This window comes from Microbispora sp. NPDC046933 (assembly GCF_040644635.1).
Lineage (GTDB): Bacteria > Actinomycetota > Actinomycetes > Streptosporangiales > Streptosporangiaceae > Microbispora.
Map to the genome: position 1 here is coordinate 55875 of NZ_JBEYWW010000005.1, position 56476 is coordinate 112350.

Genomic DNA, 56476 nt, shown 5'->3' on the forward strand with positions numbered 1-56476 from the left:
GCCTCCTCCTGGCTGGTGAGCCCGAGGATGCGCAGGAAGTTCACCGCCGTCGGGTGCCGCGGGAACAGGGCGCCGCTGTCGGCGTAGAGGTCGGCGGCCGGGGTGAGCGCCGTACGGATCATCCAGTAGAAGGGGAACAGGGTGAGCAGGAGGGCCACGACCAGGATGACCCAGGCCGGCAGCCGGCCGATGTTCGCGATGCGCCGCAACGTGTCGCCTCCTCAGGCCAGGTCCGAGCGGGACGCCCGCAGCAGCCGCAACTGCACGACCGTGAGCACGCCGAGGACGAGCGCGAGCACGAGTGCCGCCGCCGAGGCGTAGCCCATGTGGAAGTACTGGAAGGCCTGCTGGTAGATGAAGTAGTAGATGACCCTGATCGCGCTGCCGGCTCCGCTGCCCTTGGACGCCACCGCGACCGTGTCGAAGATCTGGAACGAGCCGATCAGCGACACCACCAGCACCAGGGCGAGGACGGGCCGCAGCATCGGCAGCGTGACCGAGCGGAACATGCGCAGCTCGCCGGCGCCGTCGAGGGCGGCACTCTCGTACAGGTGCGGCGGGATCTGCAGCATGCCGGCGTAGAGCAGGAGCGCGGTGTAGCCGGTGTACGCCCATGTGTTGACCATCGCGATCGTCGGCATGGCCCAGTCGGGTGAGACGAAGAAGCCGACCGTGCCGAGACCGAGCGCCTTCAGCACGTGGTTGACGAAGCCGAGGTCGGCGTCGAGCAGCCAGATCCAGATCAGGCCGACGGTGACGTTCGGCACCAGCCACGGCAGCAGCAGCGTCGCGCGGAGCACCACCGACCGGGTGAGGCGGTGCATGAGCGCGGCCAGGACCAGCGCGAGCAGCATCTGCGAGCCGATGTTGAGCACGACGTAGTACACGGTGACCGCGAGGGAGTGCCAGAACTGCGGGTCGCCCACGAGCTGGGCGTAGTTGTCCCCGCCGACGTAGGTGGGCGCCGTGAGCAGGTTGTAGTCGGTCAGGGAGTACCAGAATCCCCGGACGGTCGGATAGCCGTAGAAGATCACGAAGCCGGCGATCGCGGGGATCAGGAACAGCCACGCCGCCCGGCGATCGTCACGCGGCCGGGTCCGTCTTCGCCGGGGTGCGCCGGCATCGCTCGGCTCGGCGACCTGCGACCGTTCCTCGGCCCGCATCGTTCTCATCATCGTCCTCGGTGCTCAGTGAAATTGACCTCTTGTCACGGGGTCACTTGCGAATAATGATGTGAGGCATCGGAAGTTTGTCAATAGCTCCTCATATCTTGGGGAGCGTACGGCAGCGCCTCAGAACCCTTCCGACCCAGGTCATCCCCCCATGCGACGAGCCCTCAGGGGCCCGCCGCAGGCTACCGCCACCCACGTATCTCGGAGGTTCCTCAGTCATGCCTGCCCTCGTCCTGCCAAGGAGGCGGGCCCTCGCGGCCCTCGCCGCCGTCGCGCTGGCCCTGTTATCGGCCCTGCTCCCCGCCACCCAGGCGCGGGCGCTCGCGCCGGTCGCGGGCGGGGTGCCGCCCCGGCCCACGGCCCCCGCGTCGCCCGACCCGTCGCTCCAGGCGCACCCGCTGGCGTCCGCACCCGCTCCGCTGGACAACCCGCTCAAGGGATTCGCCCGCTTCTACTGGCCCGGGAGCGACGAGAACACCGGCTACCCGCACTCCCTCATGTGGAGCTACTTCGGCCTGTCGGAGGTGATGACCGACCCGGCCGACTGCTCGAAGTACAACTGGTCGATCCTCGACAACGCGCTGAACGAGATCGCCTCGTACGGCAACCAGGCGGCCGTGCGGTTCTACCTGGAGTATCCCGGCGGCTCCGGGAGCCACCCGGGCAACGCCATCCCGCACTGCTTCGACGGGCACGTCACGTACCGGACCAACACCTTCTGGGGCACCACCAGCCCGGACTACGACAGCCCCTACCTGCTCGGCGCGCTGAAGGACTTCATCGCGGCGTTCGGCGCCCGGTACGACGGCGACCCGCGCATCGGGTTCATCCACCTGGGCCTGATCGGGCTGTGGGGCGAGTGGCACACCTGGCCGTTCGACACCGACACCAGCGGCGACACCTACCCCGACTTCATGCCGACCGACGCGCACGCCACGCAGATCGTCCAGGCGTACGACGACGCGTTCAACAAGACCAAGCTGGAGATCCGGTACCCCGACTCGGCGGCAGGCGCGGCGACGAACCGGGACATCGGCTACCACGACGACTCCTTCTGCTACCGCGAAGGCTCACCTCTGGCCGGCGTCACGCTGCCGCGGTCGCTCGGCGGGGCCGGCTACGCCCAGCTCCAGCGGGCCCTCGACCGGGGCGCCGAGAACAAGTGGATCACCAACTCGATGGGCGGCGAGGTCCGGCCCGAGATCCAGTCCTCGGCGTTCGCGTCCTGGCCCGGCGGCTCCGGGCAGGTCGACGACATGAAGGCCTGCATCGAGCTTGAGCACACCACCTGGAAGATCAACGAAACGAGCCAGAGCTACGCGTCCGGCGACCCGAACGTCGCGGCCGCCGTCCGGCTCATGGGGTACGACCTCACCGTCGACAACGCGTACTTCAAGAACACCGCGAGCGGAACCACGAACGTGGGCGTGCGGATCCGCAACAACGGCGTGGCGCCGTTCTACTACCCGTGGACGGTCGCCCTCGGCCTGAAGAACAGCGCCGGAACCGTGGTCAAGACCTTCGACACGTCCTGGGATCTCCGCACGGTCATGCCGCTCAAGATCCGCGCGTTCCCCGACTGGGGCAAGGGGCCGGACCCGACCTATCTGGACTACGGCTACCCGCAGTACTTCCAGACCGGCGTGAACCTCTCCGGCGTGCCCAGTGGGAGCTACCAGTGGGTCCTCCGGGTGAAGAACCCGCTGGAAGCCGTTTCCGCGAACGCGAAGAAGCTCCGCTTCGCCAACGCCACCCAGGGCGCCGACGGCTGGCTCGGCCTCGGCTCCGTCACCGTCGGCACGGGCGGCGGCGGGGACACCACACCGCCCACCGCGCCCACCGGGCTGGCCTCCCCGTCGCACACCGCGGACTCGGTCACCCTGTCCTGGACGGCGTCCACGGACGACGTCGGCGTGGCCGGATACCGGATCTACCGCGGCGCCACCGAGGCCGGGACGTCGCAGACGACGTCATTCACCGACACCGGGCTGAGCTCCGCGACCTCCTACACCTACACGGTCAAGGCGTACGACGCCGCGGGCAACACCTCCGCCGCGTCCGCGCCCGTCACCGTCGTCACCTCGCCGTCGTCGACCGCGGGCCTGGTGGTGGACGACTTCGACGGCGACCCGGCGTACCCGTCGGCCGCGCGCAACGACCTCGGCAAGTGGACCGGCGGCAACTGCTTCCTCAACGGCGGCGGCTCCGGCGCCGTGTCCGGTGGGGCGCTCAGCCTGCAGTACGACAACTGTGGCTGGTTCGGCAGCGACGTGAACACCGACCTGTCCGCGTACACCTATCTCGTCATCCGGATCAAGGGCGCGGCAGGAGGCGAGCAGGCCCACTTCAACCTCGGCCTCGGCGGGGTGACCAAGGTCTTCGGCGACTTCACGTTCGACGGCGGAGGCCATCCGGCCATCACCACCGCGTACCAGGACATCAAGATCCCGATGTCCGCCAACGGGATCAACCGCGCGGCACCCGGGCAGCTCGCGATGGGCTTCTGGTACGGCGGACGTAGCACGATCACCATCGACTCCATCAGCCTCCAGTGACGTGCGGGGGAGGCCGGGATCAGGCGTGTGGAACCTCGACACCGGCCTCCCCCGAGCTCACCGGCCTCCCTCGAGCTCACCGGCCTCCCGGTCACCCGTGGCCCGGGCTCCGGGACGCGCGCCGGGGGAGGTGTCCGGGGGCGGCGAGCTCGCCCCGCTCGTCCAGCACGGCGTCCACGTGGTCGAGGGCCAGCCGGACCGCGCCGAGCGCCACCCCCTCGTCGCCGAAGGCGGAGACCCTGACCTCGGGTGTCCGTACGCACCAGCGGTCCAGCTCACGGCGGAGCGGCTCGACGATCAGGTCGGCGGACCGGGAGAACCCACCGCCGATCACGACCAGCTCGGGGTCGAGCGTGAGCACCAGCGCCGAGGCGCCGACGGCGAGGTCCCGCACGTAGTGGCGGACGGCCGACAGGGCGGCGCGGTCTCCTTCGCGGGCGGCGCGGAAGACGTGCTCGACGGCCGTGTCCTGATCCGCCTCCCGCCCCGCGTCGCCGAGCCGGGACCTCAGGTGCCGCTGCGCCCTGGCCCAGCCGGCGGCGGGCAGCGCGCCGATCTCCCCGGCGGCGTTGCCGAAGCCCCGGTGCAGCCTCCCTCCGATGATCAGGCCGGTGCCTGTGCGCAGCCCGGCCAGCAGGAAGACCACGTCCTGCGCGTGCCGCGCCACCCCGCGCCACGACTCCGCCAGGGCCGCGAGCTTGCTGTCGTTCTCCACCAGCACGGGACCGGCGACCAGTCGCCGCAGGTGGGCGGCGAGGTCGACCCCCGTCCACTCCCGCAGCGCCTCCGACAGCATGACCCGGCCGGTCCTGTCGACCAGCCCCGTGGTGGCCACGCCGGCGGCCCACACCTCATCCGCGGCGACGCCCGCTCCCGTCAGCGCGACGCCCACCGCCTCGTCCACCGCGGCCAGCCGCTCCTCCCGGCCCATCAGAGGGGTGACGGCCACCCGGGCGGCGTGCAGGACGGCGCCGTCGAGGTCGGTCACCAGGGCGAGGACCTTGTGGCCGCCGACGTCCACGCCGAGGACCCGGCCGGCCTCCGACCGGAAGCGGTAGCGGCGGGCGGGCCTGCCCACCGCGCCGGCGGTCGGCGCGGCCTCCCCCACCCAGCCACGTTCCAGCAGCTCGCGCACCACGTCCTCGGCCGAGGCGCGGGACAGGCCGGTGCGCCGGGCGAGCTCGGTCATGGTGAGCGCCGGTTCCCCGCGCAGCGCCCTCAGCACCGCACGGGCGTTCAGCCGACGGAGCCGCGAGAGGTCTCCCCCGCCCAGGTCCTCGGTCACCGCATCCCCTTGTGATCGCTCCACCAGGGCCGAATAATAATGGTCTCCTGCGTAATTCTCTCGGGAAAGGATCCCATGTCCAGGGTGACTCTAGCCCTCGTCGGGGCCGGGCTCCGGGGCCGCGCGTACGCACGGCACGCGCACGCCTGCGGATCGGGCGAGGTCGTCGCGGTGGCCGAGCCCGACCCCTACCGCCGGGAGAGCACGGCCGAGGAGTTCGGAATCCCTCCGGAGCGGGTGTACGCCGACTGGAGCGAGCTGGCCGGCGCCGGGCGCCTGGCGGACGCGGCGATCATCGCCACCCAGGACCGGCTGCACACCGGGCCCGCCGTCCGGCTGGCCGACCAGGGTTATCACATTCTCCTGGAAAAACCGATGGCCACCACCGACCACGAGGCGGCCGCGATCGGCGAGGCGGCCCGGCGCAACCGGATCATGCTGGCCGTCTGCCACGTCCTGCGATACACGGCGTACACGCAGGCGATCAAACGGCTGCTCGACAGCGGCCGGATCGGCCGGCTGGTCAGCGTGCAGCACCTGGAGCCGGTCGGGTGGTGGCACCAGGCCCACTCCTTCGTACGCGGGCACTGGCGGCGCCAGGACACCTCGGCGCCGATGCTGCTGACGAAGGCCTGCCACGACATCGACTGGCTGGTCTACCTCTTCGGGCGGACGCCGGCCGCGGTCAGCTCCTTCGGGAGCCTCACCCACTTCCGCGCCGAGTCCCGTCCGGACGGCGCGGCCGAGCGCTGCGTGGAGTGCCCGCTGGAGCCGGCGTGCCCCTATTCGGCCAAGCGGCTCTACCTCGGCTGTCTCGGCGACCCCGACAGCGAGTTCTGGCCGCTGTCCGCGGTCACGGAGACGCACACCGAGGCCGCCGTCCTCGACGCGCTGCGCACCGGCCCGTACGGCCGCTGCGTCTACGCCTGCGACAACGACGTCGTCGACCACCAGGTGGTCACCATGGAGTTCCCCGACGGGGCGACGTGCTCGTTCACGATGAGCGCGTTCACGCCGATGGAGCACCGCCGCACCCGCCTGTTCGGCACGCACGGCTATCTCGACGGCGACGGCCGCACGCTGCGGCTGGTGGACTTCCGCACCGGCGGCGAGGAGATCGTGGACACGTCGGTCGACGCGGGGCCCTCGGCGGCGGACGGCCACGGCGGCGGGGACGAGGCCCTCGTCGAGGCGTTCCTGGCGGCGGTCGCGACGGGCGACCCGGCGCGGCTGCGCTCGGACGCGGCCGAGAGCCTGGCCACCCACCGCGTGGTGTGGGCGGCGGAACTGGCCAGGACGACCGGCAGTGTCGTGCGGATCCCGCAGCAGGCATACACGGAACAGGCATACACGCAACAGGCGTGAACGACGAGGACGCCGGGCCCTGGTGGGGCCCGGCGTCCTCACCGCCGGTCGACGATCAGCGGCAGGCGACGCGGTAGGCGTCGAGTTCGAGGCGCTTCTTCAACGAGTTGAAGTTCTGCGCGTTGGCCTTCGCGCAGAACTTCGAGGTGGCGAGGTTGTACTCCACGTTGAAGACGGCCTTGCCCGCCTTGACGAACTGGTCGAGGCCGTAGTCGCCGTTCTGCGCGGTGGTGCACTCGCCGAACTCCCAGCACTGCTCGTTCAGCGCCCAGTCGAAGTACGGCAGGAGCCGGGGAATCTGCTCGTTGTCGTTCTTCAGGCCGGCCGACAGCCCCCGGGTGTGGGCCTCGTTCGCGAGCCAGGCGTTGTAGCGGAGCTGGTCGTCGGCCGTGAGCGGGAACCCGGTCTTGTTCGTGTAGCCGTCGACGTTGTCGAACTCCACGGCGTCGAAGCCCTTGGCCTTGCACATGTCGAGTCGCGCCCGCATGATCTGGCCGAGCGTGCCGCCGTACTGCCGGATGTCGAGCCAGCGCTCGCCCGCCCAGCCGTCCAGGGCCTTGCCGAGGACGGACGCGGGGAACGCGCCGGCGTCGGGCCGCCAGTCCTCGTACGACCCCGCGCTGATGTAGCAGACGACCGTGCGGCCGGTCCTGGTGGCGTGCAGCCGCTGGACGGTCGTCGCCGTGGCGTTGAAGCCGTCGATGTCGTACATCGCGACGTCCAGGAACGGCTCCGCCGGCACCGAGCTGAGCTGCCACTGCCAGCTCGTGTTCAGGGCGGGGTGCCGGCAGCCGGCGCAGGCGACGGGGTCCGGCAGGGCCGCCGCCGCGTTGGCGGCGGCCTGGACGCCGACGAGCGCGCCGAGGAACGCCGTGGAGGCGGCGAGCATCGCCGCCAGGTATCGGAGAATGCGCATGTTCTTCCTCGCGGTGAGATCTGTGAGATCGGCGGGGCGCATGCGTGCTGTTCCGCACTCTCCACACCGCCTCGCCCCCAGGGGGTTGGCTGCTCTCGACGGTGTGGAGTGGCGTGACCCAGGGAGGTCGGCAGGGCGCACGCCAGCACGGGGAAGGGACCTCCTCTCTCTGTCCGGGCGCTCCGGGTGCTCCGGGGGCGCGGTCAGCCACCGGGGAACTCAGCCACCCGAGAACAGTGCGTTGACCTTCTGGTTGGCCGCGGTCAGCGCGGTTCGCGCGTCCTTCCGGCCGAGCCAGACCTCCTCCATCGCGGTGGAGACGATCTGGTTGATCTCGTCGCCGTGGTCGCTCACCGGCAGCAGGAACGTGCCGCCGGGCGCCTTGGCCTCGTCGACGAACAGTTGCACGTCCCGGCCTGCCGCCTTGTGGGCCTTGAGCGCGCGGTCCGCCGAGGAGGTGATGGCGGGGAAGACCACCGCGTTGTCGGCGACGATGTCCTGGCAGGCCGTGGAGCCGAGGAACTTCACCCACTTCCAGGCGGCGTCCTTGTGCTCGGTGCCGGCGTAGATGACGTCGGCGAGGCCGTTGAAGGCGGACTTGCGGCCCTGCGGCCCGGTCGGCAGCGGCGCGAAGGCGAACTTCTGCGACTTCGAGTCGAGGTAGGTCCTGATCATCCAGGAGCCGGTGATGCCGAGCGCGCCCTTGCCCGCGTTCAGCATCGTGTCCGGGCCCAGCGAGCTGGTCTTGTCGTACGGCGTGGCGTACCCCTTGTCGGCCAGGCTTCTGAACCAGTCGGCGGTCTCGGCGAGCTTGGGGCTGTCGTAGAAGTAGCGGGTGCCGAACGGGTTCTTGTCGATGAAGGAGAAGCCGTTGGAGACCGCCAGGTCGCCCCAGCCGTTCTGGCCCTGCGAGCCGTCGTTCAGTTCGGGCACGATGCCGTGCACGGCGACCTTGGTCTTGTCGAAGCCGGGCTCGTCGCCGCGCCTGCCGTTCGCGTCCACGGTCAGGCGGGCGATGGCCTTCTCGAAGGTGCCGCCGTCGGCGGGGTTCCACGTCAGGCCGGACATGTCCACGCCCGCCTTCTTCGCCATGTCCACGTTGTAGACGATCGCGATCGTGTCCCAGTCCTTGGGCAGGCCGTACCGCTTGCCGTCCTTCACCCAGAGGCCGGCCAGGCCGGGCCAGTACTGACTCAGGTCGACCTTGTCGGCGGTCACCATCGGCTGGATGTCCAGGAGCTGGCCGTTCGCGACGAACTGGGGATAGTTCGACGCCTGCATCGTGATCACGTCGGGGGCCCCGCCGGAGACCATCTGGGTGGTGAGGTTCTGCCAGTACTGGTCCCAGGCGCTCTGCGAGATCTTGATGGTGATGTCCGGGTTGGCCTTGTGGAACGCGTCGGCGCACTGCTGGTAGGCGCCCTGCTGGACGTCGTCCCACAGCGCGTACGTCAGTGTGACGCCTCCGCCGTCCGCCGAGCCGCCGCCCCCGCCGCAGGCCGCCGTCAGGAGCAGGGCGGTCACCGCCGTGAATGCCTTCTTCACCGTTAACCCTTCATGCCGGAGAACTGGATGGAGTCCACGAGGCGGCGGCCGAAGAAGACCACCAGCAGCAGGACGGGGACGACCGACAGGGCGGAGCCCGCCATCAGGCCGGTCCAGTCGGGCGAGGTGTTGGGCGACTGCTTGAGGAAGACGCCGAGCGCGGCGGTGAGCACGCGCGTGTCCTCGCCCGGCGCCACGAGCAGCGGCCACAGGTAGTCGTTCCAGGTCCACACCGCGGTCGTCAGCGCCAGGGTGAACAGCGGCCCCTTGGTCATGGGCAGCACCACCCGCCAGAAGACGGTCCACGGCCCGGCTCCGTCGATGAACGCCGCCTGCTCGACGTCACGCGGGATGCCGAGGAAGAACTGGCGCAGGAAGAAGACCGCGAACGGCGTCATGAGCAGGCTCGGGGCGACCAGCCCCTGGTAGGTGTTGAGCCAGCCGAGCTGCTTCACCAGGGCGAAGTTGGGCAGCAGCGTGAAGATCGGGGGCACCATCAGCGCGGCGACGAACACGTTGAACAGCGCGTCCCTGCCGCGGAAGCGCAGCCGCGCGAACGCGTACCCGGCCATCGCGCAGAAGATCGTCTGCAGGCAGGTGATCAGGCCGGTGTAGAGGACGGAGTTGCGCAGGTAGAGGAAGAAGCTCAGGTTCGCCCCCGACCCGCCGGCCGCGCGGGCCTCGTCCCGGCTCACCAGGCCGAGCACGCGCTCGAAGTTGATCAGTGTGGGGTGCCGGGGCAGCAGCCCCGCGTTGTCCGACGGCAGTTCGGGGCCGGGGGTGATCGCGGTCCGCAGCATCCAGTACAGCGGGAAGAGCGAGATCACGATGGCCACGATCAGGCAGATCCAGGCCGGCAGGCGGCGCAGCCGCCGGCGTCCCACGCTCATCGGCTCGCTCACGCTCACCGCCGCGTTCATGCGAGGTCCGACCGGGAGGCGCGCAGCAGCCGCATCTGCACGAAGGTCAGCAGGCCGAGGATGAGCACCAGGCTCAGTGCCAGGGCCGAGGCGTATCCCATCTTGAAATGGGTGAACGCCTCCTCGTAGATGTAGTAGTAGACGACGCGGGTGGCGTCCACCGGTCCTCCCTTCGTGGTCACCGCGACGGTGTCGAACAGCTGGAACGAGTCGATCAGCGAGACCACCAGGACGAACGCCAGGATGGGACGGATCAGTGGCAGGGTGATGCGGAAGAACGTGCGCACCTCGCCGGTGCCGTCCAGGGCCGCCGCCTCGTAGATCTGCGGCGGCACCAGCAGCATCCCGGCGTACAGCAGCAGGGTGGTGTAGCCCGTGGCGCCCCAGGCGTTGACGGCGGCCACGCTCGGCATCGCCAGCTCGGGTGAGGTCAGGAAGCCCTGGTTGTCCAGGCCGAGGCTGGTCAGCAGATGGTTGAGGAAGCCGAGGTTGGCGTCGAGCAGCCACATCCACAGCAGGGCCGAGGTCACGTTCGGCACCAGCCAGGGCACGACCAGCAGCGAGCGGAGCACGAGCGACCGGGTGAGGCGGTGCAGCAGGGCGGCCAGGCCGAGGCCGATGGTGATCTGCATGCCGACGGTGAGCACCACGTAGTACGCGGTGACCTTCAGCGAGTTCCAGAACAGCGGATCCCCGGCGAGCTCGGCGTAGTTGCCGAGGCCGACGAACCGCGGGTCCGACAGCAGGTTCCAGTCGGTCAGGGAGTACCACGCGCCGCGTACGGCGGGATACACGTAGAAGGCGGCGAACCCGATGAGCACGGGGGCCAGGAAGGCCAGCGCCACCCTGCCGTCCCCGCGTCTGCGGCCGGGCACGGCGCCGGTGACGGTCGCCGGTTTCGCGAGGGTCGTGGTCGTCATCGTCGCGGCATCTCCAGACCTCCTGGCGCCACCGGGGACGAGCCGGTGCGGGCGGGATGTTGGAGACAATAATGGCCCCTTTCGAAACCTTGTCAATGCCTTCGATTAACCCGCCGACCACGATCGGCAATCGGCCAATCCGGCAAGAATCGAAAGACTTGACAAGCAAACGAAGGTGCTGGGACCGTTCCGGGCCATGGGGAGACCAGATTTCGACCTGCTCGTCGTCGGTGACGCGAACCCCGACGTGGTCGTCACGGGAGCGCCTCGGGTTCCGGAGTTCGGCCAGCGCGAGCGGCTCGTCGAGAGCGGCGCGCTGGTGCTGGGCGGATCGGGGGCGATCACGGCCTGCGGCGCGGCCCGGCTCGGCCTGCGCACCGCCTTCGCCGGACGGGTGGGCGACGACGCCGCGGGCGCGTTCGTGCTCGACGTGCTCGGCCGCCGCGGGGTGGACGTCTCCGCCTGCGTGGTGGACACCGGCGCGCCGACCGCCCTCACCGTGGTGCTGGCCGACGGGAGCGACCGGGCGATCCTGACCGCGCCGGGCTGCCTGGACCGGCTCGACGCGGACGACCTGCCCGCGGCGCTGCTGGAGCGCGCCGCGCACGTCCACGTCTCGTCCTACTTCCTGCAGCCCCGGCTGGCCGCCGGTCTGCCCGGCCTGTTCCGCGCGGCACGGGCCGCGGGGGCCACCACGTCCCTGGACACCAACGACGATCCGTCGGGCCGCTGGCAGGGGCTCGACGAGGTCCTCGCGCTGACCGACGTCCTGCTGCCGAACGAGCGCGAGGCACTCGCCATCGCCGGGCGCGCCGACGGCGACCTCGACGCCGCCGTACGCGACCTCGCCGCGCGGGGCACCACACCCGTGGTCAAGTGCGGCGGCGACGGCGCGCTGACGATCAACGACGGCGAGCCGCTCCGTGTGCCGGCCGTCCCGGCCACCGTGGCCGACACGGTCGGGGCCGGTGACAGCTTCAACGCCGGCCTGCTCGCGGCCCGCCTGCGCGGGTTCCCGCTCCGCCGCTCCCTGGAGATCGCGGTGGCCTGCGGCACCCTCTCCACCCGAGCCGCGGGGGGCACAGCGGCGCAGCCGACCTGGGAGGAAGTCACCCGATGAGAAACCCGAAGATCGTCTTCATCGGCGCGGGAAGCGTCGTCTTCACCCAGGGGCTGCTCGCCGACCTGCTGGCCTACCCCGAACTGCGGGAGGCCCGGATCGCGCTGCACGACATCGACGCCGAGCGGCTGCGGGTCGCCGAGACCGTCGCGCACCGGATCGCCACCGCCCGCGGCGCGCGACCGGCGGTCACCGCCGACCTCGACCGCCGGGCCGCGCTCGACGGCGCCGACTTCGTGATCAACATGATCCAGGTGGGCGGGCACGACGCCACGGTCACCGACTTCGAGATCCCCGCACGGTACGGCCTGCGGCAGACGATCGCCGACACGATCGGCGTCGGCGGGGTCTTCCGCGCGCTGCGCACCTTCCCGGTGCTGGACGCCCTCGCGGCCGACATGGCCGCCGTCTGCCCCGACGCCCTGCTGCTCAACTACACCAACCCGATGGCCATGAACGTCTGGTATCTCAGCGGCAAGGTGCGCAACGTCGTCGGCCTGTGCCACTCGGTGTACTGGACCATGCGGGGCCTGTCCGACCTGGTGGCCGTGCCGTACGAGGAGGTCGCGTACCTGGCGGCGGGGGTGAACCACCAGGCGTGGGTGCTGCGGTTCGAGCGGGACGGCGAGAACCTGTACGACCGGCTGGACGACGCCATCGCGCGCGACCCGGAGCTGCGCCGCCGGGTGCGGGTCGAGATGTACCGGCGCCTGGGCCACTATCCGACCGAGACCAGCGAGCACTCGGCCGAGTATCTGCCCTGGCTGCTCCGCCACGACGACGAGATCGACCGGCTGCGCATCCCGGTGGGCGAGTACGTGCGCATCAGCGAGGAGAACGTGCGGGAGTACAAGCGCACCCGCGACGCCGTACGGCACGGCGGCGACCTGCCCGTGGCGGGCACCGGCGAGTACGCCCCGCAGATCATCCACAGCATCGTGACCGGCACCCCGCGCGTGGTCTACGGCAACGTGGTCAACGACGGGCTGATCGCCAACCTGCCGCCCGGCTGCGTGGTGGAGGTGCCCTGCGCGGTGGACGCGACCGGCGTGCTGCCCACCCGGGTCGGCGCCCTCCCGCCGCAGTGCGCCGCGCTCAACCGGGCGTACGTCAGCGTCAACGAGCTGACCGTGCGCGCCGCGCTGGAAGGGCGGCCCGAGCACGTACGGCACGCCGTGATGGTGGACCCGAACGCGTCGGCCACGCTGTCGCTGGACGAGATCTGGCGGCTCTGCGACGACCTGACCCGGGCGCACGGCGAGCTGCTCCCGGAGGCCCTGCGCGTGCCCCTCGCGACCTGACCCCTTCGGCGGGAGGATCAATCAGGCGGCGATCTCCACCTTGAGGCCGCGGTCGCGCAGCACGGCGACCGTCGCCGGGTCGGCCCGCTCGCCGGTGATGAGCAGGTCGATCTCCGACAGCGGGCAGATCGGCGCCATCATGACCGCCCCGAGCTTGGAGGAGTCGGCGACCACGATGCGGCGGCCGGCCGCCCGCAGCATGCGCTGCTTCATCTCGGCGTCGGGCAGGTTCACGTTGGTGATCCCGACGTCGGGGTGGACGCCGCCGCAGCCGATGAAGACGGTGTCCACCCGGATGCCCTCGACGGCCTTGCCGCCGAGCGGATCCACCAGGGAGTGCTGCTGGCGGCGCAGGCTCCCCCCGGTCACGACGACGGCGAAGCGGGGCAGCGCGGGCTCCAGCTCCAGTGCCGTACGCAGGCCGTTGGTGAACACCGTGACCTCGGTGAGGTCGGCCCGGGCGACGAGCTCCCTGGCCACGTAGGCGGTGGTGGTCCCCGCGCCCATCATCACGCTCTCCCCCGAGCCGACCAGGCGCGCCGCCGCCTTGGCGATCAGCGCCTTCTCCACGGCCGCCGTGCCGAGCGACAGCTCGAACGACGGCTCGGTGCGCGGCGACGGCCCGGCGGCGACGGCTCCGCCGCGCACCCGGCGGATCCGGCCCTGCTCCTCCAGCGCGTCCAGGTCGGCGCGCACGGTGACGCTGGAGACGCCGAACGCCTCGGCGAGCTCGGCGACCCGGGCGAACTCCTGCTCCATGAGCATGCCGAGCATGCGCTCCCGCCGCACCTCCGTGGGCATGGAGTCGGTCATGGCCCGCTCCCGGCGCTGCTCCTGGCGGGGCGGACGCCCTCCGGCAGCAGGTCGCCGTGCGCCTCGATCAGCTCGTCGCAGAGCGCCTCGATCGCGGGCAGGGGCAGCGTCGCGGCGGTGTTCGGGTCGAGCATCGCGGCGTGGTGGACGTGCCGGCGGTCGCCGTCGAGCACCGCCCGCACGGTCAGCTCGACGACGTTGAGGAACGTGCGGTTGAGCGCCGCGAGCTGGATGGGCAGCTCCCCCACCGGCCGGGGGTGGACGCCCGCGCCGTCGACCAGGGCGGGCACCTCCACGCAGCAGCCCGCGGGCAGATTGTCGATCAGCCCGTGGTTGGGGACGTTGACGTAGACCTCCTTCTCCTGGCCGGTCAGCATGGCCAGGATCGCGGCCGCCGCCGGCTCCTGGTGCTGCCAGCGCACCAGCAGCGACCGGCCGGCCGACAGCGCCCGCCGGGTCTCCTCGTACTGGTGCAGGCTGCGGCCCACCCGCCGCAGGTACTCCTCGGGCCGTACGCCGAGGCGGGAGGTCTCCTCGTCGTGCCGCATGAACCAGGGGACGTACTCGGCGGCGTGCTCGCTCGACTGCGTCGGGAAGTATCCGAACCGGCGGTACAGCTCCACCCGCACGTGCCGCCGCAGCTCGGGATCGGCCTCCAGCACCTCATCGAGGTCCGGGTACAGCGAGCGGCCGCCGGCCTCGAACCGCAGCACGAACGACTGGTGGTTGAGGCCGGCGCTGAGGAACGCGACCTCGTCCAGCCCCCGGCCGACCAGGTCGGCGAGGTAGGCGTGCGTGTCGCAGACGGCGTGGCACACCCCGGCGAACCGCTTGAAGCCGGTCGCCTCCCGCACCGCCCAGCCCGTCATCGCCATCGGGTCGCTGCAGCTCAGCAGCCAGGCGTCCGGGCACACTTCGGCCATCTCCCGGCCCAGCTCGACGAAGACGGGGATCGTCCGCAGCCCGCGGAAGATGCCGCCAATGCCGATGGTGTCGCCGATCGTCTGGCGCAGGCCGTACCTGTGCGGGATCTCGAAGTCGCGCAGGGTCGCCTCGAACCCGCCGACGTCGATGTGGCCGACCACGAAGTCCGCGCCGTCCAGCGCCCTGCGCCGGTCCGGGCAGGTGGCGATCGCCGCCATCGACCCGGCTTCCGCGTCGAGCGCGCGGACCAGCGCCTCGGCCGTCGCGAGCTGCCCGGGGTCCTCGTCGTGCAGCACGATCTCCAGTTCGCCCCGCAGCGAGGGGGCGAGGAGAAGATCGGAGACCACCCTGCGCGTCAGCTCCACGTCCCCGACGCCGACGAAGACGATGCGCGCCATCCCACCTCCCGCCCGGTACGTGCGCGAAGACTACTTCACCTCATGGTGCCACGCACAGCGTGAACGAACGCTGCGCGATATCGCGCGTTTCACCCGCCATCCGCGCATCCCACGTCATCGGATCACCTGCATCTCGGCCGGTACGGCCAGCCGACATCGGGAGCCATTGCTCGAATCTGCTCGATAGTGCTACAAATCTTGCATCAGTGAGCACTGGAGGGTTCGTGAGTCACACCGAGACCGAGATCGCGTCCCAGCCCGCCTGCTGGAGCCGGGCCGCCGGCCTGTCCTCCTCCGGCGCGCTGCCGGCGAAGGGCGAGCGGGTGGCGGTCGTCGGCTGCGGCACCTCGTGGTTCGTCGCCCAGGCGTACGCCGCGCTCCGGGAGAGCGCGGGGCACGGCGAGACCGACGCGTTCCCCGCCTCAGAGGCCCCGGTCGGCCGCCGCTACGACCGGGTGCTGGCGCTCACCAGGTCGGGCACCACGACCGAGGTCCTCGACCTGCTCCGCCGTACGCGCGAGCTGGCGGGGGAACGGGCGGGGGAACGGGCGCGGACGACCGCGGTCACCGCGGATCCGGACACACCGGTCACGGCCCTCGCCGACGAGGTCGTCGTGCTCGGCTTCGCCGACGAGAGGTCGGTCGTGCAGACCCGGTTCGCCACCGCACAGCTCGCCATGCTGCGGGCGCACCTCGGCGAGGACCTCACGCGGGCGGTCGCCGACGCGGAGCGGGCGCTCGCCGAACCGCTGCCCGCCGAGCTCGTCGCCGCGAAGCAGTTCACCTTCCTCGGCACCGGCTGGACGTACGGCCTGGCGCGGGAGGCGGCGCTGAAGATGCGGGAGGCGTCGCAGTCGTGGACCGAGGCGTACCTCGCCATGGAGTATCGCCACGGCCCGATCAGCATCGCCGCGCCCGGACGGATCACCTGGACGTTCGGCCCCGCCCCGCGGGGGCTGCGCGGCGAGGTCGAGGCGACCGGCGCCACGTTCGTGGAGAGCGACCTCGACCCCATGGCCGAGCTGATCAAGGTGCAGCGGCTCGCGGTCGCCCGGGCGCACGCCCGCGGTCTCGACCCCGACCGCCCGGCCCACCTCACCCGATCGGTCATCCTCACCGAATCGCCGTGACCGGCGTGATCCTGACCGTCACGGTGAACGCGGCGCTCGACGTCACCTACGGCGTCGACGACGTCGACTGGGACGGCGTCAACCGGGTGCGCGCCGTCCACCGGAGGGCGGGCGGCAAGGGCGTCAACGTGGCCCGCGTTCTCACCGCCCTCGGCCACGAGGTCCTCGCCGCCGGTCTGGCCGGCGGGCCGACCGGCGACGCCGTGCTCGCCGATCTGGCGGCGGCCGGCATCCCCGCCGCGTTCACCCCCATCGCGGGGGACACCCGCACCACCCTGGCGGTCCACACGTCCCGGGGGGCCACGCTGTTCAACGAGCCCGGGCCGGTGGTCGCCGCGGAGGAACTGGCCCGGTTCCTCGGCGCGTACGAGCGGGTCCTCGGCCGGGCGTCCGCCGTGGTGATCTCCGGCAGCCTCCCGCGCGGGGCGCCCGCCGACTTCTACGCCACGCTGGCGGCCGTCGCCTCCCGGCACGGCGTGCCGGCCATCGTGGACGCCGACGGCGCTCCGCTGCGCCACGCGCCCGCCGGCCGGCCCGCCGTGCTCAAGCCGAACGCCGAGGAACTCGCCCGCGCGCTGCGTCCGGGCTCCGCGGAGGCGATGGAGATCACCGCCGGGGCCCGGCTCCTGCGGGACGAAGGGGCCGGCTCCGTCGTGGTCTCGCTGGGGGCGGACGGCGTGCTCGCCGTGACCCCGGAGGGCACCTGGCGGGCCCGCATGCCCTACCGGGTGGAGGGCAACCCGACCGGCGCCGGGGACGCGCTCGTGGCGGGACTCGCGCTCGGCCTGGTGGAGGGCGCGCCGTGGCCCGAGCGGCTCCGCCGGGCGGCCGCCCTCGGCGCCGCGGCCGTCGCCACTCCCGTCGCCGGCGACTTCGACCCCGATGTCTACCGGCGCGTCCACCCCGAGATCACGGTCGAACCACACGACCCCTGAGAAGCAATCCCCCCGCTATCCGGAGGCCACCATGCCCCTCGCCGGCATCGGCGACATCGTCCGCGACGCGCCCCTGGGCGTCGGCGCGTTCAACATGATCCAGCTCGAACACGCGGAGGCCATCGTCGCGGGCGCCGAGGCCGCCGGCGCCCCGGTGGTGCTGCAGATCAGCGAGAACTGCGTGCGCTACCACGGCGCGCTGGCCCCGGTCGCGCTGGCCTCGCTCGCCCTGGCCAGGGCCGCCGCCGTGCCGGTCGCCGTGCATCTCGACCACGCCACCGACCGGTCCCTGGTCGAGGAGGCCGTCGGCCTGGGCCTCGGCTCGGTGATGTACGACGCGTCGGCCCTGGATCACGAGGCCAACGCGACGGCCACGGCCGAGGTGACGCGCTGGTGCCACGAGCGCGGGGTGTGGGTGGAGGCCGAGCTCGGCGAGATCGGCGGCAAGGACGGGGTGCACGCCCCCGGCGCCAGGACCCGGCCGGACGAGGCCACCGGCTACGTCGGCAGGACCGGCGTGGACGCCCTGGCGGTCGCGGTCGGCACCTCCCACGCCATGACCACGAAGGACGCGGTCCTCGACCTCGGCCTGATCGCCGAGCTCCACGCCGCCGTCCCCGTTCCGCTGGTGCTGCACGGCTCCTCCGGGGTGCCGGACGAGACCATCCGCGCGGCCGTACGGCACGGCATGAAGAAGATCAATATCGCGACTCATCTCAACAAGGCGTTCACCGCGGCCGTCCGCGACCGCCTCACCGCCGACACCTCTGTGGTCGACTCGCGCAAATATCTCAAGGCGGGCCGCGACGCCGTCACCCGGGAGGTCGCCCACCTCCTCGGCGTCCTGACCTCGTGACAAGCGGGCTCGCCTCTCAGGCGCGCACGACCTTGACGCCCGCTTCCGCGAAGGGCGCCGTCCTCTCCTCGGTCGCCGCGGTGTCGGTGACGAGGATGTCGATCCGGCTCACCGGGCAGATCCGCGCGAACGCCCGCCTGCCGAGCTTGGAGCTGTCCGCGACGACGACGACCTGCTGCGCGCGGGAGGCCATGATCTGGTTGACCGCCGCCTCGCCCTCGTTGTGGGCGCTCGCGCCGTGTTCCAGGTCCAGGGCGTCGACGCCCAGGATCGCCAGGTCCAGGGCGACGCGCTCCAGCATCCCGGCGGCGATCGGCCCGATCAGCTCGTACGACTGGGGCCGGGCCGAGCCGCCCGTGGTCACGACGTGGATCTGCGGGCGGAGGACCAGCTCGTTGGCGATGTTCAGGGCGTTGGTCACCACGGTGACCACCGGGCCCCGCTGGTCGGTGTTCAGATCGGGGCGCGTCGCGAGTGCCCGTCCGACCTCGGTCAGCGTGGTGCCGCCGTTCAGGCCGACGGTGGCGCCGGCCGGGACCATGGCGGCGGCGGCCGCCCCGATCCGCTGCTTCTCCGGGGCGTGCCTGGCGACCTTGTAGCGCAGGGGCAGGTCATAGGTGACGCTGTGCGCCGACGCCCCGCCACGCGTGCGGGTGAGCAGCTGCTGGGAGGCCAGCTCGTCGAAGTCCCGCCGCACCGTGGCGGGCGACACGCCGAGGCGCTCGGCGGTCTCCTCCACGTCGAGGTGTCCGTGCTCGGCGAGCAGCTCCAACAAGGTGTTCCACCGCTCGTATCTGCTCACGGCCACTCCCTGCTCACAGCGCTCTGTTGCGCGAACCATGATGCCCGGTTCCTGAAGTAAGGGTCGTCATCACCAACGGTAAGTACTCATTCGATCACTGTTTGTGAAAGAGTCGGCGCCGGGTGACCACTCGGCAAGAGACCACGGAGCGGTCTCGGAAAGGGTTTGGATGGGATTCTTCCGCCGCGTCCTCGTACTGCACGAATACCGGCCCAATTAGGTCGTGTCCCCAGCCGCGAATTCGGCGAACGACGGGAGTGGCGATGTCCTCCTCCTCGGGGCGGGCGGTGTGAGAGGCGTCCCTCATCACGTGGCGTGCGTCATGGACGGGAACGGCCGGTGGGCCGCGCAGCGGTCGCTCCCCCGCACCGCGGGGCACCGGGCCGCGGAGGCCGCCGTCATCGACGTCATCGAGGCGGCCCACACCGCCGGCGTCGAGTGGTTGAGCCTGTACGCGTTCTCCACGGAGAACTGGCGGCGCCCGGCCGCCGAGGTCGACGTCCTGCTGCGGCTGGTGCGGCGCGCCATCCGGAAACACGCCCTGGCACTGCACACACGCGGGATCCGCTGCCGGTTCCTCGGGGTCACCGACCCGCGGATCCCGCCCGCGCTGGCCCGGGACATCGCCGACCTGATGGCGCTGACCCGCGACAACCGGCGGATGACGCTGACGGTGGCGTTCGACCACGGCGGTCGCCGCGACATCGTCGAGGCCGCCCGGTCGCTGATCCGCGACGGGGTGCCGCCCGAGCAGGTCACCGAGGAGAGCTTCGCCCGCCGTCTGCCCCACCCCGACATGCCGGAGGTGGACCTGGTCATCCGCACCTCCGGAGAACAACGGATCTCCAACTTCATGCTCTGGCAGGTGGCCTACGCCGAATGGGTCTTTCCCCGGGTGCTGTGGCCGGACTTCCGCGCCGAGCACTTCTGGGAATGCCTGGAGGCCTACCGACGCCGGGACCGCCGGTTCGGCGGCGTACAGGCACCGGCCCCGACAGGAAAGAGACACTGATGAACGACGCCGCAGCAGCCGGAACCGACGCCGATCCGCTCGGGCCGGGATCGATGCTCTACCGGTTGACCCGCCAGGCGCGCTGGGGGCTGGTGGCGACCCGGGCCATCGTCCTGGAGGCCGCGCACCCGCAGATCGGCGCCGCGCTGATCACCAACTCGACCTTCGTCGCGCACCCGTGGCGGCGGCTGCGCAACACGGTGCTCAGCTCACAGCGGATGGTCGACCCCGACGCGCGGGTCCGGCAGCGGGAGGCGGCAAGGCTCAACCGCCTGCACGCCCGCATCACCGGCATCGACGCCGAGGGCCGCCCGTTCAACGCCGCGGATTCCGAGGCGCGCGCCTGGGTGGTGGCGACGCTGTTCGAGTCCGCGGTCACGATGTGCCGGCTCAGCGGCGAGTCGCTCGACGGCCCCACCTTGGACCGGCTGTACGCCGAGTTCCAGTCGTTCCTCGCCCTGATGGACCCCTACGGGGGCAAGCTTCCGCCCACGGTGCGGGAGTTCTGGCGCTACTACGCGTCCGTGGTCGAGGAGCGGCTGGAGAACACCGAAGCGGTCCACGTCGTCCTCGACCGCCTGTTCGCGCAGGTGCCCGCTCCCCCGCTGCTCCGCGACCAGCCGGCCGTGTGGGCGGCGGGCAGAGCGCTCGCCGGTCCCGCGGCCACCGCGATCATCGTTGCGTCGCTGCCCGAGTCGCTCCGCGCGCGCCTGGGGCTCGCCGAGTTGCCGGGCACGCGCACGCTGATGCACGCCGCCTACCTGTCCACCCGGCTCGCGACCCGGGTGCTGCCGGAGGCGTGGACGCGGCTCGACACGGTCATGACGATGCTCGACCCGGTGTACGCACCGCAGCGGAACGGCGGCGCGCCGGCCGGGCCGCCCGTGCTGGACGGGCTGCCTGTGCTGGAAGGGCTCCGCCGGGGCGCGGCGAAGGCGGGGGCGCTCCTGCGCCTCCTCACGCCCGATCCGGAGACGGCGTCCGACGGCGACTCGACGGTGCGCTCCGCCTCGCGGTTCTTCTCCGAGGTCCTGGACCAGACCGGCGACGGTCACCTCGACTGGCCCGACCTCGCCGCGATGGCCCGGGAGATCGCCACCCGTCTCGATCTGGACGCCCAGGACGAGGACCGCCTGTTCGCCGCCTTCGCCGACTGGTGGCGCGAGCTGCAGAAGGAGCTGGACACCGACGGCGACGGACGCATCACCGGCCACGAGTACGCCGCGGCGGCCGCCGCCATGGCCGGCTCCGCCCTCGTCAGGATCGCCGATGTCCTGTTCGACGTCACCGACACGGACGACGACCAGACCATCGACGCGCGGGAGTATCAGGCTCTGTTCCGCACGGCGTTCGACCACGACCCGGGCGAGGGCGACGCCGGCGAGCGGCTGAGCCGTGGCGAGTTCGTCCGCCGGTTCCTGGGCTTCATGGCGGGCCGCCGGCACTCCGGCGTCTACGACCGGATGTTCGCCCAGTCCTGACGGCATCGCCTCCGGCACGCTCGCCGGCGCAGGCCGGCTCAGGCGCTAGATCATCGAGCGCATCGGCCCGTGCGGCGGCTCGATGCCGAGCTGCGTCAGCGCGGAGACGTGGAAGACCGAGCCGGGCACGTGGATCGCGTGGGCCAGCCCGACGTGGGCGTCCCGCCAGAAGCGCTGGATTGGGTTGTCCACCCGCATCGCGTTGCCGCCCGACCGCGCCACGATCTCGTCCATCGCGCGCACCGCCCGCCAGGCCGCCTGGACCTGGGTGCGGCGGCCCACGGCCCGCTCGTCGAAGGTCACCTCGCGGCCGGAGGCCACGATGTCGTACATCCGCGAGGCGTTGTCGAGCAGCGCCGCCCGCGCCGCGGCGATCTCCGCCGCCGCCTCGCTGATCGCGTACAGGACGTACGGGTCGTCCTTGATCCTGGTGCCGGTTATCTGAACGCGGCCCTTCTGGTACGCCATGTGGTGTGCGAGCGCGCCCTCGGCGATCCCGATGACCGAAGCGGTGATGCCGAGCGGGAACGCCGCGGAGAACGGCAGGTGGTAGAGCGGGTTGGTCAGACCCGCCTCCCTGGCCTGGCTGCCGTCCACGACCTTGTTGTAGGGGATGACCCGGTAGTCGGGGACGAACGCGTCCCTGACGATGATGTCCTTGCTGCCGGTGCCGCGCAGGCCGACGACGTTCCAGGAGTCCTCGACGATCTCGTAGTCGGACCGGGGCAGGATGAGGTGCAGCGAGGTCGGCGGCTGGGCCATCGTGCCCTCGGCGTCGCCGAGCATGCCGCCGAGGAAGATCCAGTCGCAGTGGTCGGTGCCCGAGGAGAACTGCCAGCGGCCGTTGAAGATGTAGCCCCCGTCGACCGGCCGGGCGATGCCCATCGGCGCGTACGGCGAGGCGATCCAGGTGTCCTGGTTCTCGCCCCAGATCTCCTGCTGGACGCGGGGGTCGGCGAACGCCATCTCCCAAGGGTGCACGCCCACGACGCCCGCCACCCAGCCGGTCGATCCGTCGAGGCTCGCCAGCTTCATGATCGTCTCGGCGTAGTCGCGCGGGTGGAACTCGAAGCCGCCGTGGGTCTTCGGCTGGAGCATCCGGATGACGCCCGCCTCCCGCAGCACCTTGGCCGCCTGGTCGTCCAGCCGGCACAGCGCCTCGTTGGAGGGGCCGAGGGCGCTGATCTCGTCGGCCCGCTGGGTGATCGCTTCGAGTACCGGGTTGGCCATGGCTTTTCTCACTTCTTCGCCGCGAGGGCGACTGCGATTTCGATGAGCTGGTCTTCCTGTCCGCCGATGAGCTTGCGGCGGCCGGCCTCCATGAGGATCTCGGCGCCGGACACGCCGTACTTCCTCGCCTGGCGGTCGGCGTGCTTGAGGAAGCTGGAGTAGACGCCCGCGTAGCCCATGGTCAGGGTCAGCCGGTCGAGCAGGCACTCGCCGTCCATGATCGGGCGGACCACGTCCTCGGCGGCGTCGATGATCTTGAGAGTGTCGATGCCGGTGCGGATGCCGAGCTTGTCGGCGACGGCGGCGAAGGCCTCCAGCGGTGTGTTGCCGGCGCCGGCGCCGAACCGCCGCACCGAGCCGTCGATCTGCTTCGCCCCAGCCCGTACGGCGAGAACCGAGTTGGCCACCCCGAGCCCGAGGTTCTCGTGGCCGTGGAAGCCGACCTGGGCGTCGTCCCCCAGCTCGGCCACGAGCGCGGCGATCCGGTCGCTCGTCTGCTCCATGATCAGCGCCCCGGCCGAGTCGACGACGTACACGCACTGGCAGCCGGCGTCGGCCATGATCCGCGCCTGCCTGGCCAGGACCTCCGGCGGCCGGCTGTGCGACATCATCAGGAACCCGACCGTCTCCAGGCCGAGCTCCCTGGCCAGGCCGAAGTGCTGGACCGAGACGTCGGCCTCGGTGCAGTGGGTGGCGATCCTGCAGATGCTCGCGCCGTTGTCGGCGGCCTCGCGGATGTCGTCCTTGACGCCGACGCCGGGCAGCATCAGGAACGCGATCTTCGCACGCCTGGCCGTGGCCACCGCCGCCTTGATCAGCTCCTGCTCCGGGGTGTGGCTGAATCCGTAGTTGAACGACGAGCCGCCGAGGCCGTCGCCGTGCGTCACCTCGATGACCGGCACGCCCGCGTCGTCCAGCGCGGCCACGATCGACCGTACGTGCTCGACGGTGAACTGGTGCTGCTTGGCGTGCGAGCCGTCCCGCAGACACGAGTCGGTGACCCTGATGTCGAGGTCGGCGCTGTAGGGCATGGTCGATCTCCTTATGCGTGGATGCGCTGCGCGAAGCCCTCGCCGACCTTGGTGGCGGCGGCCGTCATGATGTCGAGGTTGCCGGAGTAGGGCGGCAGGAAGTCGCCCGCGCCCTCGACCTCGACGAACACGGCGACGCGGGCGAGGCCGCCGCTGACCGCCGTCGGGTCGTCGAATTGGGGCTCGGCCCGCAGCCGGTATCCGGGCACGTACGACGCGACATCGGCGGCGACCTCCTTGATCGAGGCGGCGACGGCGTCCCGGTCGGCGTCGACGGGGATCGAGCAGAAGATCGTGTCCTGCATGAGCATCGGCGGCTCGGCCGGGTTGAGGATGATGATGGCCTTGCCCCGCCGGGCGCCGCCGATCGTCTCGATGCCGCGCGCGGTTGTCTTGGTGAACTCGTCGATGTTGGCGCGGGTGCCGGGACCGGCCGACGGCGAGGCCACGCTGGCCACGATCTCGGCGTACGCGACCTCGGTGACCCGGGACACGGCGTGGACGATCGGGATCGTCGCCTGGCCGCCGCAGGTGATCAGGCTGACGTTGGGGGCGTCGAGGTGGGCGCCGAGGTTGACCGCGGGCACCACGGCGGGCCCGAGCGCGGCCGGGGTCAGGTCGACCGCCTGGATGCCCAGCTCGCGATACTTCGGCGCGTTCTCCCTGTGCACGTACGCCGAGGTCGCCTCGAAGACGATGTCGGGCCGCTCGTCCTGCGCCAGGAGCCAGTCCACGCCCTCGGCCGAGGCGGTCAGCCCCTGGTCGGCGGCCCGCTTGAGGCCCGGGCTGTCGGGGTCCACGCCGATCATCCAGCGCGGCTCGATGTGCTCGGAGCGCAGCAGCTTGTACATCAGGTCGGTCCCGATGTTGCCCGAGCCGACGATCGCGGCTGTCGCCTTACCCATGGAAGTCCTCTTATCCGGATTATTCGAAGCGAGCGGACACGGAGCCGAGCCCGGCGAACTCGGCGCGGAAGACGTCGCCGGGACGCACGTCGACGGCCCTGGTGCACGACCCGGGGAGGACGACGTGCCCGGCCTCGAGCTTGACCCCGAACGAGGCGACCTTCCTGGCCAGCCAGGCCACGGCGGTGGTGGGGTCTCCGAGCACCGCGCTCGTGTTGCCCCGGGTGATCTCGGTGGTGTCGTCGAAGGGGCCGTCGCCGGAGTAGAGCACTGCCTCGATGTCGGCCAGATCCAGGCCTTTCGGGCTGACCCGGGCGTCGCCGAGGATCACCCCGGCCGAGGACGCGTTGTCGGCGATGGTGTCGGCCAGGCGGATCCGCCAGTCCCTGATGCGGCTGTCGATCAGCTCGATGCTCGGCACGACGTACTCGGTCGCGGCGAGCACGTCCTCCTCGGTGCAGCCCTCACCGGGCAGGCTCGCCCCGAGCACGTATCCGATCTCGACCTCGATCCGGGGGTAGCAGTACCGCCCCGCCTCGATCGGCTCGTCCTGCGACAGCACCATGTCGTCGAGCAGATGGCCGTAGTCGGGCTCGTCCACGCCCATCATCCGCTGCATCACCGGCGAGGACAGCCCCACCTTGTGCCCGTACACGCGGGCTCCGGCCGCCAGGCGCCTGCGGATGTTGGCGAGCTGGATCTCGTAGGCGTCCACCACGTCGATGTCCGGGTAGGTGTCGGTCAGCGGCTCGATCGGCGCCCGGTCCCGCTCGGCCGCCCGCAGCCGCCCGGCCGCGTCCGCCCGCAGCGCCTCGTCCAGCATCGGGGTCCTCCCTCGTGTCCTACTGATGGTCAAAGGGTCGCGTCACGGCCGCCGCGCCGCCCGCCCGTCTCCCGCTGAGTGGGAGCCGGGCTGCTCTGGCCGAGGTCAGCCGTCGTAGGTGACCTTGAGCCGGTCGCTGAGCGGGATCGCCTGGCAGGCCAGGATCAGGCCGTCTGCGAGGTCCTGCCGGTCGAGCACCGTGTTGTGCTCCAGCTCGACCTCGCCCTCCAGCAGCACGCAGGCGCACGCGCTGCACGAGCCCTCGCGACAGGAGTACGGCGCGTCCAGGCCGGCCCGCAGCAGCACGTCGAGCAGCTTGTTGCCCCGCGGCCAGGCCAGGGTCCGCGTCTCGCCGTCGAGTTCGACCTCGACCGTGCTGGCAGGACCCGCCGAGTCGAGCACCACCTCGGGCTCCGCGAACGGGTCGGTGGTCAGCGACTCGAACTTCTCGACGTGGACGCGCTCCGGCGGCGTCCCCTGCCGGGTCAGGACGTCGACGGCCAGATCCATGAACGGCCCGGGGCCGCAGACGAACGCCTCCCGCCCGGCGTACGGCCGGGTCAGGCCGGCCAGGCCCGCCGCGGTCGGCAGGCCCTGCACCGACTCCAGCCAGTGGACGACCGTCAGCCGGTCGCCGTGCTCGGCGGCCAGCGCGACCAGCTCGTCCCGGAAGATCACCGAGCTCTCGTCCCGGTTGGCGTAGACGAGCACGACCGCGCCGGTCCCGCCGCGCAGGCACGACTTGAGTATCGACATCACCGGCGTGACGCCGCTGCCGCCGGCGAGCAACAGCAGGTCCTCGTCGAGCGAGGCGGGGGTGAACAGCCCCGAGGGCCGCAACACCTCCAGCACGTCGCCCTCCGCGACGTTGTCGCAGATCCAGTTGGACCCGTAGCCGCCCCGGGTGCGCTTCACCGTCACCTTGAGCTTGTCGTCGCAGACGGGCGAACTGCTGAGCGAGTAGCAGCGCGCGGCGCCCTCCGGCCGCGTGGTGGGCACCCGGATCGTCAGGAACTGGCCGGGTTTGTAGGTGAGCCTGGCCGCCTCTCCCCCGGCCGGCTCCAGCACGAGCGAGTGGGCGTCGGCGGTCTCGCGGATCACCTCCACCACCCGCACCCTGAGCGGTTCAGGCCGCGTCGCCTCTCCCACAGTCGTCTCTCCCACCACGGTCACGTCGCGGGCGCGCTCGTCGTACGCGCCCGCAGGGCCGCGTGCCGCGCGGCGACGTAGCCGAAGACGATGGACGGGCCGATCGTGGCCCCCGGGCCGGCGTACTCGTTGCCCATCACCGACGCCGAGGTGTTGCCCGTCGCGTACAGGCCCTCGATGGCCGTGCCGTCGGCCCGCAGCACCCGGCTGTGCTCGTCGCACACCAGCCCGCCCTTGGTTCCGAGGTCGCCGACCTCGATCCGGAAGGCGTAGTACGGCGGCTTGTCGACGACGTCCAGGTTGGGGTTCTTCAGCGTCGGGTCGCCGTAGTAGCGGTCGTAGGCGCTGTCGCCCCGGCCGAAGTCCAGGTCCTTGCCCGTGCGGGCGAAGCCGTTGAAGCGCTCGACGGTCTCGGTCAGCGCCTTCTCCGGCACTGCGATCTTCCGCGCCAGCTCGGCCAGCGTGTCCGCCCGGAACGCCAGGCCGTGCTCGTAGAACTCCTTCGGGATCGGCATCCCCGGCAGGATCTGGGCGAACGGGTAACGCGCCCGCGCCTTGGCGTCCATCACGAACCACGCCGGCACGTGTCCCCCGGCGAGCTGGTCGTGCACGAAGTTCACGTACGGCGAGGACTCGTTGGTGAACCGCCTGCCCTCGGGCGACACGATGACCGACGGCGGGATGCACCGCTCGGACACCAGCGGGATCGTCGCGCCCGCCGGGTGGCGTACGGCCGGCATCCACCAGGCGTCGTCCATCAGGTCGAGGGCGGCGCCCAGGCGCTGCCCGGCCAGGATGCCGTCACCGGTGTTCTCCCTGGCGCCCATGCCGAAGTCGGTCCGGCCGCCCTCGGGCAGGTACGTGTCGCGCATCTCCTGGTTGTGGTCGAAGCCGCCCGTCGCCAGCAGCACGCCGTACCGGCCGCGGACGCGGATCGTCCGTCCGTCGCGCTGGGCCACGATGCCGGCGACCGCTCCGCTCTCGTCGGTGACCAGGTCGGTCATGGGCGTCTTCAGCCACAGCGGGATCCCGGCGTCCTTGAGCGCCATCCGCAGCCGGGCGACGAGCGCGCGCCCGCCGGTGGCCATGTGGCGGCGGCGCACCAGGTTGGACGACACCCGCCAGGCGGCGACGACCGAGGCCCACCGGCCGCGCCAGGTGCGCTTGACCATGGCCAGGTCGTGGTAGTCCTTGCCGGTGACCCACAGGCCCAGCGGGCCCTTCATGCTGTTGGGCCGCTGGTACCTCTCGTCCTCGCCGAGCTTGCGGGTGTCGAACGGCAGCGGCTCGATCGAGCGGCCCAGCGGCCGTCCTCCCTCGTACTCGGGGTGGTAGTCGGCGTAGCCCTTCGTCCAGAAGAACCGCATCCACCTGCTGCGGCACAGCAGCGTCATCGCCGCCGGGCCGTTGTCCACGTACGCGTCGAGGCGGGCGTCCGGGACGCGGCCCTCGGTCAGCAGGTCGAGGTAGCGGCGGATCGACTCGCGGCTGTCGTCGTGCCCCCTGGCCCGCAGGGTCGGGTTGTTGGGGATCCAGATCCCGCCGCCGGAGATGCCGGTGCTGCCGCCGAACTTGCCGCCCTTCTCCACGACGACGCACGACAGCCCGCTGTCGTGCGCGGTCAGCGCGGCGGCCATGCCTCCGCCGCCGCTGCCGACGATGACGAGGTCGAACTCGTGGTCCCAGGCAGCAGGGCCCCAGGTGGTCACCGCTCGTCCTTCCTGGTGAGGAAGGCCAGCACGACGCTCTCCCAGGCGGCTTTCCGCTCGATCATCACCCAGTGGCCGCAGTCGGGGAAGATGTGCACCTCGACGTCGGGGATCGTCCGCATCGGCAGGAGCGCCATGTCGACGGGGCTGACCCTGTCGTCGCGGCCCCACGTGATGAGCGTCCTGGCCTTCAGCCTGTGCAGCATCGCCCAGTAGGGCGGGGCGTCCGACTTCGCGGCGGCCTTCTGGCCGGCGGCGAAGGCGGCCTTGCCGTACATGCGCCGCGCGGCGGCCAGCGTCTCCGGCTCGGTGGCCAGGGCCCAGCGCTCCTCGATCAGCTCCTCGGTGACGAGGGCCGGGTCGTACACCATGGAGTGCAGCCACTGGATGAGCCGCTCGCGGGTGGGCTCCTCGGTGAACTCCATCAGGAGTTTGATGCCCTCGCCCGGCGAGGGGCTGAAGATGTTGCGGCCGATGCCGCCGATGGTCACGAGGCGGCGGATCCGGTCGGGGTGGGCGAGCGCCACCTGCGTGCCCACGATCCCGCCCATCGAGTTGCCGATCACGTCGACCTGCCGGAGCCCGAGCCCGTCGAGGAAGCGGATCACCGCGCCGTTCGCGGCGAGCATCGGATGCCGGTCGGTCGGGTCGCTGACCCCGAACCCGGGGAATTCCAGCACCAGGCAGCGGAAGTGCTCGGCGAACGTCGCCAGGTTGCCGCGGTAGTTGCGCCAGCCGGTGACCCCGGGCCCCGAGCCGTGCAGAAGCAGCAGCGGCGGGCCCTGTCCGGCCTCGTGGTAGCGCAGCACGCCCTGGTCGGTCGCGAGTTCCCGCAGGGTCGACTCGTAGGTCAGCTCCGTCATCGTCCATCCCGAATCGCAGGAGTGTCGGATTCCGTGACGCTAACTGGACAGACGCCGCGAACAGGGCGACCATCCCGATGAGCGAGACCGGGGCGGGCAGGCCCGGTGACCTGCCCGGACCGTGACCCCGGCCGTACGCGCCTTCCGTTGACCGGGATCCCCGTGCGATCCGCCCGCGAGAGGGTTTGTAAGTTCGTCACCTGAGGCACCGACACGCACGCGAGGTGAGTCCATGACCGCTGCACCCGCCGACCCCGAGTTCACCGAGGCGGCGCCGCCGACGCCCGCCGAGTTCCGGCGCGCGCTGGGCATGTTCGCGACCGGCGTGACCGTGGTGACGGGCCTCGACGACGGCGAACCGGTGGGCTTCGCCTGCCAGTCGTTCGCGTCGGTGTCCCTCGAACCGCCGCTGATCCTGTTCTGCGCCGACCACAAGGGCCGCGCCTGGCCGCGGATCAGGAGGTCGGGCCGCTTCTGCGTGAACGTCCTCGGCGAGGACCAGGTCGACATCTGCGGCCGGTTCGGCTCCAGCAAGGGCGCCAAGTTCGCCGGGCTCGACTGGGACCTGTCGCGATGGGGCACTCCGGCGCTGCGGCAGGTGCTGCTGCGTGTCCACGGCGAGGTGCGCGACGTGCACGTCGCCGGCGACCACGACGTGGTCATCGGCCACGTCCGCGAGCTCGAACCCGTCGTCGCCGAGCAGCGCCCGATGCTGTTCTTCCGCGGCCGGTTCGGAGTGGACCACGACGACCAGGCCGCCGCCCTCGGTCCCAACCTGTGGGGCTGGGGCGACCACTGGGGCTGACGCCGACCGGCGGGGTCAGCCGGAGGGATCCGGAGATTCGGCGTTCCTGTTCGCGAGGTGGTCGCGCAGGCGCGCGTGCCGGAACTGGTACACCGCCCCGGTCTGACGGAGCACGCCGCGCCGGTGGGCGTCGTCGAGGAACCGGATCAGGCGCAGGGGCGCCCGTCCCGACAGGGCGAGCCAGGCGCGCGTGACCGCGAACGCGCCCCACGCTCTGGACGACGCGACGGTGAGGCCGACCGCGAGCCCGAAGACACCGCCGACCGCGAGCCCGGACGCGAACGTGCTCGTGGGCGTCATCACCTGGCCGCCGATCACCGCTCCCGCGAGTCCGTAGGTCACGCTCCCGAGACGTCCGAACAGGGAGCGGCCCAGCAGAGCCGCCGCGAGACCGGCGGGCACGGCGAGTTCGAGGTCGAAGACACCGCCGAGCACGGGGATCGCCCGGATGTCCCTGCTGAACGTGTAGGCCGTGGCGTAGAACAGGCCCAGCGCCAGGGCGGTGGACAGCGTGAACGACAACGTGGCGACGCGGTCCTGCCGCAGCATGGCCGGCGGGCTCGACGCCCTGGTCGCGTCGGCGGGGGCGTCCAGCCAGACGTGCGATCCCGTGGCGAGCCCGAAGACCACGCAGAGCATGAGCGTCAGGAGCACAGGCAGCGCCCAGCCGAGCCCGAGCGCGACCCCGATCGTCAGGCCGATCGCGAACCGGCCGAGGAAGCGTTTGGCGGTGCCGCGGAACCGGACCTCGACGCGGACCGGTCCCGTGCGTCTCCCGCGCCCGTGGGCGATGACACCGGCCACCGCGAACGACAGCCCGTAGACGAGCCCGATCACGGGCCCGGCCGCGAGGCCGCCGGTGAGCCCGCACAGGAGCGCGGGGGGCAGACCGAACACCAGCCCTCTCGTGCGGCGCGGCATGGCGTCGGCCAGTTGCCACCAGGCGAGATCGTGGGTGTGCCCGTGCCGCAGGTGGCGGGCGAGGAAGGTCAGCCACCGCCCGGCCTGTGCGGGCCGGTATCGCGGTGGAGGGGGCGGCCGGGTGCCCGGCGCGGGCGGATGGTGCCGGTAGGCCGCCGGGACGAACGCGTCGAGCAGGTGTTCCTCGATCTCGGCCTGTCCGGGGAAACGGGCGGCGTCCAGCAGCTCGGCGGGATCGCCTGTGGGATCGGCGTAGGCGGTGCGGGTGAGGTCCACCATCAGCGGGGTGGACAGCGCGCATGCCAGCGGGCCCTCCGGATGTGCCCGCAGATGCGCGACGACGGGGTCCCAGCGGTCCTCGCCGAGCCGCCGCCGGGCGGTGAGATAGGCGACGGCGTCCTCGATCCCGACCGGTTCTATCTCGACGACGGCCGCCCTGGCCAGGATGGCGCCGCCGTGCTGGACCGCCTTCTCGTACTCGGTGCTGCGGCAGGTGACCACGAGCGGGCGGCCACCGGCGATCGCCTCGTCGAGCGCGTCGATCGCCACCGCGTGCAGGCCGGGCGGGGTCTCGTCCAGGCCGTCGAGCACGGGCATCACCCGTCCGGTGGCCACCAGGCGGGCCGGCGCGTCCGGCCCGTACGCCGCCGTGTTGGCCAGGCCGGGATATTCCTCGACCAGCTTGCGTACGAGCCAGGTGTGCAGGTGGTCGCGGCGGGGATTCCAGGACGACAGCGGCAGCAGCACGGGCGCCGGCTCGCCCGGCTCGGGCGCGTCGAGCAGCCCGAGGGTGAGCAGGATCGCCAGCACCGTCTTCCCCGCGCCGGGCTCGCCGAGTATCACCAGCTGACGTGCCGGCAGCAGCCGGAAGGCCTCGACCAGGCCGTCCAGATCGCCGTGCAGGTCCACCCGCTCCGCGCGGCCCGGCTCCCCGTCGTCGTCCAGCACCGCCGACGCCGTCGCGGCGACCGGCCGGCCCGTGCTGGACCAGCGCAGCCGTACGGGCTTCGGCCGGAACAGGGACCGGGCCGCGGCCTCCGCCCTCCACTGCTGGGCGACCGCGAGCGCCAGCTCCCGCGCCGCCCGGTCGAGGCGATGGCCCTCCGGATGGGCACGCCCCGCGCCGTCACGCGGTCCTCCGGCCGGGTGCCGCCACATCGCGGGCGCGGGCCCCGCCAGCTCCCGCTCGTTGCGCAGGATCCGCTCGTGCAGGTCGCGCAGTTCCGGCCCGGGGTCGATGCCCAGTTCCTCGGCGAGCAGCCGGCGGACGTCCTGGTACGCCGCCAGGGCGTCGGCCTGGCGGCCCGCGCGATACAGCGCGAGCATCAGCAGCCCCCGCAGGCGTTCCTGCAGGGGAAACTCACCGATCAGCCGGGTCAGCTCGGCGATGGCCGCGGTGTTCTGGCCGAGTTCCAGCCTGATCGCCGCCCGCAGCTCCCGGGCGAAGGCATGACGCTCGGACAGCCTCCGGCGCTCGGCCTCCAGCCGGGGGCCCTCCAGTCCGCCGAAAGGCTCGCCCCGCCACAGGGCCAGCGCCGCGTCCACCTCCGCGGCCGCCGCCTCGTGGTCTCCCCTGGCGCGGTGGTCCTGGGCGGCCGCGAGACGCCGCTCGAAGATGGCGACATCCAGCTCCGTCGGGTCGCCGCGCACCTGGTAGCCGGCGTCCGTGGAGAGCAGGACGGCGTTTCGCGCATTCGCTGTCCGACCCGGTTGTAAAACACGCCGCAGCCGGCTGACATACGTCTGCACGGTGCTGCGGGCATTACGCGGCGGATCGTTCCCCCAAACCGCGTCGACGATCGCCGAAACGGATACCGGCCGATTCATCTCCAGCAGCAGGACCGCCAGAACCGCCTGCTGCCTGGCCCACCCCAGGTCGAGCTCCTGCCCGTCGCGCCACGCCCTGAGCGGACCGAGCAACGAATATCGAACCGTCCCGAACGCCTCAGCCACGCCACCTCCCGGGGCGCCCGCCGCCCCGCACCTACGGTAGCCCGTCGGTCGTCGGCGGCATCGCGGGACTATCGGCGCAATACCTCTGAACAGCCACTAAGGCGCTGTGAAAGCCACACTCACGCGGCGCCGCGCATGCTCGGATCGGTCACAACGCACAGGGGCCGTTGTGACCGCCACCCGGTTTCCCGCCGGCCAGGCCGGCAGGAGAACCGGCCGGAACATGAAGCATTTGTTGGGAAGGAGCGAGAAATCCGATGAAATTCAACCCGGGAAAGGTGACGACGGTCGCGGCCTCGGTCGTTCTCCTCGCCACCACGCTCACCGGCACCGCGCAGGCGCAGTCATCCGATTCCGCGTCGGCGAAGGCACGCCGGGTGGACGCGTGCTTCAAGGGGGCCTGCGGCAGCGCCACGTACAAGAGGACGGGCAGCAACTCCTACCGGCCCGTCAACATGTCCGTCAAGGACAACAAGTGCGACAGCCACCCCGTCTACATCCAGGCCGGGGTCGTGGACGGGACCTACCCCAGCGGGTACGTCTGGCTGAGCAAGAAGCACTACAACCACCTCGACTGCCACGGCGGATACGTGAGCTGGAGCTCATACATCAAGAACTGGCACCTGCCCATCAGGGACCTGATCTTCCGCGTGTGCGTCGACGACTGGGGACCCGACACCTGCAGGATCGCCCGCTGAGGTGAGCGGGCCTTCTCAGGGGATCGGGCGCCATCGCGTCCGGCGGCCCGCACCGCGATCGTCCCGGACGGCGATCGCGGTGCGGCGACCGGCTTCAGAGCCAGTCGCCGTTCTGGCCGACGGCGAGCAGGCGGTTCATGGTCTCCGGGGACCAGGTGCGGTCCGGCACGCGGTGGACGGCCCGGGACCTGCGCTGGGAGCCCAGGTCGGGGAAGAGGGCGAGGGAGACCTGCCGCGCCGCGTCGACCACGAGCGGGGCCACCTTCTCCAGCGGCATGCGGGCGTCGCCCACCAGGGAGATGCTGGCCACCGGCCCTTCGTGGCCGCGCACGGCCGCGGCGACGCAGGAGATGTCGGGGAAGCACTCCCCCCGCTCGAAGGCGAGCCCGCGGCGCTGCCGGATCCGGTTGAGCTCCTGGTGCAGCGTGCCGATGTCGCCGATCGTCCGGTTGGTCAGGCGGCTGATGTGGCCGTCGATGAGCGCCTCGACCTGCTCCGGCTCCAGCCACGCGAGGATCGCCTTGCCGAGCGCGGTGCAGTGGGCGGGGGCCCGGCCGCCGACGCGCGACGGCACCGACAGGGCGAACCGGCCGCCGACCTTGTCGAGGTAGAACACCTCGGCGCCGTCGAGCACGGCGAGGTGGACGACCATCCCGGTCCTGATCTGCAGATTGTGGAGCAGCGGCGCGGCGGCCTCGCGGATCTCGCCGTGGCTGCCGTCCCGGCCGCCGAGCCCGAGTGCCCGTTTGCCCAGGCTGTAGCCGAACGACGTGTGGTCCAGCCAGCTCAGCCGTACGAGCTGGTCGAGGATGCGATGAGCCGTCGAGCGCGGGAGGTGCGTGCAGCGGGCCACGTCCTCGAGCGTGAGACGGGTGGAGCGACCGGTGAACGCGTCCATGATCAGCGTCATCCGTTCGACCATCGACGGCGGCAGCTCTCGCCGCGCGGGCGCCGTCGCCTCGTGCTCGGCACGGAGAGCGGTCATCGCACCTCCCAAAACTGAAATGAATTCTTGCCTCGGAATGTAGCAACGCATCACGCCCCTGGGAAGGGGGAAGGAGGCATCCCGGTATGTCGCCGCGTGTCCGGTTCCGGTCAGCGGGACGAGCGGCGGCACGGTCATCGGCCTCTACTAGAAAGATTTCTGCGAAGCATGTTCCCGATGTGAGGTGAGGTGCGCCGTGCGGCTCGGCATCGTCAGTCCTGTCGTGGTCCGGCTGCCCGGGGTCCACTCCGAGTGGGAGCGCGGAGCCGGCGTCGACGACCTGGCCCGGATCGCGGAGACCGCCGACCGGCTGGGCTACCACCACCTCACCTGCAGCGAGCACGTGGCCGTCCCGGCCGGCATCGCCGCCGAGCGCGGCGCGGTCTACTGGGATCCCCTGGCGACCTTCGGCTACCTCGCGGCGCGCACCCGGCGGATCCGGCTGGTCACGCAGGTGCTGGTGCTCGGCTACCACCACCCCCTCGCGATCGCCAAGCGGTACGGCACGCTCGACCGCGTCAGCGGCGGGCGGCTCACGCTGGGCCTGGGCGTGGGCAGCCTCAAGGAGGAGTTCGACCTGCTCGGTGTGCCGTTCGAGGGCCGGGGGGCGCGGGCCGACGAGGCGATCGCCGCGCTGCGCGCCGCGCTGTCGCAGCGGGAGCCGGAGTTCCACGGCGAGTTCTACGACTTCTCCGGGTTCGTGGTGGAGCCGCACGCCGTGCAGCGCCGGGTGCCGCTGTGGATCGGCGGGCGGACCCAGCGCTCCCTGCGCCGCGCCGCGACGTACGGCGACGGGTGGGTGCCGTTCGGCCTGCCCCTGGAGACGCTGGCGTCGATGGTCCGCGAGGCGGACCTGCCGGACGCCTTCGACGTCGTGCTGGCGGCGGGCCGGCCGGTGGATCCCCAGGGAGCCCCGGACGCCGCGCGGCGCGCGCTGGAACGGGTGCGCGACGCCGGCGCGACCGTCGCCGGCGTCACCGTCGCCGCGACCTCGGCGGACCACTACCGGGAGCAGTTGGAGGCGCTGCACGCCCTCGCCTCCGCGACAGGCGCCGACTTCGGGAGGACCGATGACTGACACGACGACGACCGGGACCGACGTCGGACGGCGGCTGGCCCGCCTGGAGGAGCGCACCCGCGCGCTGGAGGACGAGCGGGAGGTGACCCGGCTCATCCTGTCGTACGGCCCGCTGGTGGACAGCGGCAACGCGGACGCCGTCGCCGGGCTGTGGGACGCGGACGGCGTGTACGACGTGGACGAACTGCTCATGCGCGGGCGGGTCCAGATCGCGGCCATGGTGCGCTCCGACGCCCACCAGGGCTGGATCGCGGGCGGCTGCGCGCATTTCGGCGGCCCGCCGCACGTGACCGTCACGGGCGACGACGCGACGGCGGTCTCCTACTCGCTGATGGTCACGCACGGGGACGGGGGCTTCGTGCTCCGCCGGGCGACGGCCAACCACTGGACGCTGCGCCGAGCGGACACCGGCTGGCGGATCGTCACCCGCACCGCCCGGGTGCTCGACGGCCGCCCCGAGTCCCCCGCCCTGCTCGCGAGCGGCGCGCGTCCCGGGTGTTCGACATGACGATGGCGGTCGGCGACTTCGGGGTTCTCCAGCCCGGCTGAGACTCCGTGTCGCTCGGTAGGGTGAGGGCATGCTTTGACGCCTGCCCGATGCTCGGGCCCCTCCTCGGTTCTCCTTTTCTCGTCCACGGCCGACTGCGAAGGAGAATCAATGACCACCTCACCCCGCATCGACGTTCCGGGCACCTTCGTCGCCTCCTACGGCGCGCACGGCGCAGAGGAGCGCGCCTGGATCGCCGAGCTGCCCCGCCTGGGCGGCGAGTTCCTGGACCGCTGGGGACTGCGGCCCGACGGCCCGGCGGCCCACGGCATGGCGTCGCTGGTCGTGCCCGTGCTCCGGGCCGATGGGACACCCGCCGTGCTCAAGCTTCAGCGGCTCCGGGAGGAGACCGCCGGCGCGGCCGCCGGCCTGCGAGCGTGGAACGGCGACGGTGTCGTGCGCCTGCTCGACCATGACGAGCGGAGCGGCACGCAGTTGCTGGAACGGCTCGACGCGGCCCGGCTCCTGTCCTCGGTGGCCGACGACGTCGCGGCCCTGCGCATCCTGGCCGAACTGCTGGCCCGCCTGACCTCGGTGGCCGCCCCCGAGGGCGTGCGGGGGCTGGCCGGGATCGCCGCCGCCATGCTCGACCAGGTCGCGTCGGCCGTACGCGCACTGCGTGACCCGGGCGAGCGGCGCCTGGTGCGCGTCTGCGCGTCCGCCGTGGCCGAGCTGGTCGGCGAACCCGGCGACCGCCTGCTGCACTGGGATCTGCACTACGACAACGTCCTCGCCGGGGAGCGGGAGCCCTGGCTCGCCATCGACCCCGAGCCACTGGCCGGCGACCCCGGATTCGAGCTGCTGCCCGCCCTGGACAACCGGTGGGACGAGGTGGCGGCCACCGGCGACGTCGCCCGCGCGGTGCTCCGCCGCTTCGACCTGCTGACCGAGGTCGTCGGCCTCGACCGGAAACGCGCGGCCGGCTGGACCCTCGGCCGCGTGTTGCAGAACGCGCTGTGGGACGTCGAGGACGGCAAGGCGGCGCTGGACCCCGTGCAGGTGGCCATCGCCACGGCCCTGCTACCCCTGTGGGGTTAGGCCCCTCAGGGGTGATCGGGCATGGTGGTCCAGCCCTTGCCGTCGGCGCGAAGCCTGCGGCTGACCGCGCCGCCGATGCCCAGCGCGCCGCCGGTCACCACCGAGACGGCCACGAGTCGCGAAGTCGGCGCCGCAGGCCTCGATCTCCTCCAGCACGGCGTGCTTCATCGCTCCGCTCCGGCGGGGACGCTATCGGCGCGGCCCGGGGCCGGATCGGACCGCTCCCGATGACCGGGACGCTTCCCCCACCCGCTCTGTTATCTGTTTGTGACCTTGATAGCCTGCCTGCTCCGATAGGCCATCGGACGGCACGGGGATCGGCGACATGGATCGGGGGCCTGATGGGGGAAAGGCGGCGGTTACGTCTCAATGCGCCGCTGGACACGGCCGGGGTCGTTCTCGCCACGACCTTCTTCTCCCTGTCCCTCACGCCGTCGCTGCTGCCCCGCCCCTGGGCGCTGCAGGGGGTCATCGCCGGCGTGCTCACCGCCACCGGATATCTGGTCGGGGTGATCGCCGGCACGCTCGTCCGCCGGACGGCGGCCGGGGCCGCCCGATGGTGGCGGGCGGCCGGGTCACGTGCGGAGCGGTGGCGCGCGGCGTGGCGCCGTACGGGACGGCGGCGGGTCCGGCGCCTGGTCGCGACGTTCGGCTGCGGCCTCGGCGCCGCCTCGCTGGTCATGGGTGCGCGCGCACAGCGGGACATCTACGTGCTGATGGGGATGAAGCCGCCGGAGCGGCTCGGCTACCTCGGTGTCCCGCTCGTCGCGGCGGCCCTGTTCCTGGCCCTGCTGTCCGTCGCCCGGACGCTGCGGATCGCGGCGCGGGCGCTGGGCCGCCTGCTCGGGCGGTGGTTTCCCGCGACGGCCGCACAGTTCGCCGCGGGGCTCGGGGTGGGCGTGCTGGCCGTCTTCCTGACCGACGGGATCCTGACCGAGGCCCTGCTCAAGGGGGCCGACCGCAGCTTCGCCGCGATCAACACCGAGACCGCCCCCGGCGTCACCCGGCCGGCGGCCGTCACGCTGTCGGGCAGCCCCTCCTCCCTGGTCTCCTGGGCGTCCCTCGGCCTGGAGGGCCGCGCGTTCGTCGCGGACGCGCCGGCCGTCGGCGAGCTGAGCCGGTTCGGCGGGCGGCCCGCCGTCGCCCCGATCCGCGTCTACGCCGGGCTCGACTCCGCCGCGACCGCACGTGAAAGGGCCGCCCTGGCCGTACGGGAACTGGAGCGGACCGGCGCGTTCGGCCGCAAGGTGCTCTGTGTGATCACCACGACCGGCACCGGCTGGGTGGACCCGCAGGCGGCCACCGCCCTGGAGTTCATGTACGGCGGAGACACCGCGCTGGTCTCCATGCAGTACTCCTACCTGCCGAGCTGGCTGTCGTTCCTGGTCGACCGCGAGCGGGCCAGGACGGCCGGACGCGAGCTGTTCGACCAGGTGTACGCCCGCTGGTCGGCGCTGCCCGCCGGCCACCGGCCCAAGCTGCTGGTCTTCGGGGAGAGTCTGGGCGCGTTCGGCGCGGAGTCGGCGTTCGGCGGCGACCGGGACCTGCGTGAGCGCACCGACGGCGCGCTGTTCGTGGGGCCGCCGGACAGCAGCGCGCTGTGGCGGCGGCTCGTCGACGGCCGCGACCCGGGCACCAGGGAGGCACTGCCCGTCTACCGGGGCGGCGAGACCGTACGCTTCGCCAACCGCCCCTCGGACCTGGACTTTCCCGCGTCACCGTGGAACGCGCCGCGGGTCGTCTACCTCCAGCATCCCTCCGACCCGATCGTGTGGTGGACGCCCCGGCTCGTCCTCACCCGGCCCGACTGGCTGGAGGAGCGGCACGGCGACGACGTGCTGCCCTGGATCCGGTGGTATCCGTTCGTGACGTTCTGGCAGATCACCGCCGACCTGGTGTTCTCCCTCGACGCGCCGCCGGGGCACGGCCACGACTACGACGGCGAGGTGATCGCGGCGTGGGCGCGGATCGCACCGCCGGGCGGGTGGGACGACGCGCGGACCGCGGCGCTGACCACACTGCTCGCGCACCGCCACGCCGGCTCAGGAGCTTGATACGGCCGGTTCAGGCGCCCAGTGAGTCGAGCCAGCCGAGCAGCCGGGCTCCCTCGCGCGTCATGATCTGGGGGTCGCGCAGGGCGTTGGCCAGCAGCGACATGCCCTGATAGGCGCCCACCAGGGTCAGGGCGAGGCCGTCGGGCTCGGGCAGGCCGAGCTCGCGGAACTGTTGCTCGACCCAGTCGAGCAGCAGCCGGATGACCTTGCCCGCCTCCGCGTCCAGGCCGCCCTCGTCACGTTTGTCCAGCTCGGCCGCGAGCGTGCCGGTCGGGCAACCGTACCGGGCCGCGAGGTCACGCTGGCCGACCCACGTCTCCACGAGGCCCTTGAGCCGCTCCCGGGGGTCCGGCAGGCGCTCCAGCCGTTCGGTCAGCTCCCCGAGGTGGCGGGCGTGCTCGGCCAGCGCGGCGGCGACGAGCTCGTCCTTGGTCTTGAAGTAGTAGTAGACGTTGCCCACGGGGACGTCGGCGGCGCGGGCGATGTCGGCGATGGTGGTGCGCTCGGCGCCCTGCTGGTGCACCACCTGCGCGGCGGCGGCCATGAGCCGCCGCCGCTTGGCACTCGCGGCCCGCACCCGGGCACTCGTCGAGTCAGTCACCCGACTAACTATAGGCGCCGGAACCGCGCCACCCTCCCCCGTCGCTCTCCCGTCTCTCTCCTGTCGCTCTCCTGTCGCTCTCCGGGGGGACGGCGGGCCGGGCGGTCGTACACCGCCCGGGCCCGGCGCGACATCGCCGCCCTCCCGCTATGGGAGCTGTGGGAGAGGCCGGTTCACCAGTTGGCCGGCAGCCCCGGCGTGGTGGGGGGCAGGGGGCGGTTCTTCGGGTGGATGACGTACACGATCCCGCCGCTGCCGGTGCTGCGCAGCCAGACGTTCTCGAAGTTGGCCCGCGGGTAGACGTGGCGCACCGCGTCGTTGTCCGGCGAGGCGGGGTCGTTGGCGATCACGTCACCGTTGGCGGTGAAGCCGATGATGACCATGAGGTGGCCGTTGGTGCTGTATCCGGCGCCGGGCAGTTCCTCGGCCTTGAACGACTGGGAGGTGACGACCGGGATGCCCGCCCGGATCAGCCGTTCCATCTCGGTCAGCGAGCGAAGCCGGGTGACGAACCCCTCAAGGCCGTACCGTCCCGCGTAGGCCGTGTTGAACGGCCAGTTGCCCGCCCCCTCGTACGCGTAGTCGTAGGTGTACCGGGCGGCGTAGTCGACCTCGGGGTCGGGGTCGGAGGGGTCCACCCAGGAGGTGTCCTGCTCGCTGGGCCACTTGCCCCAGTAGCCGAGGACCATGGTGGTCGACGTCGGGCTGCACCACGCCTCTCCCCCGCCGTCCCACTCGGGGTAGTGGCCCTCGTGGACGTTCTGCGAGCGGCGGGGCACCGGCAGCTCGACGCCCCAGGCGATGCCGCCGGGGCTGACCGGGACGGTCGCCCGGTCGGGCACCGCGGAGGCCATCGCGCCGAGCGCGCGCACGACCGGCGTCACTGCCGAGCCCGGCGCGCGGTACAGCGTGACCCGCAGCTGGTAGGAGGTGATCGCCTTGCCCGCCGCGGCCACGAACGTGTCGACCGAGACGGTGCCGTCGGCGTCCCGCTGCCCGGACAGCGACGTGCGGCGGATGTCCTCGTCGCCGTACGCCCAGCGGCCGAGCACGTACCACTTCGTCTGCCCGGATGCGTGCCGGCCACGCATCTCGACCTGCAGCCAGCTCCCGGCGGGCACGTCGGCGTTCCAGGAGGCCACCAGCTCGGTGGCGGCGAACCCGATGGACCGCTCGGGGCCGGTCCACCGGGCGTACTCCCAGGTCTTGGTGCCGAGCGCGTCGGTGTAGGAGATCGTGCCCACAGGGGCGGCGAAGGACAGGGTGTTGCCCGCCTTCACGCCCTCCCGCAGGCCGGGGCCGAAGTGGGCCCGCTGGTAGACGACGTCGACGGCGGACGGCGGGGGTTTGGTCACGGCCTCGGCGGCCGTGGCGGCCGCGGAGGTGACGGTGAGGGATGAGGTCGTCAGGAGGGCGGACAGGAACGCGGTCAGGATCACGCCCGGCATGCGCATGGCTCACCTCAGGGTCTCGTCGGCGCCCTCGACGGTAGAGACCGCGGCCCGTCCGGCGCATCGGCAGGAATACGTATCCGCTACCGGGGTTCGCGGGGCAGGCCCAGCACGCGCTCGCCGATGATGGTGCGCTGGATCTCGTTGGAACCCGCGTAGATGGTGTCGGACCGGGAGAACAGGTAGAGCCGCTGCTCGTCGCTCAGGTCGTACGGCGGCCTGTCGGCGATCATGCCGGCCGCGCCGAGCACGTCCATGGCCAGCTCGCCGAGCTCACGGTGCCACACGCCCCACACCAGCTTCGATATGGACGACTCGGGGCCGGGCGCCCCCGCCGCGATGCCGGCCATCGTGCGGACGGCGTTGAGCCGCATGGTCTCCAGGCCGATCCAGGAGCGCACGAGCCGGTCGCGCAGCAGGGGGTCGTCGACGGCGCCCGTCCTGCGGGCCAGCGCGATGATCGCCTCCAGTTCGCGGCGGAAGCCCACCTGCTGGCCGAGCGTGGCCACGCCGCGCTCGAAGCCGAGCGTCGCCAGGGCGATCTTCCAGCCGTCGCCGGGCGCGCCCACGATGTTGGCGGCGTCGGTCACCGCGCCGTCGAAGAACACCTCGTTGAACTCGCTCGTCCCGGTCATCTGGACGATGGGCCGGATCTCCACCCCGTCCTGCCGCATGGGCACGAGCAGGTAGGACAGGCCGTTGTGGCGCGCCGAGCCCGGCTCGGTGCGGCAGACCACGAAGCACCAGTCGGCCTCCATGGCCAGGGAGGTCCACACCTTCTGCCCGGTGATTCGCCAGCGGTCGCCGTCCAGCTCGGCACGGGTCTGCACGCCGGCCAGGTCGGAGCCGGCGTTCGGCTCGGAGTAGCCCTGGCACCACAGCTCCCGCGCGGCCACGATCGGCGGCAGGAAACGGGCGCGCTGCTCGCCGGTGCCGAACGCGATGATCGTCGGGCCGAGCAGGTTCTCGCCGATGTGGCCGACCCGGGCGGGCGCGCCGGCCAGCGCGTACTCCTCGTGGAAGACGACCTGCTCCTCGACGCTCGCGCCCCGCCCGCCATACTGCTCGGGCCAGCCCAGACAGGTCCAGCCGGCCTCGGCCATGTGCCGCTCCCAGGCCAGCCGTACGTCGAACGCCTCGTGCTCGCGGCCGGGCCCGCCCAGCCCCCGGGCGCCGGCGAACTCGCCCGACAGGTTGTCCTCCAGCCAGGCCCGCACCTGCGCCCTGAACGTCTCGCTCCTGTTCACGCCTGACACTCTACCAAACAGTTGTTAGAATGACTGCTATGTTCACCACCGAGGAGCAGGAGGAGCTGCGGCGCACCGTCCGCGCCCTGCTCGAGCGCAATCCCCCGGCACGCCCGGCGCCCGACGCGACGCCGGAGTACGACGAGACCGTCTGGCGGCTGCTCGCCGGCCAGGTGGGGGCCTTCGGCCTGGCCGTCCCCGAGGCGCACGGCGGGGCGGGCTTCTCGTACGCCGAGACCCATGTGGTGTGCGAGGAGCTGGGCCGCGCGCTCGCCGCGGTGCCCTACCTGGGCTCGGCCGTCCTCACCGCCGACGCGCTGCTGGCGTGCGGCGCGACCGCCGACCTGCCCGGGATCGCCGACGGCACCCGCGTCGGCGCGCTGGCCTGGGCCGAGGGCGGGACGTGGGATGCGGCGGCGATCCGCGCCCGGGTGGCGGACGGACGGCTCACGGGCGTCAAGGAGCATGTGCTCGACGGCGCGCGCGCCGACCTGTTCGTCGTGCCCGCCGCCGTACCCGAGGGCGGTCTCGGCCTGTACGCCGTCGACGCGGGGGTGCCGGGCGTCCGGGTCGAGCCGCTGGTCACGCTGGATCGGACCCGGCCGCAGGCGCGCGTGGTCTTCGACGGCGCCCCGGCCCGGCTCCTGACCGCCGACGGGCACGGCGTGCTGGAGCGCCTGCTCTCCGTTGCCGCGACCGCGCTGAGCGCGGAGCAGCTCGGCGGAGCGTCCCGCTGTCTGGAGACGACGCTGGAGTACGTGAAGACCAGGCAGCAGTTCGGCCGCCCGATCGGCTCGTTCCAGGCGGTCAAGCACCGCCTGGCCGACCTGTACGTGCTGGTCGAGTCGGCCAGGTCGGTCAGTTACGACGCGGCCCGCGCGCTCGCCGGGGACGCCGCCGACCTGCCGGTGCGGGCCGCGACGGCGCAGGCGTACTGCGCCGAGGCGTTCTCCACGGTGGCGGCCGAGACCATCCAGCTGCACGGCGGCATCGGCTTCACCTGGGAGCACGAGGCGCATCTGTACTTCAAGCGGGCCCACTCGGCGGCGAAGCTGTTCGGCGACGCCGCCTGGCACCGGGCCCGCCTCGCCCCCGCCGTACTCGGCGCCTGATCCGCCCGTCCGTACGGGATCATGGGGAGAGGAGTATCCGGCGAAGCGCCAGGAGGGACAGGCGGATGGCCCACATGACCGAGGACGAGCTCGTCGAGGCCATCCGCGCGATCCCCGGTCTTCTCCCTCCCGCATCGCGGGAGGCGGTCGACGAGGTGGAACAGGTCATCGGGCACCCGCTGCCTCCGTTGCTCCGCCGTCTGTACCTCGAAGCCGCGAATGGAGGCTTCGGCCCGCGCGACGGGGTGCTGGGGGTGGCCGGAAGCGAATACGAGCACCATTTCGAAGTGGCCCACATCATCGACGGGTATGGGGATTCACGCGACGAGTTCCCCGGCATGCTCTGGTTGTTCGACTGGGGGTGCGGGATCTGGTCCGTCATGGATTCGCGGGATCCGGCCGGGCCGATGTGGTTATGGGATCCGAACGTCGGTGACGAAGCGTTTCCCGATGAACCCCTGTTCGCTCCTCAGAACATGACCCTGGCCGAATGGCTCACGGAGTCACTCAACGGGAACCTGGAGAACGCGTTTCAGACCTCGGGTCTCTTCTCCGTCGCCGAACGCCGGGCATCGTTCGACGTGTGTCCCGGCGAGCTGGAATACACCCCGCCCGAGTGCCTGACGGACGACGAGATCATCGCGGCCATGTCCACGCTGCCCTGCCTGCCTCCGCCCGCGTCCTCGGCGGCGGTCGCCGAGGCGGAACGGGCGATGGGGCTTTCCCTGCCTCCGTTGCTCCGCCGGCTGTACCTGGAGGTGGCCAACGGAGGCGTGGGCCCGGGCCGGGGCATACAGGGGGTTCCCACGCCGGACGTCTATCGAACGTACGAGATCGTTTCCTGCCATAGGGTATGGACTGCCGGGCGGAATCCTCGCGTCCCTCCCGGCTTCGTCTGGCTGTGCCGTTGGGGGACCGCGATCTGGTCGCTCGTGGATTGCCGCGATCCCGCGGGCCCGATGTGGATATGGGACCCGATGGGTCCTCATCCGCGGCCGGATCAGGCGGATATCGGACTGGACCGCTCCGCGCTGACGCCGCAGAACATGACTCTCGCCGAATGGCTGACCGAATGGCTTCGAGGATCATTTACGAGGGATTTCCGGCCTGCCACTCTGCGTGCCGTGGCGGCATGCCGGGGGCGCCCGGTCAGACCCGCTGGATGATCGCGCCGGTGGCCAGCGCGCCGCCGGCGCAGATGGCGACCATCGCCGTCTCCTGGTCACGCCGCTCCAGCTCGCCGATCGCGGCGGCGATCAGGCGGATGCCGGTCGCTCCGACGGGGTGACCGATCGCGATCGCGCCGCCGTTGACGTTGAGCCGGTCCGGATCGACGCCGTGGACCTGCGCGAACGACATGGGGACCGAGGCGAACGCCTCGTTGACCTCGAAGAGATCGATGTCGGCGATCTTCATGCCGGTGCGGGCGAGCAGCTTCTCCGCGGCCTTGACCGGGCCGTCGAGCAGGAACTCGGGCTCCGCGCCGACCAGGCACTGGGCCACGATCCGGGCGCGCGGGCGCATCCCGAGCTCACGAGCCCGCTCCTCGTCCATCAGCACGGCCGCGCTCGCACCGTCGGAGATCTGCGAGGCGGTGCCCGCGGTGTGCAGGCCGCCGTCCAGGATCGGCTTGAGACCGGCCAGCGCGTCCATGCTGGTCTCGCGCAGCCCCTGGTCCCTGGTGACGGTCGCGGGCCCGTCGTCGCCGGCCAGATCAGTGAGCGCGGTCACCGGGATGATCTGCCCGTCGAACCTGCCCTCCGCCCACGCCCGCGCGGCCCGCTCCTGGGAGCGGAGCCCGAAGGCGTCGAGCCCCTCACGGGTGAAGCCCCGGCGGCGGGCGATCCGGTCGGCGGCCACGTACTGGGCGGGCATGTCGCGGTCCCAGGAGTCCGGCCGGGGCCGGCCGACTCCGTCGCCGATGTTGGCCCCGAGCGGCACCCGCGACATGACCTCGATGCCGCAGGCCATGCCGGCGTCGATCACGCCCGCCGCGATCTGCGCGGCGATCAGGTGCACCGCCTGCTGGGCCGACCCGCACTGGCTGTCGATCGTGGTGACTCCGGTCTCCTCCGGCAGGCCCGCGTGCAGCCAGGCCGTACGGGTGACGCTGCCGGACTGCTCCCCCGCCTGGGTGACGCAGCCGCCGATCACCTGCTCGACCAGGTCCGGGGCGAGACCGAGCCGCTCCAGCGCCCCGCGCTGCGCCGCGCCGAGCAACTCGGCCGCGTGCAGCCCGGAAAGCCATCCGCCCCGGCGCCCGAACGGCGTCCGCGCGGCATCGACGATGACCGGAGTTCCCATGCGCTCTTCCGTTCTCGTGTCGGGGTGTCGGCGTCATGGTGCCTCCCGCCCCGCGCCCGGCGGAGCGCGATCCCGGTCAGCGGAACCGGCGGCGGAGCCGGAGTAGGTCGTGCCCGATTACCCGACAAGCCACAGCAAACCTCTTTGGTCACATAAGGCTGGGCGCTTTGCTTATATTTTGCGAAGTTTCGTCCAAAAGGCCCGAATAGTCATGGCACGCTGATTCGCATGTTCGCTCGGAAACTTTCTCTTGGTGTCTCCATGGCCGCCTTTGCCCTGGTCACGGGGGTGGCGTCGCCGGTTCTCGCCTCTCCCGCCCTGGCCTCTCCCGGCCTGGCGCAGCACCTTTCCGCGCACGCGTACGCGGCGCCGCACGTGCATGGTCGGGCCGTCTATCTGTGGGATGCCACGACCGGGCAGGACCTGCTGGACAAGCACGCCGGTGAGCGCATGCCGGTCGCCAGCCTGACCAAGATCATGACTGCGTACATCGTCCTGCGGGAGGCGAACCTCGACGACGAGGTCACGATCAAGCGGCAGGACGTCGAGTACGCCTGGGACAACGACGGCTCGACGGCCGACCTCGAGCCCGGCGACACCCTGCCGGTCCGCGAACTGCTGTACGCCCTGCTGCTTCCCTCGGGCGCGGACGCGGCGCACGCCCTGGCCCGCGTGTACGGCCCCGGCGTGCCCGGTTTCGTGGACAAGATGAACGCCACCGCACGCGAACTCGGATTGAACGACACCCTGTACGTCAACGCCGACGGACTCCCGACGTCCCACGGCGACGGCTACTCCACGGCACGCGACCAGGCCAGGCTCGCGGAGATCGCGCTGCGGAACCCGGTCTTCAAGAAGGTCACCTCGACCGGTCATCACTCGACCGAGGACGGCCGGTACGACTGGTACAACACCAACCACATGCTCGGCCTGCCGGGCGCGATCGGCGTGAAGACCGGCTCCACGAACGCCGCCGGGTTCTGCCTGGCGTTCGCGGCCGACCGGGACGGCCGCCGGCTGATCGGGATCATCCTCGGCGAGGACGTCGCCAGCCGCCGCTGGGACACCGCCGAGACGTTGCTCGACTGGGCGACCGACCGCTGAGCCCTCGTACGGCTCGGCGTAGGGCGAGGCGTGCCCGCGCAATACCCCGGCAGGCCAGAAAACACGGCCTTCCCGGATCGGTCAAACCCGGTTAGGTTCCCGATCAGTGTCCATCGGGGGCCTCATCGCTGGACCGTTCGGACCGTCATTGGACCCGAAGGAGAGCCCAATGCGCGCCTCGCTCGGCATGCGGGCCGCCGTCGCCACCGCGGCGTCCGCCCTCGTGCTTCCCCTCCTGCCGGCCGCACCGGCGAACGCCGACCCCGACCCCGCCGCCATCGCGCAGACGGTGGTCGCGTCGGCGGTGAAGAAGCACCTGCGCAAGCTGCAGGACATCGCGAACGCCAACGGCGGCACCCGCGCCGCCGGCACTCCCGGTTTCGCGGCCTCCCGCGACTACGTCGCCGGGGTGCTGAAGAAGGCCGGCTACACGGTGACCCTGCAGGAGTTCGACTTCCCGTTCTTCAAGGAGAACTCCACCGCGGTCCTGCAGCGGACCGCGCCCTCCCCCAAGACGTACGCGGCCACCCCGCCGGACGGCAGCAGCGTCGGCGACTTCGCCACGATGACCTACTCGGGGTCGGGAGACGTCACGGCGGCCGTCCGGAACGTCGACCTCGTGCTTCCCCCCGGCCCCACGCCCAGCACGTCGACCTCCGGCTGCGAGGCCGCCGACTTCGCCGGCTTCCCGGCGGGCGCCGTCGCGCTGGTGCAGCGCGGCACCTGCACCTTCCAGGTGAAGGCCGAGAACGCCCAGGCCGCGGGCGCGTCCGCGGTGATCATCATGAACGAGGGCCAGCCGGGGCGCACCGAGACCCTGCAGGGCACGCTGGGCGAGCCCACCGTGCACATCCCCGCCGTAGGCGTGAGCTTCGCGGTCGGCCAGGAACTGTCCGCCGCCGGGACGTCCGTACGGGTGAAGACGGACACCACCAGCGAGATCCGTAAGACCCACAACGTCATCGCCGACTCGCGGTGGGGCGACCCGAACAAGGTGGTGCAGCTCGGGGCGCACCTGGACAGCGTGCTGGCGGGGCCCGGCATCAACGACAACGGCTCCGGCAGCGCCGCGATCCTGGAGGTCGCCACCGCGCTCGGCAAGATCCCGACCAGGAACAAGCTGCGCTTCTCCTTCTGGAGCGCGGAGGAGCTGGGCCTGCTCGGCTCCGAGCACTACGTCGCGAGCCTGTCCCCCGCCGACCTGGCGAAGATCAAGCTGTACCTGAACTTCGACATGGTCGCCTCCCCGAACTACGCCTTGAAGATCTACGACGGTGACGACTCCGACGCCACCGGTGCCGGTCCCGGCCCGGCGGGCTCCGACGAGATCGAGAAGCTCTTCGAGAAGTACTTCGACACCCTCCGTCAGAGCCACAACGGCACCGACTTCGACGGACGGTCGGACTACGGGCCGTTCATCGACGCCGGGATCCCGGCCGGCGGGACGTTCACCGGCGCCGAGGGCGTCAAGACGCCCGAGGAGCAGGCGATGTTCGGCGGCACCGCCGGCGAGGCGTACGACTCCTGCTACCACCAGGCCTGCGACACGATCGCCAACATCAACGACAGGGCGCTCGCGCTGAACACCGGCGCGATCGCCACCGCCGCGGCCGTCTACGCCTTCAGCCGGGATCTGCCGGGTCCGGACGTCCGCACCACCGCGGCCGCCGCGCGCACCACCGCGGCCACCGCCGGCGAGGCGCACGGCGCGCCCGCCCGGTGATCCGTACGCGATAGCCGTACGCGCGGGCCCCGCCGGACGTCGTCCGGCGGGGCCCTCCTTTCGTGGTCGTCAGCCCGTGAAGTTCACGTCGCTGCAGAAGAAGAACGTCTGGTCCATGTGCGAGGCCTGCCAGATCGTGTAGACCACGGCCCGGCCACTGCGGCCCGACGTGCTGAGGTTGACCGAGTAGTACTGCCCGGGGGCGTACTTGCCGGTCTTGGTGAGCAACTGCAGGTCGTTCCAGCCGACCGCCTGCCGGGTCGGGTCGAAGCCCTGCTTGGTGACGTAGACCAGCAGGTAGTCGGCGCCGTGGCCGGCCTGGTCCCACAGCTTGATCGTGAAGTTGTTGCGGATGTCGGTCGCCTTCCACGCCCCGGGGACGTCCATGGCGTTGTACCGGCCGTTCTCCGCGTGGCCGCCGCTGCACAGCTGGCCGTTCGGGATCGCGGCCTGGAAGTTGCCGCCGAGATACATGCGGTAGAGGCCGTTCCAGTTCCACATGGCGGTGGTGTCGGCCTGCCACGCCTGCCAGCACATCGGGTCCTGCTGGGCCATGGCCGGGTTCTGGAAGTCGCTGCCCCAGCGCTGCCAGCAGCCGTAGTTGCGGGACGCCGGGTCCACGACCGAGCCGTGGGCGGAGGCGGCGCCCGCCCAGGTGACCAGGCAGGCGACCGACGCGGTCAGCAGGGCCGTGAGGCGTAGCGCCCAGCGGCGGACACGGGGGCGTGAATGGGTGTGCACTGGTGGATCTCCATCTTCCGGTGGGGGGTTCCGGGCCAGATGGGGAGCGCTCCCGAAGGTTGCTGCGATCGTAGCTGACGTGGCCGAGTCGGCAACCCTGACAGTGGAAGTCGGGATTCCGGACGCGGGTGGCCCGTTCCGGCCCGGGCGTCGTGGCATCGGTCGTGACCTGCCCGTTCATCCGACCCGGGGGCCGCCTGCCGGAGCCGGACCGGCGACCCGGGCGCCGTGTACCTTTCACGGATCATTCGGGCCGGGAGGGGCGTGCTGCGCCTGCTCCGACTTGGCCAGGAACGGCGAGCGGCCCAGGATGACGATGCCCGCCACGAGCGCAACCAGGCCGCCGACCTCCCCCGCGAGGGCCGGCGGATCGACACGCAGGCGCTCGCCGAAGATCGCGACTCCCAGGACGATGCCGACGATCGGCTCGGTCGCGGTGGTGGCGGGCAGCGAGATCCGCAGCGGCGCGGCGTCGAAGGCGCTCTGGTTGAGCAGGATGCCGGTCGCCGCGATCACGGGCAGCAGGTACGGCTCCCAGGAGGTGAACAGCGCCGCCGGTCCATACGCCAGCGTCAGCAGGGACCCGCGGGTCAGCGCGTCCTGGAGGCCGTACAAGGCCCCCGCCGCCGCGGCGAGCAGCATCGCCTTGGTCTGCAGGGGCGCCCGCAGCGCCACGGCGACCATGCCGGCGGCCACCCCCGCCACGACCAGCACGGCGAGCCACACCACGGAGCCCGACGCCGGCATCCCCCCGCCGTGGGGACGGCCGGCCACGAGGAAGGCGGCGACGCCGCCGCTGACCAGCACCGCCCCCAGCCACTCCGTCGCGCCCAGGCGCTCCTGGTAGAACAGGGCCGCCGCGGCGAGGGCGAAGATGAGGTTGGTCGCCAGGAGCGGCTCCACGGAGGCGACGTCGGCGCGCCGCAGGGCCAGCGCCCCGAGGACCTGCCCGCCGATCATCGTGGCGATCCCGGCCAGCCACACCGGCTTGCGTGCCAGATCGAGCAGCAGGCGCACGTGCAGCATCTCACCCAGCGGTTCGGTGTACGCGACGTGCTGCTGGGCGACCCAGCCCAGGCCGAGGAGGGCCGCGGCCGCGAGGCCGAGAACCACCGTGACGATCACGGCGCCACGCCGCCAGCCGGAGCCCTCGGCATCATGATCGGTCACTCCCCTCGGCGACCGGGTCTCCCATGTATCCGCCCATCCCCAGCGACGGCGGCCTCATGTCCGGTCGCATGCTTTTGGGCATTCGTCCAAGTCGGTCGTACGAGTCGGTCGTACGAGTCGGTCGTACGAGTCGGTCGTACGAGAACCGAACGGAGCACGTGAAGCCCCGGCCTCACCGCTCTGGCCGGACCGCTGCGGGCGATGGTACGTACGCAGGGACACGAGGAGGCGCCGGAACATGAGTCGTAGGCTCGGACCGTGGCGATCAGACCATTCGACGCGGTGCTGTGCGATTTCGACGGTGTCCTGAAATTTCAGGATCTTGAGCAGCAGGCGGAGATCGAGCGGGCGTACGGGGTGGAACCAGGGACGATGGCCCGGGTGACCGGCGAGTCGGCGCTGGTGGTCCCGGCCCTGACCGGGCTGGTGACCCGCGAGGAGTGGCTGGCCTCGGCCGTCCCCGTCCTCGCCGGGCTGGTGGGCTCGGCCCCGCGGGCGAGCGCGCTCACCGCCGACTGGGTGGGCGCCCGCACCTGGGCGGACGAGGATGTGCTCGCGCTGCTCACGCGGGCGCGCGCCCGCGTCCCCGTCGTGCTCGTCAGCAACGCCACCTCCGAACTGGCCGCACACCTGCGCGAGCTGGAGCTTCACGACGCCTTCGACCACGTCGTGAGCAGTTACGACGTGGGTGTGGCCAAGCCCGACCCGAGGATCTTCGAGATCGCCTCCGGGCGAGCCGGAGTCCCGGTCCGGCGGTGCCTGTTCGTCGACGACCGGGCCGAGAACGTCGACGCGGCGAGGGTGCTCGGCATGACCGGTGTCCTGTACCGCGCCCCGGCGGACCTGGAGACGGCGCTGCTCCCACTGTTCGAGGAGGCCTCGTGATCGCGGTGCGGTGGGTGCATGCCTTCCTCGACCGGCGGCGGGGGCGGTTCGAGGAAGCCGCGGCGTTCTGGACCGCCGTCACGGGCACGCGCCTGTCTCCCCGGCGGGGCGACGACGGGGAGTTCGCCACGCTGCTGCCCGCGTCCGGCGACGCCTGCGTGAAGCTCCAGGCGGTGGGCGGTGGGCGGTGGGCGGCGGGGGCGGTGCGGCGGCCGCCCGTGTTCGCCGGCACCCGCCTCGACCAGGTCTGCCTCGACATCGCGCCCGGCGCGTACGAGGAGGAGGTCGCGTTCTGGGCGGCGCTGACCGCGTGGCCCCCGCGCCGGGGATCGCTGCCCGAGTTCACGGTGCCGGCGATGCCGGGGATGCCGGTGCGGATCCTCCTGCAGCGGCTCGGCACCGGTCCAGGCCGTTCGGCCCACGTCGACCTGGCCTGCGCCGACGCCGCGGCCGCTCGCTTACTGCACGAGCGGCACGGCGCGGCGTTCGTGGCGCGGGGGCGTCACTGGATCGTCATGCGCGACCCGGCCGGCGGGGTCTACTGCCTCACCGAGCGGGATCCGGAGACCGGCGCGCTGCCCTCCTGAGCGTCAGGCGGCGGGGCGCAGGTGCCGCAGCGCGGTGGCGAGCCGGGCCAGTTCGGCCAGCACCGCGTCCGCCGCCGTGTTCATCACGTCGTTGGGCTGCAGGCGGCCCTCCTCGTCGAGGAACTGGGTGACGAAGGGAATGGAGACCGCCTCGAACACCGGCACCATCTTCAGCGTGGTGACGACCTGCTTGAGCATCTGCACCGCCCGCGTGCCCGCCGAGACGCCGCCGTAGCTGACGAACCCGACCGGCTTGTACTGCCACTCGTGGTGCAGGTAGTCGATGGCGTTCTTCAGCACGGCGTTGAAGCCGTAGTTGTACTCCGGCGTGACGAACACGAACGCGTCACCGCGCTCGATGGTCGCGCTCCACTCCTTGGTGTGCTGGTTGACGTACTGCCGGAGCCGGGGGTGGTTCGGCTCGTCCATGAACGGCAGGTTCACCTCGGCGAGGTCGACGAGCTCGACCTCGAAGGCGTCCTGGGCCACCGCGCGCTCGTGGAACCACTCCGCGACCGGCAGCCCCGTCCGGCCCGGGCGGGTGCTCGCGATGACGATCTGCAGAACCGGCTTCGCCACAATTCCCCCAAAACAGGATTAAGCGGATATAACGCACTTAACAGTACGTTGTGATCGGTAAGAACACCGACGGGGGCGTACGGCTTCCCGCCCGCCGCTCATCCTGTCCGGGAAGGTCACCCGGATTGCTCCGGAAGGGTGATGCGCCCGCCGAGCAGCGGTTCCTCAAGGTGGCCGGGAGTGAGCAGGACACCGGAGATCCTCGACGCCAGCGCCAGGGCGGCGGGTATGTGATTGCCGATGTGGTCGTCGGCCCCCGGGTCGATGCCGAGCTCACGCAGATACCCGTCCAAACAGCCGGGGACGGCGCCGTGGCGCTGGCAGGGGAAGACCGGATCGAAGGCGGTGAGGACCTGCCCGTCGGCGGCGTAGGCGAAGTGGTCGTGCGCGTAGTCGTGTCGGCTCACCGCCACGGCTCGCCCGCCGTCCCGCGACAGCTCGCGAAGCACCTCGGGACGCACCCCCTGCCAGCCGTACTTCTCCACCGCGACGGTCCAATCTCCGAGCCCGATCACCATGACCAGGTCGCAGCGGCCGCCGGTGGCGTCGAAGCGCTCGTACACGTCCTCGTCGGTAAGCGGCCCGACGTCCTGGGGCGCGACCCCGAACCGGCGCAGGACCTCACGCTTGTCCATGCTCAGCTCTCGGCCGAGAACGAATTGGGACACGCGCTGCGGGGAGACGTCATGATCCGGCATGCACGCGAACCTATCCGCCGGGCCGCGGCACGTCGCCACGGCCCCGTAGTCCTCGGACGACTCTTCAGCGGGCGAGGTGGCGGCTGATGACGAGGCGCTGGATCTGGTTGGTGCCCTCGAAGATCTGCATGATCTTCGCCTCGCGCATGTAGCGCTCGACACGGAACTCGCGCGTGTAGCCGTACCCGCCGAAGACCTGGACCGCGTCGGTGGTGACCCGCATCGCGGTGTCGGTCGCGACCAGCTTGGCGACGCTGGCCTGCCTGCTGTACGGCAGGCCGGCGTCGCGGCGGCGGGCCGCGTCGAGGTAGGTCGCCCTGGCGCAGTCCACCCCGGCGGCCATGTCCGCGAGCAGGAAGCCGAGCCCCTGATGGTCGATGATCTTCTTGCCGAACGCCTCGCGCTCCTTGGCGTACGCGACGGCCTCGTCGAGCGCGGCCTGGGCGAGGCCGACGGCGCAGGCGGCGATGCCCAGCCTGCCGGAGTCGAGCGCGCCGAAGGCGATGGGCAGGCCCTGGCCCTCCCCGCCGATGAGGCGGTCGGCCTCGACCAGCACGCCGTCCCAATGGGCGGTCGTGGTGGGGATGGCGTGCAGGCCCATCTTCTCCTCGGGGCGGCCGAAGGTCAGGCCCTCGGCGGCGCCCGGGGCGAGGAAGCAGGAGACGCCGCGCGGGCCGGAGCCGGTGCGGGCGAACAGCGCGTAGAAGTCCGCCCGGCCGCCGTGGGTGATCCACGCCTTGGTGCCGGTGATCCGGTAGCCGTCCTCGGTCTTCTCGGCCTTGCAGGTCAGCGCCGCGGCGTCCGACCCGGCCTGGGGTTCCGACAGGCTGTAGCCGCCGACCAGCCGCCCGGCGAGCATGTCCGGCAGCCAGCGCTCCCGCTGCTCCGGGGTGCCGTACACCGCCACGGGCAGACACGACAGCGTGTGCACGCTGACCGCGACCGCGACGGCGGCCCAGCGCGCGGCCAGCTCCTCGATCACCTGGAGATACACCTCGTACGGCTGGCCGCCCCCGCCGTACTCCTCCGGGTAGGGCAGGCCGAGGAGTCCGGCGGCGCCGAGCGTGGCGAACAGGCCCTCGGGGTAGGTCTCGGCGCGCTCGTGCTCGTCGACGCGGCGGGCGAGTTCCTTGTCGGCGATCTCACGGGTCAGCTCGATGAGGTCCCGGGCGTCCTGGCCGGGGAGCAGACGGTCGACGGTCACGGTGCCTCCGAAAGTCACTGAGCCTCCACAATCACGGTGCCACCACGATCACGACGCCACCACGATCACGACGCCACCACGATCACGGTGCCTCCACGAGTGCGGGGTCGTCCAGCCGGGCGAGAAGGGTGGCAGCGCGGTCGCGGAACTCGGCCACACGGGCGAGCTTGATGTCCTCGTATCCCCGGATCAGGTCCGGCAGGGCGGCGATCTCGGCGACGGCCGCGGCGGTCGCCGGGGTGAGCCGGCCGAGCGCGCGCCGCACCAGCTCGCGATACTCCACGACCAGCGTACGCTCCACCCGGCGGACGGCCGCGTGCCCGAACACGTCGAACGCGGTGCCGCGCAGCACGCGGGCGGCCCGCAGCCCGCGGAACACGACGCCGGCGGACCGGCGCAGCCTGATCTTGCGCTTCAGGCCCATCGCCCGCAGCAGCGGCGGGTGCAGCAGCACCGACACGGCGGCGCCCGGGCCGAACTCCCGCTCGCGCCGGGCCCGCTCCACCGGGTCGAGGTGCAGCCGGGCGACCTCGTACTCGTCCTTGTACGCCATGAGCTTGTGCAGCCCCCGGGCGTACGCGAGCCCCACGCGCACGCCGGCCTCCTCCCCCGCCCGCTCGGCGGCCAGCGCCGCCACCCGGCGCACGTCCTGTTCGTACGAGCGGGCGTAGGCCGCGTTCTGGTAGCCGGTGAGGTCGGCGACGCGCACGGCGAGCGTCTGCTCCAGCTCACCGCTCGCGTCGGCGTCGACCGGCACCGGGGGCGGCGGCGCGATCACTGACTGCGGGGTCGCGGCCCGGAACACGGCCTCGCGGTCGATCACGGCGGCGCGCCCCCAGCGGAAGGCCGCGAGGTTCTGTTCCACCGCGGCCTTGTTGAGGCGGATGGCCCGCTCGATCGCGTCCGCCGAGATCGGGATGCAGCCGTGCTGGTAGGCCGCGCCGACGAGCACGAGGTTGGCGGGCATGTGGTCGCCGAACAGCGCCTCGGACAGCGCTCCGGCGTCCAGATGGAGGACCGCGTCAGGCACGGTGGCCGACGCGATGCGGGCGACCGCGTCCTCGGGTCCGGGGAGCGCGGCACGGCCGGTGACCATGGCGGCCGTCGGCACGATCGCGGTGTTCACGACGGCGACCGTACGCCCGGGCGAGGCGACGGCGAGGGTGTCGTCCGCGGCGGCGCCGAGCACGTCGAAGCCGACGAGGACGTCGGCGGTGCCGCGGGCGGCGCGCACCGAGCCGGTGATCGGCCGCGGGGAGATCCGCACGTCGCTGACGACGGGACCACCCTTCTGCGCCAGCCCGGTCTGGTCCAGGCCGGCGGCGTGCAGGCCGTCGAGGTGGGCGGCCATCTGCAGGATCTGCGAGACGGTCACCACCCCGGTGCCGCCGATGCCCGGCATCCGCAGCAGCGCCGAGCGGTCCGGGAACCGCGGCACGGGTTCGGTCAGCGCCACCGGCGGCCCGGGCACCGTACGCGGGGCCCGGGGACGTGGCTCGACGAGCAGGAACGACGGGCAGTCGCCCTTGAGGCAGCTCAGGTCGGAGTTGCACGACGCCTGGTGGATGCGGGTCTTGCGGCCGAACTCGGTCTCCACCGGCTGGACGGACAGGCAGGTGGACACGTCCCCGCAGTCGCCGCAGCCCTCGCACACACGCTCGTTGACCACCACCCTGGCCGGCGCCGCGGGCAGCTTGCCGCGCTTGCGCAGCCGTCGCTCCTCGGCCGCGCAGCGGTCGTCGTGGATCAGCACGGTCACCCCGTCGATCGCGGCGAGCTCCTTCTCCACGGCCGCGAGGTCGTCGCGGTGCCGTACGGACGCGAGCGGCGC

At 71.9% G+C, this 56476-nt stretch carries 50 protein-coding genes (2 of these 50 only partly in view); 21 read left to right on the forward strand and 29 right to left on the reverse strand.

Going from position 1 to position 56476, the window contains the following annotated elements; genetic code table 11:
- On the reverse strand, positions 1 to 209 hold the 5' end (the start) of the coding sequence (locus tag ABZ857_RS08325) for a carbohydrate ABC transporter permease (RefSeq protein WP_357039533.1). Its footprint begins 673 nt before the window's first position; only the first 209 of its 882 coding nucleotides appear in the window; its start codon is at positions 207 to 209; its stop codon lies beyond the left edge, outside the window.
- 12 nt (positions 210 to 221) lie between these two features.
- Complete coding sequence (locus tag ABZ857_RS08330) at positions 222 to 1163, reverse strand: sugar ABC transporter permease (RefSeq protein ID WP_357039536.1); 942 nt, start codon at positions 1161 to 1163, stop codon at positions 222 to 224.
- Positions 1164 to 1390: 227 nt separating this feature from the next.
- Here ABZ857_RS08330 and ABZ857_RS08335 point away from each other — a divergent pair, with 227 nt between their 5' ends.
- Positions 1391 to 3727, forward strand: coding sequence for a DUF4832 domain-containing protein (locus ABZ857_RS08335; protein WP_357039539.1), 2337 nt, complete (start codon positions 1391 to 1393; stop codon positions 3725 to 3727).
- 91 nt (positions 3728 to 3818) lie between these two features.
- Here the strand turns inward: ABZ857_RS08335 and ABZ857_RS08340 are convergent, their stop codons facing one another.
- A complete protein-coding gene (locus ABZ857_RS08340; RefSeq protein ID WP_357039542.1) occupies positions 3819 to 5012 on the reverse strand; it encodes an ROK family transcriptional regulator in 1194 nt (397 codons plus the stop codon).
- Between the two features lie 75 nt (positions 5013 to 5087).
- Between ABZ857_RS08340 and ABZ857_RS08345 the strand changes: the two genes are divergently transcribed.
- A complete protein-coding gene (locus ABZ857_RS08345) occupies positions 5088 to 6377 on the forward strand; it encodes a Gfo/Idh/MocA family oxidoreductase (RefSeq protein WP_357039545.1) in 1290 nt (429 codons plus the stop codon).
- Between the two features lie 55 nt (positions 6378 to 6432).
- On the opposite strand, the gene ABZ857_RS08350 is transcribed toward ABZ857_RS08345, so the two are convergent.
- The 4 genes from ABZ857_RS08350 to ABZ857_RS08365 form a co-directional block, all read right to left on the reverse strand.
- On the reverse strand, positions 6433 to 7293 hold the full coding sequence (locus tag ABZ857_RS08350) for an endo alpha-1,4 polygalactosaminidase (protein ID WP_357039548.1): 861 nt from the start codon (positions 7291 to 7293) through the stop codon (positions 6433 to 6435).
- A gap of 219 nt (positions 7294 to 7512) precedes the next feature.
- The gene (locus tag ABZ857_RS08355) at positions 7513 to 8838 is read right to left on the reverse strand and encodes a sugar ABC transporter substrate-binding protein (RefSeq protein WP_357039551.1); all 1326 of its coding nucleotides are present in this window, start codon (positions 8836 to 8838) and stop codon (positions 7513 to 7515) included.
- A 2-nt stretch (positions 8839 to 8840) separates the two neighbouring features.
- Positions 8841 to 9758, reverse strand: coding sequence for a carbohydrate ABC transporter permease (locus tag ABZ857_RS08360; RefSeq protein WP_357039554.1), 918 nt, complete (start codon positions 9756 to 9758; stop codon positions 8841 to 8843).
- Positions 9755 to 10678, reverse strand: coding sequence for a sugar ABC transporter permease (locus tag ABZ857_RS08365; protein ID WP_357039557.1), 924 nt, complete (start codon positions 10676 to 10678; stop codon positions 9755 to 9757). Before ABZ857_RS08365 ends, ABZ857_RS08360 begins: the two co-directional genes overlap by 4 nt.
- Positions 10679 to 10874: 196 nt before the next feature.
- Here ABZ857_RS08365 and ABZ857_RS08370 point away from each other — a divergent pair, with 196 nt between their 5' ends.
- Together ABZ857_RS08370 and ABZ857_RS08375 are read left to right on the forward strand one after the other, a co-directional pair.
- Positions 10875 to 11798 (forward strand): carbohydrate kinase family protein, encoded by a 924-nt coding sequence (locus ABZ857_RS08370; protein ID WP_357039560.1) that lies wholly within the window; start codon positions 10875 to 10877, stop codon positions 11796 to 11798.
- The gene (locus tag ABZ857_RS08375) at positions 11795 to 13099 is read left to right on the forward strand and encodes an alpha-glucosidase/alpha-galactosidase (RefSeq protein ID WP_357039563.1); all 1305 of its coding nucleotides are present in this window, start codon (positions 11795 to 11797) and stop codon (positions 13097 to 13099) included. The genes ABZ857_RS08370 and ABZ857_RS08375 overlap by 4 nt, the downstream gene beginning before the upstream one ends.
- A 21-nt stretch (positions 13100 to 13120) precedes the next feature.
- Here ABZ857_RS08375 and ABZ857_RS08380 read toward each other — a convergent pair whose 3' ends face one another.
- On the reverse strand, positions 13121 to 13912 hold the full coding sequence (locus tag ABZ857_RS08380; RefSeq protein WP_357039566.1) for a DeoR/GlpR family DNA-binding transcription regulator: 792 nt from the start codon (positions 13910 to 13912) through the stop codon (positions 13121 to 13123).
- Positions 13909 to 15234: an alpha-glucosidase/alpha-galactosidase gene (locus tag ABZ857_RS08385; RefSeq protein ID WP_357039569.1), complete on the reverse strand. Its 1326-nt coding sequence runs from the start codon at positions 15232 to 15234 to the stop codon at positions 13909 to 13911. Before ABZ857_RS08385 ends, ABZ857_RS08380 begins: the two co-directional genes overlap by 4 nt.
- Before the next feature lie 224 nt (positions 15235 to 15458).
- Between ABZ857_RS08385 and ABZ857_RS08390 the strand changes: the two genes are divergently transcribed.
- Genes ABZ857_RS08390 through ABZ857_RS08400 form a run of 3 tightly spaced genes read left to right on the forward strand, consistent with a single transcriptional unit; the run spans position 15459 to position 18155 of the window.
- The gene (locus tag ABZ857_RS08390) at positions 15459 to 16364 is read left to right on the forward strand and encodes a sugar isomerase (protein ID WP_357039572.1); all 906 of its coding nucleotides are present in this window, start codon (positions 15459 to 15461) and stop codon (positions 16362 to 16364) included.
- Positions 16361 to 17299, forward strand: coding sequence for a 1-phosphofructokinase family hexose kinase (locus ABZ857_RS08395; protein ID WP_357039575.1), 939 nt, complete (start codon positions 16361 to 16363; stop codon positions 17297 to 17299). Before ABZ857_RS08390 ends, ABZ857_RS08395 begins: the two co-directional genes overlap by 4 nt.
- Positions 17300 to 17330: 31 nt before the next feature.
- Positions 17331 to 18155, forward strand: a complete 825-nt coding sequence (locus ABZ857_RS08400) for a class II fructose-bisphosphate aldolase (protein WP_357039578.1) — start codon at positions 17331 to 17333, stop codon at positions 18153 to 18155.
- 16 nt (positions 18156 to 18171) lie between these two features.
- Here ABZ857_RS08400 and ABZ857_RS08405 read toward each other — a convergent pair whose 3' ends face one another.
- Complete coding sequence (locus ABZ857_RS08405; protein WP_357039581.1) at positions 18172 to 18957, reverse strand: DeoR/GlpR family DNA-binding transcription regulator; 786 nt, start codon at positions 18955 to 18957, stop codon at positions 18172 to 18174.
- A gap of 310 nt (positions 18958 to 19267) precedes the next feature.
- Between ABZ857_RS08405 and uppS the strand changes: the two genes are divergently transcribed.
- Positions 19268 to 19969 (forward strand): polyprenyl diphosphate synthase, encoded by a 702-nt coding sequence (uppS, locus tag ABZ857_RS08410; protein WP_357040203.1) that lies wholly within the window; start codon positions 19268 to 19270, stop codon positions 19967 to 19969.
- The gene (locus tag ABZ857_RS08415; RefSeq protein WP_357039584.1) at positions 19969 to 21450 is read left to right on the forward strand and encodes an oxygenase MpaB family protein; all 1482 of its coding nucleotides are present in this window, start codon (positions 19969 to 19971) and stop codon (positions 21448 to 21450) included. The genes uppS and ABZ857_RS08415 overlap by 1 nt, the downstream gene beginning before the upstream one ends.
- Before the next feature lie 45 nt (positions 21451 to 21495).
- On the opposite strand, the gene ABZ857_RS08420 is transcribed toward ABZ857_RS08415, so the two are convergent.
- The 7 genes from ABZ857_RS08420 to ABZ857_RS08450 form a co-directional block, all read right to left on the reverse strand.
- Positions 21496 to 22680, reverse strand: coding sequence for an acyl-CoA dehydrogenase family protein (locus ABZ857_RS08420; protein WP_357039587.1), 1185 nt, complete (start codon positions 22678 to 22680; stop codon positions 21496 to 21498).
- An 8-nt stretch (positions 22681 to 22688) separates the two neighbouring features.
- Positions 22689 to 23711 carry a 4-hydroxy-2-oxovalerate aldolase gene (gene dmpG, locus ABZ857_RS08425; RefSeq protein ID WP_357039590.1) on the reverse strand — a complete coding sequence of 341 codons (1023 nt, stop codon included), beginning with the start codon at positions 23709 to 23711 and terminating at the stop codon, positions 22689 to 22691.
- 11 nt (positions 23712 to 23722) lie between these two features.
- Positions 23723 to 24616: an acetaldehyde dehydrogenase (acetylating) gene (locus tag ABZ857_RS08430; RefSeq protein WP_357039593.1), complete on the reverse strand. Its 894-nt coding sequence runs from the start codon at positions 24614 to 24616 to the stop codon at positions 23723 to 23725.
- Between the two features lie 19 nt (positions 24617 to 24635).
- Positions 24636 to 25439, reverse strand: a complete 804-nt coding sequence (locus ABZ857_RS08435) for a 2-keto-4-pentenoate hydratase (RefSeq protein ID WP_357039596.1) — start codon at positions 25437 to 25439, stop codon at positions 24636 to 24638.
- 105 nt (positions 25440 to 25544) lie between these two features.
- Positions 25545 to 26588 carry a ferredoxin--NADP reductase gene (locus ABZ857_RS08440; protein ID WP_357039599.1) on the reverse strand — a complete coding sequence of 348 codons (1044 nt, stop codon included), beginning with the start codon at positions 26586 to 26588 and terminating at the stop codon, positions 25545 to 25547.
- A gap of 20 nt (positions 26589 to 26608) precedes the next feature.
- The gene (locus ABZ857_RS08445; protein ID WP_357039602.1) at positions 26609 to 28297 is read right to left on the reverse strand and encodes an FAD-binding protein; all 1689 of its coding nucleotides are present in this window, start codon (positions 28295 to 28297) and stop codon (positions 26609 to 26611) included.
- On the reverse strand, positions 28294 to 29160 hold the full coding sequence (locus ABZ857_RS08450) for an alpha/beta fold hydrolase (RefSeq protein ID WP_357039605.1): 867 nt from the start codon (positions 29158 to 29160) through the stop codon (positions 28294 to 28296). The genes ABZ857_RS08445 and ABZ857_RS08450 overlap by 4 nt, the downstream gene beginning before the upstream one ends.
- Before the next feature lie 232 nt (positions 29161 to 29392).
- Between ABZ857_RS08450 and ABZ857_RS08455 the strand changes: the two genes are divergently transcribed.
- Positions 29393 to 29965: a flavin reductase family protein gene (locus ABZ857_RS08455; RefSeq protein ID WP_357039608.1), complete on the forward strand. Its 573-nt coding sequence runs from the start codon at positions 29393 to 29395 to the stop codon at positions 29963 to 29965.
- 15 nt (positions 29966 to 29980) lie between these two features.
- On the opposite strand, the gene ABZ857_RS08460 is transcribed toward ABZ857_RS08455, so the two are convergent.
- Positions 29981 to 32839 carry a BTAD domain-containing putative transcriptional regulator gene (locus tag ABZ857_RS08460; RefSeq protein ID WP_357039611.1) on the reverse strand — a complete coding sequence of 953 codons (2859 nt, stop codon included), beginning with the start codon at positions 32837 to 32839 and terminating at the stop codon, positions 29981 to 29983.
- A gap of 257 nt (positions 32840 to 33096) precedes the next feature.
- On the opposite strand from ABZ857_RS08460, the gene ABZ857_RS08465 reads away from it, so the two are divergent.
- Positions 33097 to 33537, forward strand: a complete 441-nt coding sequence (locus ABZ857_RS08465; protein ID WP_357039613.1) for a hypothetical protein — start codon at positions 33097 to 33099, stop codon at positions 33535 to 33537.
- Positions 33538 to 33631: 94 nt separating this feature from the next.
- On the opposite strand, the gene ABZ857_RS08470 is transcribed toward ABZ857_RS08465, so the two are convergent.
- Positions 33632 to 34522, reverse strand: a complete 891-nt coding sequence (locus ABZ857_RS08470; RefSeq protein ID WP_357039616.1) for an IclR family transcriptional regulator — start codon at positions 34520 to 34522, stop codon at positions 33632 to 33634.
- A gap of 196 nt (positions 34523 to 34718) precedes the next feature.
- Here ABZ857_RS08470 and ABZ857_RS08475 point away from each other — a divergent pair, with 196 nt between their 5' ends.
- The 4 genes from ABZ857_RS08475 (at position 34719) to ABZ857_RS08490 (ending at position 39239) form a co-directional block, all read left to right on the forward strand.
- Entirely contained in the window at positions 34719 to 35600 is an 882-nt protein-coding gene (locus ABZ857_RS08475) for an LLM class F420-dependent oxidoreductase (protein WP_357039618.1), read from the forward strand.
- Positions 35593 to 36108 carry a nuclear transport factor 2 family protein gene (locus tag ABZ857_RS08480; RefSeq protein WP_357039621.1) on the forward strand — a complete coding sequence of 172 codons (516 nt, stop codon included), beginning with the start codon at positions 35593 to 35595 and terminating at the stop codon, positions 36106 to 36108. Before ABZ857_RS08475 ends, ABZ857_RS08480 begins: the two co-directional genes overlap by 8 nt.
- A gap of 150 nt (positions 36109 to 36258) precedes the next feature.
- Positions 36259 to 37185, forward strand: a complete 927-nt coding sequence (locus tag ABZ857_RS08485; RefSeq protein WP_357039624.1) for an aminoglycoside phosphotransferase family protein — start codon at positions 36259 to 36261, stop codon at positions 37183 to 37185.
- A 341-nt stretch (positions 37186 to 37526) separates the two neighbouring features.
- Complete coding sequence (locus tag ABZ857_RS08490; RefSeq protein WP_357039627.1) at positions 37527 to 39239, forward strand: alpha/beta hydrolase; 1713 nt, start codon at positions 37527 to 37529, stop codon at positions 39237 to 39239.
- A 10-nt stretch (positions 39240 to 39249) separates the two neighbouring features.
- Here ABZ857_RS08490 and ABZ857_RS08495 read toward each other — a convergent pair whose 3' ends face one another.
- The 3 genes from ABZ857_RS08495 to ABZ857_RS08505 all read right to left on the reverse strand — a co-directional run bounded on the left by ABZ857_RS08495 (position 39250) and on the right by ABZ857_RS08505 (position 42538).
- Complete coding sequence (locus tag ABZ857_RS08495) at positions 39250 to 39840, reverse strand: TetR/AcrR family transcriptional regulator (protein WP_357039630.1); 591 nt, start codon at positions 39838 to 39840, stop codon at positions 39250 to 39252.
- 173 nt (positions 39841 to 40013) lie between these two features.
- Entirely contained in the window at positions 40014 to 41288 is a 1275-nt protein-coding gene (locus tag ABZ857_RS08500) for a C39 family peptidase (RefSeq protein WP_357039633.1), read from the reverse strand.
- Between the two features lie 86 nt (positions 41289 to 41374).
- Complete coding sequence (locus ABZ857_RS08505; protein WP_357039636.1) at positions 41375 to 42538, reverse strand: acyl-CoA dehydrogenase family protein; 1164 nt, start codon at positions 42536 to 42538, stop codon at positions 41375 to 41377.
- A gap of 38 nt (positions 42539 to 42576) precedes the next feature.
- Here ABZ857_RS08505 and ABZ857_RS08510 point away from each other — a divergent pair, with 38 nt between their 5' ends.
- On the forward strand, positions 42577 to 43650 hold the full coding sequence (locus ABZ857_RS08510; RefSeq protein ID WP_357039639.1) for an acyl-CoA dehydrogenase family protein: 1074 nt from the start codon (positions 42577 to 42579) through the stop codon (positions 43648 to 43650).
- 74 nt (positions 43651 to 43724) lie between these two features.
- Complete coding sequence (locus ABZ857_RS08515) at positions 43725 to 44816, forward strand: SMI1/KNR4 family protein (RefSeq protein ID WP_357039643.1); 1092 nt, start codon at positions 43725 to 43727, stop codon at positions 44814 to 44816.
- Here ABZ857_RS08515 and ABZ857_RS08520 read toward each other — a convergent pair.
- Complete coding sequence (locus tag ABZ857_RS08520) at positions 44800 to 45954, reverse strand: steroid 3-ketoacyl-CoA thiolase (RefSeq protein WP_357039646.1); 1155 nt, start codon at positions 45952 to 45954, stop codon at positions 44800 to 44802. The two genes, ABZ857_RS08515 and ABZ857_RS08520, sit on opposite strands and share 17 nt — an antisense overlap.
- A gap of 261 nt (positions 45955 to 46215) precedes the next feature.
- On the opposite strand from ABZ857_RS08520, the gene ABZ857_RS08525 reads away from it, so the two are divergent.
- Together ABZ857_RS08525 and ABZ857_RS08530 are read left to right on the forward strand one after the other, a co-directional pair.
- Positions 46216 to 47058, forward strand: a complete 843-nt coding sequence (locus ABZ857_RS08525; protein WP_357039649.1) for a D-alanyl-D-alanine carboxypeptidase family protein — start codon at positions 46216 to 46218, stop codon at positions 47056 to 47058.
- Positions 47059 to 47227: 169 nt separating this feature from the next.
- Entirely contained in the window at positions 47228 to 48781 is a 1554-nt protein-coding gene (locus ABZ857_RS08530; protein ID WP_357039652.1) for a M28 family metallopeptidase, read from the forward strand.
- A 69-nt stretch (positions 48782 to 48850) separates the two neighbouring features.
- Here ABZ857_RS08530 and ABZ857_RS08535 read toward each other — a convergent pair whose 3' ends face one another.
- Entirely contained in the window at positions 48851 to 49522 is a 672-nt protein-coding gene (locus tag ABZ857_RS08535) for a lytic polysaccharide monooxygenase auxiliary activity family 9 protein (RefSeq protein WP_357039655.1), read from the reverse strand.
- A gap of 237 nt (positions 49523 to 49759) precedes the next feature.
- Positions 49760 to 50692: a DMT family transporter gene (locus tag ABZ857_RS08540; RefSeq protein ID WP_357039658.1), complete on the reverse strand. Its 933-nt coding sequence runs from the start codon at positions 50690 to 50692 to the stop codon at positions 49760 to 49762.
- Between the two features lie 258 nt (positions 50693 to 50950).
- Between ABZ857_RS08540 and ABZ857_RS08545 the strand changes: the two genes are divergently transcribed.
- Positions 50951 to 51577, forward strand: coding sequence for an HAD-IA family hydrolase (locus ABZ857_RS08545; RefSeq protein WP_357039661.1), 627 nt, complete (start codon positions 50951 to 50953; stop codon positions 51575 to 51577).
- Positions 51574 to 52164: a VOC family protein gene (locus ABZ857_RS08550; RefSeq protein WP_357039664.1), complete on the forward strand. Its 591-nt coding sequence runs from the start codon at positions 51574 to 51576 to the stop codon at positions 52162 to 52164. The genes ABZ857_RS08545 and ABZ857_RS08550 overlap by 4 nt, the downstream gene beginning before the upstream one ends.
- 3 nt (positions 52165 to 52167) lie before the next feature.
- Here ABZ857_RS08550 and ABZ857_RS08555 read toward each other — a convergent pair whose 3' ends face one another.
- The 4 genes from ABZ857_RS08555 to ABZ857_RS08570 form a co-directional block, all read right to left on the reverse strand.
- Positions 52168 to 52743: an NAD(P)H-dependent oxidoreductase gene (locus ABZ857_RS08555; protein ID WP_357039667.1), complete on the reverse strand. Its 576-nt coding sequence runs from the start codon at positions 52741 to 52743 to the stop codon at positions 52168 to 52170.
- A 116-nt stretch (positions 52744 to 52859) separates the two neighbouring features.
- A complete protein-coding gene (locus tag ABZ857_RS08560) occupies positions 52860 to 53441 on the reverse strand; it encodes a DUF6461 domain-containing protein (protein WP_357039671.1) in 582 nt (193 codons plus the stop codon).
- Positions 53442 to 53505: 64 nt separating this feature from the next.
- A complete protein-coding gene (locus tag ABZ857_RS08565; RefSeq protein WP_357039673.1) occupies positions 53506 to 54645 on the reverse strand; it encodes an acyl-CoA dehydrogenase family protein in 1140 nt (379 codons plus the stop codon).
- A gap of 82 nt (positions 54646 to 54727) precedes the next feature.
- Positions 54728 to 56476: the 3' portion of an indolepyruvate ferredoxin oxidoreductase family protein gene (locus ABZ857_RS08570; RefSeq protein ID WP_357039676.1), read on the reverse strand. Its footprint extends 1707 nt past the window's final position; the window shows 1749 of its 3456 coding nt (coding positions 1708-3456); the start codon falls outside the window, past its right edge; its stop codon occupies positions 54728 to 54730.

What these genes read in the sequence shown, in the direction of transcription:
- ABZ857_RS08480 (WP_357039621.1), top strand. Translation starts at nt 35,593, where the DNA reads ATGACTGACACGACGACGACCGGGACCGACGTCGGACGGCGGCTGGCC.
- ABZ857_RS08375 (WP_357039563.1), top strand. Translation starts at nt 11,795, where the DNA reads ATGAGAAACCCGAAGATCGTCTTCATCGGCGCGGGAAGCGTCGTCTTC.
- ABZ857_RS08385 (WP_357039569.1), bottom strand. Translation starts at nt 15,234, where the DNA reads ATGGCGCGCATCGTCTTCGTCGGCGTCGGGGACGTGGAGCTGACGCGC.
- ABZ857_RS08465 (WP_357039613.1), top strand. Translation starts at nt 33,097, where the DNA reads ATGAAATTCAACCCGGGAAAGGTGACGACGGTCGCGGCCTCGGTCGTT.
- ABZ857_RS08510 (WP_357039639.1), top strand. Translation starts at nt 42,577, where the DNA reads ATGTTCACCACCGAGGAGCAGGAGGAGCTGCGGCGCACCGTCCGCGCC.
- dmpG (WP_357039590.1), bottom strand. Translation starts at nt 23,711, where the DNA reads ATGCCCTACAGCGCCGACCTCGACATCAGGGTCACCGACTCGTGTCTG.
- ABZ857_RS08360 (WP_357039554.1), bottom strand. Translation starts at nt 9,758, where the DNA reads ATGAACGCGGCGGTGAGCGTGAGCGAGCCGATGAGCGTGGGACGCCGG.
- ABZ857_RS08345 (WP_357039545.1), top strand. Translation starts at nt 5,088, where the DNA reads ATGTCCAGGGTGACTCTAGCCCTCGTCGGGGCCGGGCTCCGGGGCCGC.
- ABZ857_RS08365 (WP_357039557.1), bottom strand. Translation starts at nt 10,678, where the DNA reads ATGACGACCACGACCCTCGCGAAACCGGCGACCGTCACCGGCGCCGTG.
- ABZ857_RS08485 (WP_357039624.1), top strand. Translation starts at nt 36,259, where the DNA reads ATGACCACCTCACCCCGCATCGACGTTCCGGGCACCTTCGTCGCCTCC.
- ABZ857_RS08515 (WP_357039643.1), top strand. Translation starts at nt 43,725, where the DNA reads ATGACCGAGGACGAGCTCGTCGAGGCCATCCGCGCGATCCCCGGTCTT.
- ABZ857_RS08370 (WP_357039560.1), top strand. Translation starts at nt 10,875, where the DNA reads ATGGGGAGACCAGATTTCGACCTGCTCGTCGTCGGTGACGCGAACCCC.
- ABZ857_RS08420 (WP_357039587.1), bottom strand. Translation starts at nt 22,680, where the DNA reads ATGGCCAACCCGGTACTCGAAGCGATCACCCAGCGGGCCGACGAGATC.
- ABZ857_RS08520 (WP_357039646.1), bottom strand. Translation starts at nt 45,954, where the DNA reads ATGGGAACTCCGGTCATCGTCGATGCCGCGCGGACGCCGTTCGGGCGC.
- ABZ857_RS08530 (WP_357039652.1), top strand. Translation starts at nt 47,228, where the DNA reads ATGCGCGCCTCGCTCGGCATGCGGGCCGCCGTCGCCACCGCGGCGTCC.
- ABZ857_RS08380 (WP_357039566.1), bottom strand. Translation starts at nt 13,912, where the DNA reads ATGACCGACTCCATGCCCACGGAGGTGCGGCGGGAGCGCATGCTCGGC.
- ABZ857_RS08500 (WP_357039633.1), bottom strand. Translation starts at nt 41,288, where the DNA reads ATGCCGGGCGTGATCCTGACCGCGTTCCTGTCCGCCCTCCTGACGACC.
- ABZ857_RS08455 (WP_357039608.1), top strand. Translation starts at nt 29,393, where the DNA reads ATGACCGCTGCACCCGCCGACCCCGAGTTCACCGAGGCGGCGCCGCCG.
- ABZ857_RS08335 (WP_357039539.1), top strand. Translation starts at nt 1,391, where the DNA reads ATGCCTGCCCTCGTCCTGCCAAGGAGGCGGGCCCTCGCGGCCCTCGCC.
- ABZ857_RS08415 (WP_357039584.1), top strand. Translation starts at nt 19,969, where the DNA reads ATGAACGACGCCGCAGCAGCCGGAACCGACGCCGATCCGCTCGGGCCG.
- ABZ857_RS08435 (WP_357039596.1), bottom strand. Translation starts at nt 25,439, where the DNA reads ATGCTGGACGAGGCGCTGCGGGCGGACGCGGCCGGGCGGCTGCGGGCG.
- ABZ857_RS08490 (WP_357039627.1), top strand. Translation starts at nt 37,527, where the DNA reads ATGGGGGAAAGGCGGCGGTTACGTCTCAATGCGCCGCTGGACACGGCC.
- ABZ857_RS08470 (WP_357039616.1), bottom strand. Translation starts at nt 34,522, where the DNA reads ATGACCGCTCTCCGTGCCGAGCACGAGGCGACGGCGCCCGCGCGGCGA.
- ABZ857_RS08350 (WP_357039548.1), bottom strand. Translation starts at nt 7,293, where the DNA reads ATGCGCATTCTCCGATACCTGGCGGCGATGCTCGCCGCCTCCACGGCG.
- ABZ857_RS08400 (WP_357039578.1), top strand. Translation starts at nt 17,331, where the DNA reads ATGCCCCTCGCCGGCATCGGCGACATCGTCCGCGACGCGCCCCTGGGC.
- ABZ857_RS08430 (WP_357039593.1), bottom strand. Translation starts at nt 24,616, where the DNA reads ATGGGTAAGGCGACAGCCGCGATCGTCGGCTCGGGCAACATCGGGACC.
- ABZ857_RS08560 (WP_357039671.1), bottom strand. Translation starts at nt 53,441, where the DNA reads ATGCCGGATCATGACGTCTCCCCGCAGCGCGTGTCCCAATTCGTTCTC.
- ABZ857_RS08330 (WP_357039536.1), bottom strand. Translation starts at nt 1,163, where the DNA reads ATGCGGGCCGAGGAACGGTCGCAGGTCGCCGAGCCGAGCGATGCCGGC.
- ABZ857_RS08525 (WP_357039649.1), top strand. Translation starts at nt 46,216, where the DNA reads ATGGCCGCCTTTGCCCTGGTCACGGGGGTGGCGTCGCCGGTTCTCGCC.
- ABZ857_RS08450 (WP_357039605.1), bottom strand. Translation starts at nt 29,160, where the DNA reads ATGACGGAGCTGACCTACGAGTCGACCCTGCGGGAACTCGCGACCGAC.